A 56,452-nucleotide genomic window follows, 5' to 3' on the forward strand; every position below is an offset into this window, starting at 1 on the left:
AGACGCGGACGGCGTCCTCGTGGAAACGCTGGCCGAACCCGGCCAGGTCGTTGCCGCCGGGCAGCCCGTCGTGCGGCTTGCGCGCGCCGGCCAGCGCGAAGCCATCGTGCACCTGCCCGAGACATTACGGCCGTCAGTGGGTTCCGCAGCCCTGGCGACGTTGTACGGCGACCGTCATTCCCCCGCGCCCGCCATATTGCGGCAACTGTCCCATGCGGCGGATCGCGTCACGCGGACGTTCGAGGCCAGATACGTGCTGGAAGGCGCGCTGGCCCCTGCGCCGTTGGGGGCCACTGTCACGATCGACATTCAGCAGTCGCCGCACGGCACGCCCATGCTGCAGGTACCGATTGGCGCGGTATTCGACACCGGAGCAGGTCCGGGCGTCTGGGTGGTGGTGGACGGCACGCCGGCCCAGGTGGCGCGGCGGCCCGTCCAGGTGCACGGCCTGAGCGACGATGTGGCGCGTGTCGCCGGCGACCTCAAGGCCGGCGAACGTGTCGTGTCCCTGGGCGCGCATCTGCTGCATGAAGGCGAGCAAGTCCGGCTCGAGGAGAAGAATGCTGCCGCCATCGTGGGAGTGCGTCGATGAGCGAAGGCCGCTTCAACCTGTCCGCACTCGCCGTGCGCGAACGCTCAATCACGCTGTTCCTGATTCTTCTCGTCTCGGTTGCCGGGATCCTCGCGTTTTTCCAACTGGGCCGTGCCGAGGATCCACCCTTCACCATCAAGCAAATGACCGTCGTGACGGCATGGCCCGGCGCGACCGCGCAGGAAATGCAGGATCAGGTTGCCGAACCGCTGGAAAAGCGGCTGCAGGAACTGCGGTGGTATGACCGAACCGAAACCTTCACGCGGCCGGGCCTGGCGTTCACCATGGTGTCCCTGCTGGACAGCACGCCGCCCAAGGAGGTGCAGGAAGCGTTCTATCAGGCACGCAAAAAGCTCGCCGACGAAACGAAGCGCCTGCCTTCCGGCGTCATCGGGCCGATGGTTAATGACGAGTACGCGGACGTCACTTTTGCCCTTTATGCGCTCAAGGCGAAGGGCGAGCCTCAGCGCCTGCTGGCGCGCGACGCCGAGGTCATGCGCCAACAACTGCTTCACGTGCCCGGCGTCAAGAAGGTGAACATCATCGGCGAGCAGCCCGAGCGCATCTTCGTGTCGTTCTCCCATGACCGTCTGGCTACGCTCGGCGTCGATCCGCAAGCCATTTTTGCGGCGCTCAATGCTCAGAACGTCCTTACGCCCGCGGGGTCGATCGAAACCAAGGGGCCCCAGGTGTTCCTGCGTGTGGACGGCGCGTTCGACAGCCTGGACAAGATCCGCCAGACGCCCGTCAGTGGCCAGGGACGTACGCTGAAGCTGGCGGACGTGGCGACCGTAGAACGCGGCTACGAAGATCCAGCCACTTTCCTGGTGCGCAGCAACGGCGAGCCTGCGCTGCTCTTGGGCGTGGTCATGCGTGACGAATGGAATGGGCTTGAGCTGGGCAGCGCGCTCGAAAAGGAGGTCGGCAAGATCAATGCCGCATTACCGCTCGGCATAAGCCTGGCCAAGGTGACGGACCAGGCGGTCAACATCAGCGCGGCCGTCGACGAATTCATGGTCAAGTTCTTCGTCGCACTGCTGGTCGTGATGCTGGTGTGCTTTATCAGCATGGGATGGCGCGTCGGCGTCGTGGTGGCCGCCGCCGTACCCCTGACCCTGGCAGCGGTGTTCGTCATCATGGCGGCCTCGGGCAAGAACTTCGACCGCATCACGCTTGGCTCGTTGATCCTGGCGCTAGGCCTGCTGGTGGACGACGCCATCATCGCCATCGAAATGATGGTGGTCAAGATGGAAGAAGGCTACAGCCGGATCGCGGCGTCGGCGTATGCGTGGAGCCACACGGCCGCCCCCATGCTGTCGGGCACGCTGGTCACCGCGGTCGGCTTCATGCCGAACGGTTTCGCGCTTTCGACCGCGGGGGAGTACACCAGCAACATGTTCTGGATCGTCGGCATTGCGCTGATCGCGTCATGGGTAGTGGCGGTGTTCTTCACGCCGTATCTGGGCGTGAAGATGCTGCCGGACATAAAGAAGATTGAAGGCGGACACCACGCCATCTACAACACCCGCCATTACAACCGCTTCCGGCGCCTGCTGCGGCACGTCATCGGCCGCAAATGGCTGGTCGCGGGAACGGTGGTCGCGGTCTTTGCGCTTGCCGTGGTGGGCATGGGCCTGGTCAACAAGCAGTTCTTTCCCACTTCGGATCGGCCCGAAGTGCTCGTTGAAGTGCAGATGCCATACGGCACGTCCATCGCACAGACAAGCCAGGCCACAGCGTCAGTCGAAGCATGGCTCGCCCGGCAGCCGGAGGCCAGGATCGTCACCGCCTACATCGGCCAAGGTGCGCCGCGCTTCTTTCTGGCCATGGCGCCCGAGCTGCCGGACCCGTCATTCGCCAAGATCGTGATCCTGACGGGGGATGACAAGGAACGCGAAGCGCTCAAGTTCCGGCTGCGCCAGGCTATCGCCGACGGCTTGGCGCCGCAGGCGCAGGTCCGCGTCACCCAGATCGTGTTCGGCCCGCCCTCGCCGTTCCCGGTCGCCTACCGCGTCATGGGGCCTGACGCCGGCAAGCTTCGCACGATTGCCGCACGCGTCCAGTCGATCATGCAGGCGGATCCCATGATGCGCACCGTGAACACCGACTGGGGCGCGCGTGTTCCCGCCCTGCACTTCACGCTGGACCAGGACAGGCTTCAGGCGGTGGGATTGAGCTCCAGCTCGGTGGCCTTGCAGTTGCAATTCCTGTTGAGTGGCGTGCCCCTCACCAACGTTCGCGAAGACATCCGCTCGGTGGAGGTGGTCGGCCGAGCCGCCGGTGACATCCGTCTAGATCCGGCCAAGATCGCCGGCCTGACGCTCGTGGGGACCGAAGGCCAACGCGTGCCCCTGTCGCAGGTCGGAACGATTGATGTCCGCATGGAGGATCCGATCCTGCGGCGCCGCGACCGCACGCCGGTGATTACGGTGCGCGGCGACATCGCGGAAGGGCTTCAGCCGCCTGACGTTTCCACCGCGATCTTCAAGCAGCTGCAGCCGGTCATCAATGACCTGCCAGCGGGATATCGCATCGAACAGGCCGGCTCCATCGAAGAATCCGCCAAGGCCAGCGCCGCCATGCTGCCGCTATTTCCCATCATGATCGCCGTCACCCTGCTCATCATCATCCTGCAGGTGCGATCCATCGCCGCCATGGTGATGGTGTTTGCGACCAGCCCGCTCGGCCTGATCGGTGTCGTGCCGACACTGCTTCTGTTTCAGCAGCCGTTCGGTATCAATGCGCTGGTCGGACTGATTGCCCTGTCCGGAATCCTGATGCGCAACACGCTGATCCTGATCGGCCAGATCCACCATAACGAACAGGAAGGCCTGGCGCCCTTCGACGCGGTGGTCGAGGCGACGGTGCAGCGAGCGCGGCCGGTGATCCTGACGGCGCTGGCCGCGATACTGGCTTTCATCCCGTTGACGCATTCGGTGTTCTGGGGAACGCTGGCCTACACGCTGATCGGCGGCACGTTCGCCGGGACCATCATCACGCTGGTGTTCCTGCCGGCCATGTACGCTATCTGGTTCAAGATCCGTCCGGCCGCCGCGCGGGACGCCGCTGAACCCATTGTTTCCCGGGCTATGACCAGTTGATCCACACCACCTCCGGCGTGGCGGCTGCCCGCCGGGGGCTTCACGACGAGGGGGTTCGTATGTACAGGAATCAACAGACTGGCTGGGCGGCTCAGCGCCAGGCCGCACTTGCGAGGATGCTTGCAGGCGGGGGCAAGCCCGATTTCGCCCGTCCAGATCAGATCGTCGGCATGACGGGCTTACAGATCCTGCACGCCATGATGGCCGGCGAGCTGCCCTACCCGCCGATGAACGACACCACGAACATGACGCTCGTGGAAGCGGACTCGGGCTGGGCCGTATTTCTCGGCATCCCCGAGCTGCGGCATTGCAATCCGTTCGGCACCGTCCATGGCGGCTGGTTCTCGACTCTGCTGGATTCGGCATTGGGTTGTGCGATCCAGAGTGCGCTCCCGGAGGGCCGGAGCTACACGACGGTCGAACTCAGCGTCAACATCGTACGCGCGGCTGCGCCGTCCACTGGCGCGCTTCGCGCCGCCGCGACGCTGATACACAGCGGCATGCAGATCGCCACGGCGCAGGCGCGGGTGGAGGACGAAAACGGCAAGCTGTATGCGCACGCCACCACCACCTGCGTTGTATTTGACCGGCGTGCATAGCGCATCGCTACACCCCAAACGACATCGACATCCGTTCCAACCACGCGCTGGCCACCGGCTGGCGCCGCGCAAGAAACCCCAGCGGACCGTCTTCAGCCAGGCGCCAGTGCGCCGTCCCGAAACGTAGCGTTCCCCGAAGCGTGCAGCGCGTGCGGATCAGCCCTGCCGGCCCGTCCTGCACGGTCCACACCGCGAAGCGTAGCGGTACGGCGAGGCGCGGGCCGGGGCGGAAATGCACGCTGGCCGCGGGCCGCCCTTCCGCAATAAGCGACGCCTGCGTCAGCGCAGCAGGCTCACCGGGCGCGCCCAACGCACGCAGCGGCTCGAAATGGCCAATGCGCTTCGGGATCCCCCACAATTTGCGGCCCCCCTCGGCGGCAGCCTCGTCGTCCACCCAGATCGGGCCCACGGTACACGCGGGTGCGAGCAATCCCGCGTGACGTACCGCCGTCGCAAAAAGCAGCTCGTTATAGACGAGCGTGCCGCCAGGTTCATAAGCCGTCCAGACGGTCGTGCAGATGGCATGGCGTCCCAACGTGACCACGCGGGCATCACCGGGCGCCTGCTGCGGCAGATCGGCCAGCGGCACCCGCCACGCGCTGATGAGCGCATGGCCCTGCAGGTTCCAGGGCGCCTGCGGATACGGCGAAGGCGCATCGGAATGTGAGGTGTCGGCAGCCATGCCGGGCGGAATGCCGTTCGAAGGAGGAATCATGCTGGCGAACTCCTGTGAGGCGGTATCGGCCGATAGTAAGCGCCCCGCGACCGAACGCCGCATGCCTTTCCATTCGGACGGAATGCGTAAGGTTCTGTAATAGAATCCTGCCCATGTCGATTCACCGGGACTCTGCGTTTCAGCCCCGCGGCCTGCCTTGGCGCTTGCTCGTCTGCCTGGCAATGGCCGCTTTCGTGCTGCGCGCTTTCATCCCGACCGGCTACATGGCGGGGCCGTCCACGACCTCGCTGATGCTGACGCTGTGCGAAGCCGGCGGCACGATGAACGTGACGTTCGACTTGCCGGGAGAGCAGGATTCGAAGCACGTTGCTGGTGAGGCCTGCGCCTTTGGCGCCCTCGCCGCGCACGCGATCTTGCCGGACACGGGGCTTGCGCCCGTGCTGTCAGCGCGCGCCGCTTACGCCGCGCCCGAAATCCCCGTCTACCGGGCCACGCCGCCGCTTCCGGCCCTGGGGCCGCCCCTCGGATCACGCGCCCCGCCTTCCCTGTCTTCCTGATCCGCCGCGCACGCGCCTGAGGCCGTGCACGGCAGCGAAGAGCGGGAGCCCCCGTAAGCCATCACCACGGCGCCAGCGCATCGGCGCCGCCTGCACGGCCATCCCCTCTTCGCCCGCGCTTTGCCGACCGGCCTTTCATGCCGGCGGCAGATCATGTCGAAGACAAAGAAGAGGGGTCATCTTGACCATCGTTCGCTCGCACGCGTGCCTCGGCACGACGCTGATCCTGGCCGCGTTCAACGCCGCCGCCCAAACCGCTCCTGCCACCCTCGCCCCCATCACCGTGGTCGGCGGCACGGAAACCGCGCTTACCACCGAGGCATCCACCGGCTCCAATCTCGGCCTCACACCCATGCAGACGCCCGCGAGCGTCGACATCATTTCGCGGGAACAGATCGAGTCCCGCGGCGACGCCAGCGTGATCGAAGCGATCACCCGCGCACCCGGCTTTTCGGCCGCTCCCCACCCCGGCAACGGCAACAGCGCCCTGTCGGTGCGCGGCTTCACCGACAGCACGTCGGTCATGCGGCTGTACGACGGACTGCGCCAATATGGCGGCGTCGGCCTGACGTTTCCGTTCGACACGTGGTCGGTCGAGCGCATCGAGGTGCTGCGCGGGCCCGCCTCCGTCATCTACGGCGACGGCGCGATCGGCGGCGTCGTCAACGTGATCCCCAAGCGCCCCACCCGCGGGCCGATCCAGAACGAAGTGCAGGCCACGATCGGCACGCAGGACACGGCACGGCTGGGCCTGGGGAGCGGCGGCGCGCTCAGCGATACGTTGTCGTATCGCCTGGATGTCAGCGGCAACTACACGGACGGCTATGTCGCCCGGGGCCAGTCGGGCGACGCGACGTTCTCGGGCGCGCTGCGCTGGGACGCCACGCCCGACCTGAACATGACGCTGAGCTATGCGTACGGCTATCAGCGCCCGATGCGGTATTTCGGCACGCCGATGATCAACGGCGAGCAGGACGACGCCGTGCGCAAACAGAACTACAACGTCGCCGACAGCTTCATGCGCTTTCGCGACCAGTGGACGCAACTGGACACCGTCTGGACGCCGAACGATGCGACCACGGTGCGCGCGCGCCTTTACCACGTGCAGAGCGACCGTGACTGGCGCAATGCCGAACGCTACGTCTACAACCCCGCGACCAGCCTGATCGACCGATCGGACAACACGCAGATCACGCATGACCAGGCCCAGACGGGCCTGACGACGAGCGCCGTCTTCAAGGGTACGCTGGCCGGCCTGGACAACACGGTGTCCGTGGGTTTCGACGTCAACCACGCCACGTTCAAACACATCAACAACACGTACACGGGCAGTTCGGGATCGGTGGATCCGTATGACCCGGATCACGGCCGGTACCAGAGCGACGTCCCGTTCATTCCGCGTTACCGCAACAAGGCCGACCAGTTCGCCCTGTTCATGGAAGACCGCCTGGCGCTGACCAGCAAGTGGTCCCTCATCGGCGGCCTGCGCTACGACCACGCGAAGGTTACGCGCGACGACCTGGTCACTGGTCAGCGGGCCCTGTCCAAGACGTTTTCCGACGTGGGCTGGCGCATCGGCACCGTGTATGACGTGACTCCGGATCTGGCCGTCTATGCGCAATACGCGGAAGCCGCCGACCCAGTCAGCGGGCTGTTGATGATCAGCCCGTCCAACGCGTCGTTCGATCTGTCGCGCGGCAAGCAGATCGAGATCGGCTTGAAGCAGAATTTCATGGATGGGCGCGGCGAGTGGACCTTGGCGGCGTACGAGATCCGCAAGACCAATCTGCTGTCGCGCGACGCCGATGATCCGAGCCTTCGGGTTCAGGTGGGCGAGCAATCGTCGCGCGGGCTGGAAACGTCGCTGTCGCTGGCGGTCGCGCCTGGCTGGACCATCGACGCCAATGCCACCGTGCTGCGAGCCAGGTACGACGACTTCTCCGAGTCCGTCGGCGGCGCGGCCGTGTCGCGCGCGGGCAATGTCCCGCCCAATGTGCCGCAACGCCTGGCGAACCTGTGGCTGAGCTGGAACTTCCAGCCGGGCTGGACCGCGATGGGCGGCATGCGCTACGTGGGCAAGCGCTATGCGGACAGCGCCAACACCATCGAACTGCCGTCCTACACCACGACCGACCTGGCGCTGCGCTGGGACGTGAACAAGGACACCGCCATCACGGCCCGGGGCTTCAACATCTTCGACCGCGCGTACTTCACGACCGCCTACTACACCAACACCCAATGGATGTATGGGCCAAGCCGCCGGTTCGAGCTGACGCTGAACCACCGTTTCTGAGCGAGGCGCGACCATGGACGTCAAGGCGCGCCTGCGCAGGCTGACCTACCTGGCGCATCGCTGGCTGGGGGTGGGCGGCTGCCTGCTGATGCTGGCGTGGTTTCTCAGCGGCATCGTCATGCTGTATGTCGGCTACCCGAAGCTGACGCCCGAAGAGCGATTCGTCAGCCTGCCCGTGCTGGCGGCGGACGTTTTGCGCCCGTTGGACGCGGCGCAGGCCGGCGGCACGCTTGCCGTGCTGACGTCGGTGCGCGGTGAGCCGACCTACATCGTGCCAACCCCGGACGGCCCGCGCGCCTGGTCCGCCCGAACCGGGCAGGCCGGTGGCGCGGTGACGGCGGACATGGCCATCGCCGCGGCGCAAGCATTCTGGCCCGCGGGCACGCCCCGGCATGCGGGCCTGATCGACGAGGACCGCTGGACACATTCACGCGGGCTGGACCGCCATCGCCCGCTGCATAAAGTGCGCGTGGAGGGCGACGCGGCAGGCACGCTGTATGTGTCGTCAGCGACGGGCGAAGTCGTGCTGGACGCGCCGATCGCGCAGCAGCGCTGGAACTACGTTGGCGCGTGGCTGCACTGGCTGTACATGGCGCGCGACCGCTCCGTCGATCCGGTATGGAGCTGGATGGTGATCATCCTGTCGGCCGTCTGCACCGTGCTGGCGGTCAGCGGCACGGTCGTCGGCGTGTGGCGCTGGCGCTTTCGCGGCCGCTACAAAACGGGCGCGCGCACGCCGTACCGCGAATCCTGGATGCGCTGGCACCACATCATCGGGGTCGCCTTCAGCGCATTTGTCTGCACGTGGATCTTCAGCGGGCTGATGTCGATGAATCCGGGCGGGCTATTCGCCGGCTCCGATCCCGGACCTGATCGGCAAGCCATGGCGGGCGCGCAACGCGCCGCGCCGATTGCGGATCCGCGGCCGGTGCTGCAGGCCTTGCACGACACGGGATTTCATCCGGTCCAGCTCGAATGGCGGCGGATGGCGGACCAGCCGTACGTGCTGGCGCGCGACGCGATGGCCGAGAGCAGAATCGTTCGCCGGCAGGACGGCGGCCTGACTGTGCAGACGACGTGGCAGCCTGACGCCGTGCTTCCTGCCGCGCGCGCGCTGTTTCCTGGCGCGACTGTCCAGGCGACGTTGCTGGATCACTACGATGCCTACTACTACGCGCGCCACGCCGAAGCGATGAACGGCGGCGCCCCGCGCGGACTGCCGGTCCTTCGGCTGGATTTCGACACACCGGCCGGCGACCGCGTCTACGTGGACCTGCGCACGGGCGACCCGGTGCTCAGCCTGTCCCGCGCGCAGCGGGCCGGACGCTGGCTCTTCTACTTTTTGCATAGCTGGGATACGCCCGCCCTGCTGAATGCCGGCGTGGGTCGGGACCTGGCGCTTATCCTGTTGAGCCTGGGCGGCCTGGCCGTGTCCGCGACGGGCATCGTGCTGGGCGCGCGGCGGCTGGGCTGGGCGCGCGGCGCGCCGGTAGAATCGCGCCATCCCCGATCGCAAGGCACAAGATGACGCTTCCTCCCGAACCTTATTCCCCCCGCCGCATTGCCACGCTGGGCGTGTGGCGCGAGGCAGGTCATTCGATCAAGGCGTACGGCATCCATCGAGACCCGGACGTTGCGCGTCCGATCCTGTCCGAGCACGTCACGGCGTCAGTCCGCGCCACCGTGCGCGACGTACTGGACGAACACGCTGACGGTCCGCGCACCCATGGTCTTGGTTACTGCATTGCGCACGTGGGCGAGGAAGCCGTGTGGCTGCTCGTGGACTGGTGGATCTCCGGCGGCATCGTGTGCCAGCGCATGCTGTCGGCGCCGCTGGCCCGGCCGGACGCGTTTGCGCCGGTCAACGCGCCCGCGCTGGCTTGCGTATGGGAACTGGCCGTGATCGCGCATGAACGCGACGCGTGGGTGCGGCACATGCTTACCGCACGCCCGGACGCGGACGGATATCTGCACGACGTGCTGGCCGCCGGGCGATATTGACGCGGGGCGCGCAGTACCGACGCGGCCCCCACGTTATTGATGCGGCGTCAATCCGAGTGAGGTCGAGGCGGCGTATCCATAGACGCGTCGACCTCGGAGACCGTCTCGCCCGGGTAGGCGACGCTGGCGGCTGCCGCGGCGTCGTCGCGTGTCGCATAGGACCCCCCGTCCTCTTGAACGCCCAGCAAGGCGATGCCACGAAAACCCCAGTGGCCATCCGCGCGCTGAAAGACTTCAACGATCATTTCTCTTCCTCATCGCGGTCCGGGGCGGGACGCGTGTCGTTGCTGCCAGGCAGCCTGCCACTACGCGCCTCGGCTTCTTCCTGGGCCACGGCCTGATCGAAGCCCGGCTGATCATGGCTGCGCGCGCGCGGCGGGTGGTCGACGTCCGGCACGGGCTCCGGGGTCGTGGCATGGCCGGATGGCCGCAGCGCGCCTTTGTTAACGTCGGGCTGGCCGGGGATGGATTCTCGGGCACTGTCGGACTTGGGTTGCGTCATGGAAAAGCTCCGGTGCATCAAGGTGATTGGCAGGCGAGCAAGTGCCGTTCCTGCACGCGGAACCCTTTGACGGAGACAAGCGGTTCACGGCCCCTCGGTCAATGTGCGCAGGAACGCGGCGATGTCCTTTGCATCCTGTTCGCTGACACCCAGGTCGGGCATGGCCGTGCCCGTTTTGACGTCTGTCGGATTGCGCAGCCAGCGCTCCATGTTGGCGGGCGTATTGGGCAGGACGCCCGCGATGTATGGCCGGTCGCCCATCTGGTCCAGCGCCGGGCCCACGTAGTTCCACGCTCCGGGCACGCCCGGAATCGCATGGCAGGTCACGCAAAGATATTGCTGCAGCGCATCGCGGCCGGCCCGGGCGTCTCCTACCCGGGCCGCGGGCTGGACCTTTTCAAGCGGTGTGGCGGGCGGTTGGTCATCCTCCGCGCGCCGATAATCGTCGGCGGACAAACCCGGCAACACGCGCAGGAACGCCACCACGTCCCATATTTCGTCGTCGGTCAGGCGGTATTGCCAAGCCGGCATGCCGGTCATCTTGATGCCCTGCCGGGTAACCCAGAAGATCTCGGCCGCCGTTCGCATCCGCGCGGTAGCAACCAGCGCGGCGGGCGCCGGGTTCAGCCCCAGCGCGTACGGCTGCGGCGCCACCCCCGGTCCCCCGTGGCATTGGGCGCAGTGGGCGCGGTACAGGCGCGAGCCGTTCTGGATGCGTTCGGCCGTGTCCAGTTCAGGCGCCACGATGTCGGCCGACCGCATCTTCACGGCCCGCGTCAACGCGACATCAAGCAGATGGTGCACCGGCGTGGTGTGCGGCGACGTGGCGGTCACGTCGTACGCGCCGAAGTACACAACAGCGCCACCCACCGCCCCGGCGGTCGCGGCGGCGGCAACAAGCGTGACCGCGGCCGTGCGCGTCCAGCGCTTCATGGCGCCCTCGCCTTGCGGTCTGCACGCCGCACCAGATAGGCGGCGATATCCTCGGCGTCCGCGTGCTGCAAGCCCGTGCCGGGCATGGCCGTCCGGGGATTCACGGCGGGCGGATCCATCAGCCAGCGCACCAGGTTTTCGGGGGTGTTGGGCAGCAGCCCGGCCACGTACGCCTGCCGCGCCATGTTGCCCAAAGGCGGGCCAACACGGGACGGAGGACCGCTGACGCCGGGGACGGTGTGACAGGCGGTGCAGCCGCGCTCGGCGATCAGCCGGCGGCCACGGTCGGGATCGGCCCCTTCGCGCAAGCCGCCCGCCGCATCCGCTGGAAAGAGCGGCCGCTTGTCGTCCTGGCAAGCGCCAAGCAGCAACATCGCAGCCAGGGCCGGTAGCAGGCGGTTGGGTCGGGCAATCCGGCGCAAGGCCGTCTCCTCTATCGCGCTGTCTGCGCAGAATCTCGAGGCGCCAGCAACTCTTGTGCCCGCAAGACAATCGCGCACGCGGGCACGAAAAATGCTGACGAAGCCTCTCGCGGGCCGGCGGTCCGTTGGCCGGACTGGCCATCGCGCGCCGGATCATCCATTACAAGAACATGGCGAAAATCCTACTTATCGCGCTCGCCGCCGCGTTGCCCGTTGCCGCGTCGGCTCAACCCAGCGGCGAGGACGCTGCGCGGATCGCCGAGATCGGCTGGGTGTTGTACGTGGGCGCGGCGGCGATCTTCGCCGCGGTGGCCGCGGTGCTGGCGCTGGCGATGTTCGGTCCCGCGACGCTGCGCCGCCGGCTTTCGCGGACCGGGCTCATCGTCGGCGCGGGCATCGCGTTTCCCGTCGTGGCGCTGACTGCCCTGCTGATCTACGTGCTGACACCTTCCCCGTCGGCGGCCCGGGACGCGGCATCGTTTGCCGCGCGCATCGAAGTCACCGGCGAATTGTGGTGGTGGCGCGTGCGCTATCTGGATGCGTCGGGGGGCTTGCTCTTCGAGACCGCCAACGAGATCCGCATTCCCACGGGCAAGCCGGTGCAATTCCTGCTCAAGTCCGACAACGTGATCCACAGTTTCTGGATTCCCGAACTAGGCGGCAAGCTCGACATGATCCCCGGCCGCGTGAACCGGATGCGCGCGCTGGCCAGGACCCCCGGCACGTTTCGCGGCCATTGCGCCGAGTATTGCGGCGCGCAACACGCCCAGATGCTTTTTGACGTGCAGGCGGTGGACGCGGGCGCATTCGAGGCCTGGGTGCAGGCGCAACGCCAGCCGGCACGCGCGCCCGGACCCGAGCTCAAGCCAGCGGCCGAGCTATTCACGCAGGCGTGCGCGCAATGCCACACAGTGCGCGGCTCGGCGGCACTCGGCACGCTGGGACCGGACCTCACCCATGTGGGCAGCCGCCCCTCCCTTGCGGCGGGCATATTGCCGAACAACGTAGGCGCGATGGGCGGATGGATTGCCGGCAGCCAGCAGATCAAGCCTGGCAATGGCATGCCCTCCTTCGACCAATGGCCGGGCGAGGATCTGCGCGCCGTGGCCCGTTACCTGGAAAGCCTGAAGTGACGCGCCAGACATCCCCGACCGAGCTTCCCAACGCGCTGCCGCGGCCCGAAGGCGAACTCGAGCAGCTCGAACGCGCCTGGAAGCGTCCCACGGGATGGCGGGCGCTCACGGTGGTCAACAACACGTCCATCGGCCTGCTGTACATCGGCACCGCACTGCTCTTTTTCATCCTGGCCGGCGTACTGGGGTTGATGATGCGAACCCAGCTCGCCGCGCCAGACAACAACCTGATCGGCCACGAGCTTTACAACCAGCTCTTCACCATGCACGGCACGGTGATGATGTTCCTGTTCGCGGTGCCGGCCGTCGAGGCGGTAGCCGTACTGCTGCTGCCCAACATGCTGGGCGCGCGCGACCTGCCGTTTCCGCGGCTGTCGGCCTACGCCTATTGGGCCTATGCAATCGGCGGGCTGGTGTTCTTCTGCAGCATCTTCGTGGGGCTCGCGCCCGACGGCGGCTGGTTCATGTACCCGCCGCTGACCAGCACCAAATACTCGCCCGCGGTGAACGCCGACCTGTGGCTGCTGGGCATCGGCTTCATCGAGATCTCGGCGATTGCCGGCGCCATCGAGCTGGCCGTCGGCATCCTGCGCACGCGCGCGCCCGGCATGTCGCTGGACAAGATCCCGGTGTTCGCCTGGGTGATGCTGGTGTTCTGCGGCATGGTAATCATCGCGTTCCCTGCGGTCATCGTGGCCACTGCGCTGCTGGAGCTGGAGCGCGCGTTCGACATGCCGTTCTTCATTGCCGATCGCGGCGGCGATCCGTTGCTGTGGCAGCACCTGTTCTGGTTCTTTGGCCACCCGGAGGTCTACATCATCTTCCTGCCCGCCGCCGGCATGGTGTCGATGATGATCCCCGCGATGACCGGCACGCCGCTGGTCGGTTATCGCCTGGTGGTGCTGGCGGTAGTGTCCACCGGATTTCTGAGTTTCGGGCTGTGGGTGCATCACATGTTTGCCACGGGCATTCCGCAGTTGTCGCTCAGCTTCGCGTCGGCCGCGAGCATGGCGGTGTCGGTGCCGACTGCCATCCAGATATTCGCCTGGATCGCCACCATTGCCGCCGCCGTCCGGCTGCGCCCGCTCAAGACGCCTACGCTGTTCATCCTGGGATTCTTCTTTGTGTTCGTCATTGGCGGCCTGACCGGCGTGATGGTGGCCGTCATTCCGTTCGACCTTCAGGCGCACGACACCTACTTTGTCGTTGCGCACCTGCATTACGTACTGTTCGGCGGGATGGTGTTTCCGCTGTTCGCGGCGTTCTACTACTGGACGCCCTTCATCAGCGCGCGGCGGCTATCCGAGCGGCTGGGCCGCTGGGCCTTCTGGCTGATGTTCGTGGGCTTTAACGTCGCCTTCTTTCCGATGCACTTCACGGGGCTGGCCGGCATGCCGCGCCGCGTCTACACCTACGCCGAAAGCCAGGGCCTCGGTCCGCTGAACCTGCTGTCGACCGTGGGCGCCTACCTGATAGCCGCGGGGGTGCTCGTTTTCTTGATCGACCTGGCGCGCAACTTCCGGCCGACCATCGACAACAATGCGGGCAATGTCTGGGACGCCGGCACGCTGGAGTGGCTGCCCAGCGGCAGCTACGGGCTGCGCAGCGTGCCCACGGTGACCAGCCGCGAGCCGCTGTGGGATCAGCCCGGCCTGGCACAGCAGGTGGACGACGGCCAGCATTACCTGCCCAATGCGCCGGCCGGCTTGCGCACCACGCTGGTGACCAGCGCGCTGGACGCCCGCCCTGATTACGTGCTGCCGTTGCCCGGCCCCGCGTGGTCGCCGCTGCTTGCCGCCGTGGGCACCGCCGGGTTCTTCCTGCTGCTGACCTTCAAGCTGATGACGCTGGCGGCGGCGTTTGGCGTGCTGGCCGTTGTGGCGCTCTGGCGCTGGCTGTGGGACGCGGATACCGGCCCGGACTACCCGCCGGTGGACATCGGCGGCGGCCTGCGGCTGCCCATGATGTGTTCGGGCAGCGCGTCGCATGCGTCGTGGGCGATGGTGATGCTGCTGATCGTGTGCGCCAGCATCTTCGGATCGTTGCTGTTCAGCTACCTGTTCCTCTGGACCACGAATCCGCAGGCCTGGCCCGCGGCCAGCGCGCTACCCACGCCGGGCTCGCCGATGATGTCCGCCGTCATGCTGGTGGCTGGCGCGGGCCTTGCAGCGGCCGCCGCGCGGCTGATGACGCAAGACCGGCAATCGGCGCTGCGCGGGTGCGTCGCCGGCGCGGCGCTGTTGCTGGCCGCGGCGCCCGCGCTGGACCTGATCGTGCACTGGCAGGCCGGCCTGCGTCCCCAAGCCACCGCCTACACGGCAGCAACGTATGCCGTCGCGGGCCTGCAGGCGCTGTTTGGCGGCCTTTCCGTCGTGATGGCCATATTTACAGTGGCGCGATCAATGGCGGGAAGACTCAGCCCCACGCGCCGCGCGGCGTTCGACACCACCCGGGCGATGATGAATTACACCGTGGCGCAAGGGCTGATCGCGATGGCGCTGCTGCACGCCTTTCCGCGGCTGACGGGATAAGCCATGAGAACGCGCTTCTCGGTCGAACTGCTGTATCTCATCGCCGGCCCGCTGATCTGGCTGGCGCACTTTCTGTTCATCTACATCGTCAACGCGCTGGCCTGCGCCCGGTCGGCGTTGATCGGCCTGTGGCTCGGGCTGCCGGTGTCGTCGTGGATCATCGTAGCCGGCAGCGCGGCGGCCCTGGCCGGCATGGCGCTGGCCGCCTGGCGCCAGCGTGCGCGGGTGCGCGCGCAGGGCGCGCCGCCCTTTCATGCCTGGCTTTGCGCCGCGCTGTGCTGGCTGTCGGCCGTGGCGGTGGTCTGGGAAACGCTACCGGTTTTCCTGATGGCAGCGTGTCTCTGACCGGATGCACCACATACCGCTGCGGCGGCAGGCTATTCCGCCCACTCCGGGTCGCCAGTGAACACCACCGTCAGCCAGCGATCGGGGCTGTCGGCGCCAAGCGCCTCCCCGATCTCGTCGCGCAGGCTGTCCCACTCGCCGATGCCGCGCGCGGGCGTGTCGGCCGGCACGATGAAATACAGTTCGATTTCCTTCGATCGGCCAACCTTAGCGACGTACGCGCGATACGACGCGAAGCCATGGCGCTGCACAAAGGCCTGCGCCACCGAGTCCACGTGCAGTTTCAGGTCGGCAGGCGTGACCAGCAGCATCTCGGACAACGCCTGGCGGATGACCGATAGCGGCAAGGGGATGATCACGGCGCACACCACCGCCAGCACGGCCGGATCGATGTAGGGCGAAATCCATTCCCAGCGGGTGCCCTGCACCCCGAACCCGATGCAGAACGCCACCAGCAGCGCGGCTGTGATGCTGGCCGACATGATCCAGCCCTTCAGGTCCATGTGCAGGAATGCCGACCGGATCCGGCGGTTGGCGCGCGCCTCGGCCAGCGCGATCGCCACGCACGCGGTGAGGGTCAGCACGGCATAGACAAGCGCCAGGCCGAATTCCAGATCGCGCCCCCCTTTCAGCAGGCTGCTGACCGCATTGATGAGCGCGTAGACCGCCACGCCGCTTAGCAGGATGCCGTTCAGCGCGAGCACCATGGGTTCCAGGTGCCAGAAGCCCATCGTGAAGCGCTCGCGCAGCTTGCGCGGCAGTTGCCGGGACGTGGCGTAGGAGGTGATGAGCCGCACGACCACCAGCGACAGCGCGCTCATGCTGGCGTCGACCAGCGAATAGACCCCATCGAAGACGATGGAAAACGATCCCGAGGCCACGCCAAAGCCGATGCCGATGACGGCGATGCAAAGTGTGACCGCGATGGATATCCGCAACACGCCCTGCTCCGAGCGCAGGTCGAACAATGCCGTTCGCGAGGTCATGGTTCCTCCGATGGGGACTGATCTGGCGACACGATAACCGCATCGACCCCTGGGCGGTGCATGGCTCGGCGAGGCGGATCCGACATGAAGCATCAGGTTTATCTGGCACAACCTACTAAACGTAGGTTACGATTGGTAGGTTATCCCATTGAATCGAAGGAAATCGCCATGCACGCGCTCATCGTTGTTGCTCACCCCGATGCGAAGTCCCTCACGCACGCCATCGCCCACCATGTCGCGAACGGGGTCGCGCAACAGGGCTCAGAAACAGGACCGCTGCATTCATACGAGGTGGCGGACCTGGCCGCCGAAGGCTTCGACCCCCGCTTCACCCAGGCCGACGTGGACCTGCACCTGACCCGGTCTAACCCGCCCGCTGACGTGACCGCCGAACACGCGCGCCTGGATCGGGCCGACGCGCTGGTGCTGGTCTATCCCGTGCACTGGTGGTCGTTTCCCGCCTTGTTGAAAGGCTGGATCGACCGCGTCTTCACCAATGGCTGGGCCTATGACGCCAACCCCGACGGCAAGGTGGTCAAACGCTTGCAGCGGCTGCAGGTGCATCTGGTCGCCAGCGGCGGCGCCGATATGCGCACGTATGCGCGGCACGGTTACTTCGGCGCGATGAAGACGCAAATTGATCACGGTATCTTCGGCTACTGCGGCGCGCGCGTGGCAACATCCGATCTGCTGGTGGCGTCCGACGCCGGATACCCCGAAGCGCACCTGACCGCCGCGCAGGCCATCGGCCAGCGGATCTTTGCCCCGCAATCGTGATTGCCCGACCTCGAAGAGACCCTTGATGACGTCCCAACCCGCCCCCCGCCGCCGGCTGTCCAAGGACGCGCGGCAACGCCAGCTCATCGACGTGTCGTGGGCGCTGATCCGCGACGAAGGCACTGACGCGTTGACGCTGGGCCGTCTAGCTGAGCAGGCCGGCGTCTCCAAGCCCGTCGTCTACGACCACTTCGGCACCCGCAACGGGCTGTTGGCGGCGCTGTACCAGGATTTCGACCAGCGCCAGACCGGAATCATCGACGCCGCCATCGCCGCCAGCAAACCCACGCTGAAAGACAAGGCAGACGTCATCGCGACCCGGTACGTGGAATGCGTGTCGGCGCAGGGGCGTGAAATCCCCGGCGTGCTCGCGGCGTTGAATGGCTCCCCGGAACTGGCCGCCGTGAAGACGCAGTATCAGCACGCGTTCATCAGGAAATGCCGGGACATCCTGGCGCCGTTCGCTGGCCCGCATGGCGTTTCCCTGGCCAGTCTGTGGGGCATGCTGGGCGCGGCCGACGCGCTGTCGCAGGCGGCGGTCGCAGGCGAGATCACGCAGCAAGCCGCCCGGGACGAGCTCTTCCGGATCATTGTGGACATGGTGAAACACGCGCTCCCCCCGGACAAATAGGGTTCCGCTGGGCCTATCTTGCCGCCGCAAGCCGTCAGCACGCCCGCCTATGGACGGTCGAGCAACGCGGCGCAGGCGTCCGACAGATCGTCGAAGCAATGCAGGAGCACATCCGGCGCAAGGTCGACGGCGGGGATTTCCGTATACCCAAAGTCGACCAGCACCAGCGGCGTGCCGGCCCCGCGCGCGGCGCCCGCATCGGTGTCGGCATCCCCCACCATGACTGTGCGAGCCAGATTGCCACCCACGGCCTGCACGGCCTCGATCAAGTGTGCGGGATTGGGCTTGGCCGCCGACACCGCGTCGATGCCTACCACGCCGTCGAACAACCCCGCCATGTGCAACTTGGTCAACAGGCTGCGCGACAGACCCGTGGGCTTGTTGGTGCACACAACCAGCGTGGCGCCCGCCGACCGAAGCGTTTTCAGGGCGTCTATTACCCCAGGAAAAGGCCGAGTGTCATCGGCGATATGGTCACTGTAGTAGGCAATGAAGCCGCCAAACAGCGCGGCCGCGCGCGCCGCCGGCTCGGGCTCGCCAGCGCTTTTCAGACCGAATTCCAACAACCACCGTGCGCCTCGGCTGACGAAAGGCCGGCCCCGTTCATAGGGCAAGGGCTCGTAGCCGTGCGCGACCAATACGGCATTTACCGACCCGATCAGGTCGGGGGCCGACTCGACCAGCGTTCCGTCGAGATCGAAGGCAATGGTGGCCCCTGCCAGGGCAGTCAAATCGGTCATGGTCGGCTCCGCTTTGGGTCTGGCGGTCGACCAGACCCAAAAACATAGCTTAGCGCTGCGCGGCCTTGCTCACACTAGCGTCGTGTCACTCGACCGACGCACCCGACTTCTTCACGACTTCCGCCCAGCGCGGGATCTCGGTGGCCATCAGATCCCGAAGCTCATCCGGCGTGCTGCCAACCAGTTCCATGCCCATCGTCTTGCCCAGTTTTTCCTGCACGTCGGGCTCTTTCAGGATCAGGGCAATCTCGGCGGCCAGCTTGTCCAGGATCGGCTTGGGCGTGCCTTTGGGCGCGTACACCGCCTGCCAGGACGCCATCTGGAAGCCCGGCACGCCGGCTTCCTGCATGGTCGGGATCTCCGGCGCGAGCGCGATGCGGTCCTTGGTGGTGACGGCCAGCAGCTTGAGCTTGCCGGTCTGCAGCAGCGGCAGCGCCGCGGTCATCTGGTCGAACATGAACGTCACCGCGCCGGACGAGACGTCCACCATGGCGGGCGGCGTGCCCTTGTAAGGCACGTGCGTGAGCGGCACGCCGATCATGCCGGCGAACAGTTCGCCGGCCAGGTGCGTCGAGGTGCCCGCCCCCGAGGACGCGAACGTGCGCTTGGTGGGGTCGCGCTTGAGCAGCGCGATCAGGTCGGCCACCGAGGTCACGCCCAGGTTCGGATCCACCAGCAGCACGTTAGGCAGGAACGCAATCAACGACACCGGCTCAAAGTCCTTCACCGGGTCGTACTTCAGGTTCTTGTACAGGCTGGCGTTGATGGCATGGGTGCTGATCGTGCCGCCGAACAAGGTGTAGCCATCGGGTGGCGCCTTGGCGACGTAAGTCGCGCCGATGCCGCCGGCGGCGCCCGGCTTGTTTTCGACAACGACGTTCTGTTTCAGGCGGTCGCCCAGCTTCTGGGCCAGCACCCGGCCCACCACGTCGGTCGAACCGCCCACGGTGAACGGCACCACATAGGAAATGGGCTTTTGCGTGGGCCAGTCGGCGGCGCTGGCGGGCAACGCCAGCGTACCGAAGACCGCGCCGGCCAGAAGCGCGGCCAGCGCGCCACGTCGTTGCGTGTTCATGATTTGTCTCCTGCCTTGTTTTATAGGTATGTGTGGGGTGCCGGTCGTGCCGGCGGCAAGGCTCAGCGGCCCTGTTCTTTGCGCCAGGCGGCGAATTTGTCCTTCGTGCCCGGATCGGTCGGCGGGTACAGGCCCAGGATGGACGCGCCGCCTTGCACCTGGCTGGTCACGAAGTCTTCGAAGGCGGTCATTTCGACGGCCTCAAGGGCGATCTCGTCGGCCAGATGGGCCGGAATGACGACCACGCCTTCGCGGTCGCCCACGACGATATCGCCCGGCCACACGGCCACGTCGCCGCAGCCGATGGGCGCATTGATGTCCAGCGCCTGGTGCAGCGTCAGGTTGGTGGGCGCGGACGGACGCTGGTGATAAGCGGGAAAGCCCATCTCGGCGATTTCCGGCGAATCGCGAAAGCCGCCGTCGGTCACCACGCCTGCCACGCCGCGCTTCATCAGGCGGGTGACCAGGATCGAGCCTGCGGAGGCGGCGCGCGCATCCTTGCGGCTGTCGATGACGAAGACCGCGCCTTCCGGGCAGGTCTCCACTGCGGCGCGCTGCGGGTGCCCACGATCTTCGAACACCTTGATCGTGTTCAGGTCTTCGCGCGCGGGGATGTAGCGCAGCGTGAAGGCCGGGCCAACCATGTTGGGCAGGTTGGCGTTCAGCGGGCGCACGTCCTGGATGAACTGGTTGCGCAGGCCGCGCTTGAAAAGCGCCGTGCACAGGGTGGCGGTGCTGACGCCGGCCAACCTGGCGCGGGTTTCGGGATTCATTTGGGACACGATGGCTCCGGGTATTTGATCGGGGATCTAAAGAGGACGGGAATCAGAAGATGGCGGGTTCAGGCACGGGCGCGCCAAACTCCGTTTCCAGGAAATCGAGGTCGCAGCCGTCGTTGGCCTGCAGGATGTGCTTGGAATACATCCAGCCGTAGCCGCGCTCGTAGCGCTTGGGCGGCGGCGTCCAGGCGGCGCGGCGTGCGGCCAGTTCCTCGTCGCTGATGTTCAGATTGATGGTGCGGGCGGGCACGTCCACGGTGATCGTGTCGCCGGTCTTGACCAGCGCCAGCGGGCCGCCGATGTAGCTTTCGGGCGCCACGTGCAGGATGCAGGCGCCGTAGCTGGTGCCGCTCATGCGCGCATCGGACAGGCGCAGCATGTCGCGCACGCCCTGCTTGACCAGCTTGGTCGGGATCGGCAGCATGCCCCACTCCGGCATGCCCGGACCGCCCTGCGGGCCGGCATTGCGCAGGATCATGATGTGGTCGGCGGTGACGTCCAGGTTTTCGTCCTCGACGGCAGCCTTCATGCTGGGATAGTCGTCAAAGACCAGCGCGGGGCCGGTGTGGCGCAGGTATTGCGGGGCGCATGCGCTCGGTTTGATGACGCAGCCGTCGGGCGCGATATTGCCGCGCAGCACGGCCAGTGCGCCCTCGTCGTAGATCGCCTCGTCCAGTTTGCGGATCACGTCGTCGTTGTAGACCTCGGCGCCGGCGATGTTCTCGCCCAGCGTCTTGCCGGTGACCGTCATGGCCGACAGGTCCAGGTGGCGGTCCTGCAACCGCGACATCAGCGCCGGCAGGCCGCCCGCGTAGTAGAAGTCTTCCATCAGGTAGGTGTCGCCGCTAGGCCGGATGTTGGCGATGACGGGCACCTTGCGGCTGGCCGCGTCGAAGTCGTCCAGGCCCACGGCGCAGCCCGCCCGGCGCGACATGGCGACCAGGTGGATGATGGCGTTGGTGGAACAGCCCATCGCCATGGCGACGTTGATGGCGTTCTTGAAGGACGCCACGCTCAAGATGCGCTGCGGCGTCAGGTCGTCCCAGACCATCTCGACCACACGCCGGCCGCACTCGGCGGACATGCGCATGTGATTGACGTCCGCAGCAGGGATGGACGAGGCGCCCGGCAGCGTCATGCCAATGGCCTCGGCAATGGCGGTCATGGTGCTGGCGGTGCCCATCGTCATGCAGGTGCCGTAGCTGCGGGCGATGCCGCCTTCCACTTCGGTCCATTGTTCCTGCGTGATCTTGCCGGCGCGGCGTTCGTCCCAGAGCTTCCAGGCGTCCGACCCGGAACCCAGGATCTTGCCCTTCCAGTTGCCGCGCAGCATGGGACCGGCCGGCACGTACACGCACGGCAGGCCGGCGCTGATGGCGCCCATGATGAGTCCCGGCGTGGTCTTGTCGCAGCCGCCCATCAGGACGGCGCCGTCCACCGGGTGGCTGCGCAGCAGTTCCTCGGTCTCCATGGCCAGGAAGTTGCGGTACAGCATCGTGGTCGGCTTGACGAAGGATTCCGACACCGAGATCGCGGGCAGTTCCACCGGAAAGCCGCCCGCCTGGAACACGCCGCGCTTCACGTCTTCGACGCGCTGCTTGAAGTGGCTGTGACAGGGGTTCAGGTCGGACCAGGTGTTGATGATGGCAATGACGGGGCGCCCCGCCCAATCGTCCGGGCCGTAGCCCATCTGCATCATGCGGGAACGGTGGCCAAAGGAGCGCAGATCGTCCTTGGCCATCCAGGCAGCGCTGCGCAAGCTTTCATAGGTGCGTTTCATGGGATACGAGGGGATGCGGAGTGAGAGTCAAAGCATTTAAACACTAATACATTAGTGCGTCAGCTAGGTGAAAACCCGCTACACTGCGGCATTCGTTATCAGCCCTTCCCCACGCGGGATTCGACACGTTTACCTGATGCAAAGCCAGAAGCTCAGACTGGATCGCTCCCGCCACGCGGCACCCCAGGTTTTTGAACACCTGCGGCGCCAGATCATTTCGCTGGAACTCGTTCCCGGCGCGCCGCTGTCGCGCGTCACCCTGGCCGAGTGCTACGGCCTGAGCCAGACCCCCATCCGCGACGCGCTCATGCGGCTCGCCGAGGAAGCCCTGGTCGAAATCTATCCGCAGCACACCACGGTGGTCAGTCGGGTCGACATCGCCGCCGCGCGGCAGGCGCATTTCCTGCGCCGCTCGCTGGAACTGGAGATCGTCCATCTGCTGGCGCAGCGGCCCGATCCGTTATTGCTCCAGCGCCTGCAATCCTCCATCGACCTGCAGCGCGCCGCCCACGCCAGCGGCGAATACCAGCAGTTCATCAACGCGGATCAGGCGTTTCACCGCGACATGCACGAAGCCGCGGGCGTGGCCAGCCTGTGGGAGATGGCGCAGCGCTACAGCGGCCACCTGGACCGGTTGCGCCGGCTGCATCTGCCCGAAGCCGGCAAGGCGGAACGCATCCTGGACGACCATCAACGGCTGTTGGACGCCATCGCCGCGCAGGATCCGGCCCGGGCGCAGCAGGTGCTGCGCGAGCACCTGTCCGGCACGCTCAGCCAGGTGGCTGAAATCTGCAAGCGTTATCCCGATTACGTGGTGGCCGATTAGCCTAGTGCGCGCCGTGCACAAGCCGTGAACCAACGGCTGATTGGCGGACGGCTGATCGCCTAGACGGGGGCCTATCGCAAAGGCGGGCTCAATCCAGCGGATACCGCTGAATGACGGTCTTGCCGCTGCGTTCGGCAAGCGACAGCAAGGCGTCGCCGGTCTGGTCCAGGCCCAACAGCCCGCGCTCCTGCTCGTGCGACAACTGGAACGGCCGCCAGGACCTGCCCTTGTCGCGGCTGTAGAAGTAGGTCTTCGTGTATTCGTTGCCCGAGAACAGTTGTTCGGCGTAGGTCTTGATGACCCACGCATTGCGGCCGAACCACGCCTGTCCGATCCACGACTTGGCGCCGCGCACATCGGGCGAGCGCGACCGCTTCACCCAGGACATGCCGCTCTTGTCCAACTGGTAGATGGTGTCGCCCTCGGTTTCGAAGACGGGCTGATCGCGTGTCAGCAGCGCGTGGGCGTCCTGGGCAGGCACCCGGGCGACGTCCGGCGTGATGCGGAACGCCGGCGACGCGCCTTCCTGGAATTGCACCTCGAAGCGGCGCGTCTCGATCAGCTCGGGCGCGTCCTGGCCTTCGGGCCGCACGCGGGTGCGCCAGCTCCAGCCCACCGCGCGCGTGTCGTCCAGCGGATAGAGCGACCAGCCATAGCCAAGTTGCTCCGGGCCATAAGCCTTGCGGTCCCGCTCCGCCGTCTCGGCAAACTTGCGCTCAAATGCCGCCGAATCCGGCCACACCTGCTCTTTCAGCCGCGTCGCCGACCACCGCTTGGCGCCATCGCAGCTATACAGCAGACGCACGCCGGTCTCGTGGTTTTCCAGGGCAATCGCCAACCGGTCGGTGAGAAAGGCTGTGTGCAGTTGCGGCACGCCCAGCGTCACGTCGGGATCGTAGGTCCAGGTGACGCCCAGGTCGTCGGAGCGCAGCGCATCCCAGGCAGCGGGCTGGTCGCCTTCGCCCGGACTGCGCAGGGTGCTGGTGATCAGATACAGCGGCTCGCCGCCGGGCGCGCCGATCAGGGTGACGCCGGTATCGCCGCTGACGGAGGCCAGCAGCTCGAACACGCCGGTGCCCCGTCCTCCATAAATGAGGTTGCGTGCATCGGAGGTGGAACGGCCAGTCTGCAGCATGGTCAGGGCCAGATCGCCGTGGCCATGCGCCATGGCGGTGATGGCGCCGGTCTGCGCGAGCTGGATGCGCTGCTTCTGCAGCCGATCTTTCAAGGCCGGGATCTGCGTGTCGAGCACGGGCGCCTGCGCCAGGCCGTCAATGTCCTTGGCGGTGACCAGAAGCTGGCCGGTCAGCAATTGGCGTTCGCCGTAACGCTGGATGGCAACGCGCGAGTATGACGCCAGCGCCGGGCCGTTGAGTTCGCCGACGACCTCGCTGCGCGGCAGCGGATCGCCCATCGGGATGATCTGATAGATGCCCCGCGCCAGCACGGCGGCCGAGAGGACCGCCAAGCCGGCGGCCACGAGTCTGATGGTCTTGGGTCCAGGCATCCCGGGCATAATGCCAGCCCCCCACGCCGCCAGCCACATTTATCGAACGGACAGAACTATAGCGCGTTGCGCCTGGTTCTCTATACTGGCGTAACGCACGCTCACGTCTTACCGGACGCGCGCCCCTACCCCGACACCACGGAATCGCCCATGACCGCAAGGCCTCCTTCTGCCCTCCTCGCCCTGGCCCTGTTTGTCGCGGCGAGCGCCGGCACGCTGGCGCATGGCGCCGCCGCCAACGATCCAGCCTGGGTTCCGGTCGACCCGCAGACGATGCCCGGCGTGTTCTACGACAGCAATTCCATCCGCACCGTGTCCGAAAGCCCCACGGTACGGGCGGTGACGGTGGCCTGGTTCTACGCCCAGCCCCGCATCTCCGAGGCCAATGGCCAACCCTATGGCTCGGTGACCCAGCCCATCACGCTGAACTGCGGCGCCAACACCTATACGGTCACCGAGGTCTTGCACCACGCCGGCAACGACGCCACCGGGGCAATCGTCGAATCCATCCCCGTGGCGGGCATCCGCAATGCGCCCGTGACGCGCGACCCGGTGCAGCGGCGTCTGCGGGACCTGGTGTGCGAGGCAAACGGCAAAAGCGCGCGCAAGTAGCCGCTACTGCCCTCGCCAGTACCGGTACAACGCCCGGGCGCCGGCATCCAGCAAAAAGCCCAGCACGCCGATCATCAGCACCATCGCCATCAGTTCCGAATAGGCCAGCCGGTCGCGCGTGTCCAGAATGAAATACCCCATGCCGGCCGACACGCCCAGCATTTCGCATGGGACCAGGACGATCCACAGGATGCCGATCGCCAGCCGCACGCCGGTCAGGATATGGCCCATCACGCCGGGCAGGATGACGCTGCGCAGCGTCTCCCAGCGGGTCGCGGCCACGCTTTGCGCCAGTTGCAGCCACCGCGGATCAAGCTGCTGCACGCCAGCAGCCGTGTTCAGCACGATCGGCCAGACCGCCGCGAATGCCAGCAGGAAATAGACGGGATCGTCGCCCACGCCAAACACCATGACCGCGATCGGCATCCACGACAGCGGCGAGATCATGCGCAGGAATTGCATGGCGGGCGATGCGGCCGCTTCCAGCCGGCGCCAGCTTCCGATCGCCAGGCCCAGCGGCACGCCGATCGCCAAGGCCAGTCCCAATCCCACCGCAATCCGCCGCAGGCTGACCAGGATGTGGGCAGGCAAATCCGAGCTGGTGAGCAATTCGCCAAGGCTGACGAACGTGGGCCCGGGCGCAAAGCGCCGCGCCATGCCGCCCGCCGGCGCCAGGACCTCCGTGCCCAGCCACCACAGCACCAGCAGCAGGCCCAACCCGCTCAGGCCGAGCGCGTAGCGCGCGCACAGGCCCAGGCCCGCGGCCGTCTTGGGCCGGTAATGCGCCGCGGACCGCCGCGGGGCTTCGGGCGGTGCCTGCGCGTCGTGCGGTGCCTGCGCCACCGACTCGCGTCCCGTCACGCCTGCACCATCTCGGTCCGGCTGTAGGCATCGGGAAAGCCGAAGCGCGTCAGGCCCCCGGCCGATTCGATTGCCCGTCGGACAAAGCGATCGTCCACCAGCTCGGCCGCCGCGCGCGCCGGATCCAGGTCAGCCAGGAAGCCGCGGTCCGCCTCGATCAGCGTGTCGCGCAGCCGCCGCACCAGTTCCTCGGTGTAACTGGGAAACGGATACGGTTGGAAGTCGATGCGGCGTTCATCCCAATCGGCGTGCCGGATCGCGCCGCTGGCCAGATACTGCTCGCGGTCCTCGGGCGGCGGCGCCAGCACCTTGGTCAGCGCCGGCAGCGTATGCGGGGTGTAGCGGTTGATCCCTTCCTTGGACAGCAGCCGCGCTGTCTCGGCCCGGTTGTCGCGGATCCAGAGCTGCGCCTGCACGATGGCGTCCACCACCTTCTGCGACCATTCCGGCCGCTGCGTCAGGTCGCGCTCGTGCATGAAGACGACGCAGCAGGCGTGGTTGCGCCAGATGTCGCCCGTAAAGCGCAGCACCTTGCCCACGCCTAGGGTTTCAGCCGCCGCGTTGAACGGCTCGGCCACGATGTAGCCGGCGATGCGCTGCTGCGCCAGGGCGGGCGGCATGTCCGCGGGCGCCATGACGACCAGGTTCACTTCATTGGCGGCCGGCGCGCCGTCCTTGCGCGACACCGGCGTCAGGCCGTTCTCGCGCAGCAGGTACTGCAGCATGACATTGTGGATGGAGTACCAGAACGGAATCGCCACCGTCTTGCCGCCCAGGTCCTTCACGGCATTGACGGCGGGCGCGACGGTCAGGCCGGATCCGCCCACGTGGTTCCAGGCCACCACCTTGGCGGGCACCTTGCTGCCAAAGCGCGCCCACACCGTCATCGGCGACAACAGGTGCACCACGTTCACCTGACCCGAGATGAAGGCTTCAATCACCTGCGCCCAACTGCGCAGCAGCACGGGCTTTTCGGCCTTGACGCCCGCCTTGTCGAAGAGCCCATTGTTATGCGCCACCAGCAGCGGCGCGGCGTCGGTGATCGGCAGATAGCCGATGCGCACGGGTGCATCGGGCTCGGACTGTGCCCGGGCGTTGAAGGCCGACAGCAGGGATGCAGCGCCGCCGGCGGTCAGCAGGGCCGAGAGTTTCAACCAGTCGCGACGCGACATGTGTTCAAGGCACATCAGAAAGCTCCTAGCGGGGTTGGTCAGACTGGGTCGTGGTTAGTCAGGCAAGCACGGCATCGCCGCGCGTGGCCCGCAGCGCGGCGCACAAGCGGGTAAGGATCTCCAGGCGCAGCGCGCCCATTTCCGGCAGCAGGTCGGCGCGCGGCTGCGGCAGGTCCACCTGCCACACACCCAGGATGCGGCCGGGCGCGCCGCCCAGCAGCACGATGCGGTCGGCCAGCAGCAGCGCTTCGTCGATGTCATGCGTGATCAGGACGGCCGCCGTCTGGAAGTCGGCCACCACCTTGCGCAGCAGCTCCTGCATTTCGCCGCGCGTGACCTCGTCCAGCGCGCCAAAGGGTTCGTCCAGCAGCAGCACCGACGGCTGACGCGCCAGGCACCGCGCCAGCGCCGTGCGCTGCGCCATGCCACCCGACAACTGGGCCGGCCGCAGATGGCGCGCGTGCGCCAGTCCCACTTCGTCGATGGCCTGCGCCACGCGGGCGCGGCGCTGCGCATCCGTCAGCGCCGGCTGATGCTTGAAATCCAGTCCGAAGGCGACATTGCGCTCCAGCGACAGCCAGGGCAACAAGCTCGGATCCTGAAACGCCACCGCCACACGCGGATGCACGCCCGTGAGCGGCGCGCCCTCCATCAGCAGCGTGCCCTCGGTGGCAGGCTGCAGGCCGGCCAGAACACGCAGCAGGCTGGATTTACCGGCGCCGCTGGCGCCCAGCACGGCCACCACTTCGCCGCGCGCCAGGTCCAGGCCGACGCCTTCAAAGACGGCGGCGTCCGCACCGGGGTAGCGCAGCGCCAGATTCCGGGCCTGTAGCACCGGCAGCGGCGCCGCCGTCATGAGGCAGCCTGCGCGGCAAGCCGGGCCTGGCGCTTGGCCAGTTCGGTCTTCAACTGCACCAGGCTCGGCGTCACGATGGGCAGAAACGCCGCTTCGCGCCAGCGCCGCGCAAAGCCTGCGCCCCCGGGCTTCAGGTAGGCCGCGCCGCCGCTGGCTTGCAGCTCAAGCTGCACCGCCGCATTGGCGGCGTCGGCCAGCGCGATGCGAATCTCGAACAAGGCCCACGGCTCGGTCACGAAGCGCTGGCTGCGCACGCCGGCAATAAGGCTGGCCGTCAATTCCTCGAGTTGCGTGGACAGCGCCTTCAAGGGCTGGCCCAGGATGCCGCGCGACGCCTGCCCCCGCCCCGATTGCCCGGCTGCCTGCAACGCCCTGCGCGCCAGGCCGATCGACAGGCCGCATTGCAGGCCGGCGAAGGCGGGACGCGCGCCCGGCAGATATTGCCGCGCGTCGGGGTGGATCAGCCATTCGGGGCCGATGCGCACGTCGCGCACGTCCAGCGCGGCGGTGTTGCTGGACTGCAGGGCCAGCAACGACAGGTCCGCGCTGCGCTCCAGTCCGGCGATATCGTGCGGCAGCGCGACAACCGCCGGCGTGCCGTCGGGCGCGGTGACCGCCGCCGCAACGAGAAAGCCCTGCGGACGCAGGTTCGTCACCCAGGGCATGCGGCCGTCCAGCGCCCATTGCCCGTCATCGCCCTGCGCCGCAATCTGCAGCGATTCGATGCCGCTCAGGAACTTCATGGCGTTGGATAGCGCGGTAGCGCCCGCCAGCTCGCCGGCCAGCAGCGGCGCCAGCCAGCGATCGGTCAGCGCCGCATTGGGGCTGGTCAGCAAGTATTCGATGAAGACGCGCTGCCCCCACGCGACAAACGCGCTGGCAACCGACAGTTCGGCTATCTGCGACACCGCTTCGATCGCATCGCCGATATCGGTGCCGGCCAGGCCGCCCTTCGACTCGGGCACGCCAATGCGGAACAAACCCGCCGACGCCAGCCGCGGCAGCACCGTGGCGGCGTCAAGGCTGCCCTCGTCCAGCGCGTCGGCATGCTGCGTGAGCCAATCCCGCAGGTCTTGCGGCAGGATCGCGCCGCCGGCCGGTGCTCCGTTGTCGTGCTGCCGGGTTGCGGTTTGCGCCGTCATTGCGCGCCGCTCCAGGCGTATTCGCTGAGCTGTTCGTTCAAGGGAGTCTGCGCCAGGTTGTTGGCGAAGTTGCAGATCGTGGCCAGGCCCACGCCCAGGATCACCTCAAGCGCGTTGCCCTCGGTGTAGCCCGCGTCGCGCAAGGCCTTGAGTTCCGCGTCGTCGACACGGCCGCGCGTGCGGATCACGGCCTGCGTGAATGCCGCCAGCGCCTGCAACCGCGCGTCGGGCAGCGTGCCCTGCGCGCGCAACGCGTCCACGACTTCGGGTGACAGCTTGGCCTTGTTGCGCGCCAGCGCGGTGTGACCCGCCACGCAGAAGGTGCAGCCGTGCAGCGTGCCGGCCACCAGTTGAACGACCTCGCGCTCCTGCAGCGTCAGGCCGGCGCGCGCATTGATCTGCGACAGCGTCTGATAGGCCTCGAGCGCAGCGGGTGCGCCCGCCAGCACGCCCAGCAGGTTGGACAGATATCCCGAGCCCTTCTCGGCTGCGGCCAACGCCGGGCGGGTGAGTTCGGGCGCGCTTTGCGCGGTGTGCACGGTCAGACGGGCCATGAATATCTCCGTAGGGCTAGCGAATGAAAACATCATTGTGCGTGCAGCGCCCCGCAAGCGACAATGCACGAGGATCGCAACTTGATGCTCGATCTTATCGACTTTCAGCTATGCGCATATAACCGAATCGCACCTTGACCCCAGATTCCTCCCTTACCGATCAAGCCGCCGTGGACGCGGTGCTGCTGTCCAGCCTGGAGGTGCAATCCAGTCTTTATCACCTGGGCCAGTATTGCGGCAACTGGACCGCCAGCACCAGCGGACGCGCCCGCGCCAGTTTCCACCTGATCCTGCACGGCCGCTGCCGGGCAGACATCGCATCGGGCCAGGAATCGCACACGCTGGCGGCGGGCGATGGCATCTTCTTCCTGCGCGACGTCGCCCACGTGTTGACGCCCCTACAGCCGTCCGCCACCGCCAGCGCGGCGTGCGGCCCGATGCAGCCGCTGTCGCCCCGTCAGCCCGACGGCACGGGCCTTGCCTGCGGGTTCTTCCAATTTCGCCCGGGGCTGGCCGACCTGCTGGCCGACACACTGCCCGACTATCTGCTGCTGCGCGCGGACGACGAACGCTTTCGCGCCGCGCGCGGCGTGTTCAATCTGATCCTGGACGAGACCACGCGCGCGCCGTCTGCCTCGCCCGTCGTGCTGGAGCGCCTGACGGATCTGCTGATCTTCTTCATGCTGCGCCACCTGGCCATTCAAGACCGGCAGGCGCATGGTCTTTTCGTGCTGGCGCGCGATCCGGCCATGGCCGGGCTGCTGCAGGCCATCCTGGCTGAGCCCGCCGCGCCCTGGAGCATGCAGGACATGGCGGACCGCGTTCATATGTCCAAGGCCACCTTCCACCGCCGCTTCACGTTGCAAAGCGGCACAACGCCGGCGCAGCTATTGCAGTTGCTGCGCATGCGCGTGGCGCGGCGGCTCCTGGACCAGGGCATGGGCATACAGGAGGCCGCCGAACGCGTGGGCTATCAATCCCAGGCCGCATTCAGCCGGGTGTTCCAGCGCACGGAAGGCGTGGCGCCGTCCGCCTTGCGGCGGCGCCGTCCCACATCGGTCTGACCGGTTTCCAACCCGGTGCGGGCGTCGCGCCGGGCGCTTACACCTGTGCCAGCGCTTGTTCCAGATCGGCGATCAGATCGTCGATGTGCTCGATGCCGATGGACAGGCGCACCGTTTCCTCGCGCACGCCAGCCTTCTTCAATTCTTCTGCATTGAGCTGGCGGTGCGTGGTGGACGCCGGATGCGTGGCCAGCGACTTGGAATCACCGATGTTGACCAGGCGCGTGAACAGCTGCAGCGCATCCTGGAAGCGCGCGCCGGCGTCGCGGCCGCCCTTCACGCCAAACGTGAAAAGGCCTGGCACCTTGCCGCCCAGGTATTTCTTGGCCAGCGCATGGTCCGGGTGATTCGGCAGGCCCGCGTAATTCACCCATTCGACCTTCGGATGCTCGCGCAGATAGCTGGCGATCTTGACCGCGTTCTCCACAATGCGGTCCACGCGCAGCGCCAGCGTCTCGATGCCTTGCAGGATCTGGAACGAGTTGAACGGCGAGATCGCCGCGCCGGTGTTACGCAGCGGCACGACGCGGGCGCGGCCAATGTAGGCGGCCGGACCGAAGGCTTCGGTGTAGACCACGCCGTGGTAGCTGACGTCCGGCTCGTTCAGGCGCTTGAAGCGGGTCTTGTGCTCGGCCCACGGGAACTTGCCCGAGTCGATAATGGCGCCGCCCAGGCTGGTGCCGTGCCCGCCCAGATACTTGGTGAGCGATTGCACCACGATGTCGGCGCCGTGCTCGATGGGACGCAACAGGTACGGCGACGGCACGGTGTTGTCGACGATCAGCGGCAGGCCGTGGCGATGCGCCAGCTCGGCGAGCGCGGCGATGTCCGTGATGTTGCCGAGCGGGTTGCCGACCGACTCCGCGAAGATCGCCTTGGTGCGGTCGTCAATCTGCGCTTCGAAAGCGGCCAGATCGGACGGGTCGGCAAAGCGCGTCGTGATGCCGTACTGCGGCAGCGTGTGCGCGAACAGGTTGTAGGTGCCGCCGTACAGCGTGCTGGACGAAATGATGTTGTCGCCCGCCTCGGCGATGGTCAGGATCGCGTATGTGACGGCGGACTGGCCCGAGGCCAGCGCCAGCGCGGCAATGCCGCCTTCCAGGGCCGCCACGCGCTGCTCCAGCACGTCGGTGGTCGGGTTCATGATGCGGGTGTAGATGTTGCCAGCGACCTTCAGGTCGAAGAGGTCCGCGCCGTGCTGCGTGTCATCGAACGCGTAAGCCACCGTCTGGTAGATGGGCACCGCCACTGCGCGCGTGGTCGGATCAGGGCGGTAGCCGCCGTGGACGGCCACGGTTTCCAGACGCCAGTTGGGCTTCTTCGATTCAGTCATCAGTCTCTCCGGTAATACGTGATTGAAAATTCAGATCAGGCCGCAAATGCGCGCACGGCGCGCACGATGCGTTCGATGTCTTCATGGTTGTTATAGGCGCCTACGGACAGGCGCACGTAACCATACTCCACGACGCTCGCCACGACACCGGCCTGCGTCAAATGCGCCAGCGCGGCAGCGGGGTCGGTCACGCGCAGCGCCGTCGTCGTGCTGCGCACGTCATCGCCCGGCGGCGACACGACCTGCGCGCCAAGGCTGCGCAGTCCCTCGCTCAGCGCCTGCGACAGTTCGAGCACCCAGGGCTCGATGCGCTCGGGCCGGGCCTGTTCGATCAGGTCCAGCGCGCCCGTCCAGCCGGCGATGCCGGGGTAGTTCAGGTTGCCGGTTTCCAGCCGCCGCGCGTCGCTGGTGTCCGACACCGCCGCCTGCCATTGCAGACCGGACTTGTCCAATGTGGTCACGCCAGACGGGCCGATGTAGAACGGGTCCAGCGCATCGAGCAGCCGTGACGACACGTGCAGCAGCCCCACGCCCAGCGGACCCAGCATGCCCTTGTGCGCACCGCATGCAAAGGCGTCGACGTGCCAGTCGTCCACCTGCGCGCGCAGCAGGCCGGCACCCTGGATCCCGTCCACAACCAGCCAGATGCCGCGCTCCGCGCAGCGGCGCCCTAATTCCTGGATGTCGATACGCAGGCCCGTGCCGTACTGCACCCACGACACCGCGATCAATCGCGTGCGGGCGTCCACGTGCTGCCAGAGGTCATCGACCGTGAAGCGATGCGCGCGCGCCTGCGCCACGCGCACCTGCACGCCTCGGCGCCGCAAGTTCAGCCACGGCAAGGCGTTTGACGGATGTTCCTGATCGTCGACGATCAGGTTGTCTCCCTCCTTCCACGCCAGTCCCTGCGCGACCGTGTTCAATCCCTCGGTGGTGTTCTTGGTGAACGCCAGCCGGTGCGCGTCGCCGCCGATCAGCCGGGCCAGCCGCACGCGCAAGGCGTCGGCATCGCGCAGCCATTGCGGCTTGTCGCTGCGAGCATGCGTGATGCCGTCGAAGAAGTCCGCCACCGCGGCCGCCACGCGCGGGGACAAGGGGCTGGTGTACGCGATGTTGGCGTACGCCTTGTCGCGCGTGATGGGAAACAACTGTCTGAATTCGTCCTGCCAAGTCATGCGCAACCCACTTCGCCAGACCATCTGGCATGCGGGCATTCTAGGTATATGACGCGCATCTGGATAAGGCTTAGTTTTCATATTGATATGAGTATTAAGTCGCTCGGCAAACCGTGGCCCACCCATAGAATTCGTGCCTCTCTTGCACACAACAATCATGGGAACAGCATGCGTTTGATTCATCTATTCAAGGCCGCGGGCGTGGCCGCCGCGTTCGCGCTGGCCGGTGCATCGCAAGCCGGCACGGTTGACACCATCAAGAAGCGCGGCGAACTGGTGTGCGGCGTCAGCCAAGGCTCGGCAGGCTTGTCGATTGCCGACAAGCAAGGCCGCTGGACCGGCCTTGACGCCGACCTGTGCCGCGCGCTGGCCGCCGCCGTGCTCGGCGATCCGGAAAAGACCCGCTTCGTGCCGCTGAGCTCGCAGCAACGCTTTCCGGCGCTGCAGTCCGGCGAGATCGACGTGCTGAACCGCAACACCACCATCACCTCGGGCCGCGACGCCGGGCTGGGCATCGCGTCCGCCGGCATCGTGTTCTACGACGGCCAAGGCTTCCTCGTGCCGCGCAAGCTGGGCGTCAAGAGCGCCACCGAACTGGAAGGCGCGCAGGTCTGCGTGCAGCCCGGCACGGTGAATGAACAGAACCTGGTCGACTACTTCAAGAAGAACAAGCTCAGCTATCGCCCGGTCGTCATCGAGAACCTGGTCGAACTTGAACAGGCCTTCTACGCCGGACGCTGCGACGTCTACCTGTCGGATGCCTCCACGCTGGCCGCCAGCCGCGCCGCACGCGCCAGCAAGCCGGACGACTTCGTCATCCTGCCCGAGCGCATCAACAAGTCGCCGCTCGGCCCCTTCGTGCGCCAGGACGACCCGAACTGGGCCGCCATCGTGCGCTGGACGGTCAACGCGCTGGTCGCCGCCGAAGAGCTGGGCATCACCGCCAAGAACGCCGATAGCCAGGCGCAAAGCACCGACGCGCAGGTGCGCCGCCTGCTTGGCGTGGACCCCGGCATCGGCAAAAGCTTCGGCCTGGACGAAACCTGGGCCAAGCAGGCGATCAAGGCCGTGGGCAACTACGGCGAGGTGTGGGACCGCAACCTGGGCGCCGCCACGCCGCTCAAGCTGGAACGCGGCTTGAATGCGCAATGGAACAAGGGCGGCCTGCTGTACTCGCCGCCGTTCCAGTGATGCGTATCGCTCGACTTCTGCCGCACGGCTTGCCATGACCGCCACCACGCTCCCGTTCCCGTTGACTGCCCCGTGGCGCCGCCGGCTGCCAGCGCTGGCGTGGATCCTGGGACTGGGCAGCTTGGCCGCCATTCTGGTGCTGCACATCGAATCGGTGCAGGCGGCGCGCGGTATCCACGGCGGATTCGGCTTTCTCTTTCAGCCGGCGGGATTCCGCATCTCCGAAAGCCTGCTCAATGTCACGCCGGAAGATCCCTACTGGATGTCCCTCGCGGCAGGACTGGTCAATACGCTGACCGTCGCCGTGGTGGCGATTCCGCTGGCGACCATCCTGGGCGTGGGCCTGGGATTGCTGGGGTTGTCGTCCAACTTGCTGGCGGCGCGAACTGCCGCCCTTGTCATCGCCCCGCTGCGCAACACCCCCGTGCTGTTGCAGCTGTTCGTCTGGTATGGACTACTGCTGCGACTGCCCGACCTGCGCCAGGCCTGGTCGCCGCTGCCTTCCGTGCTGCTGTCCAATCGCGGCTTGGCCTTGCCCGCGCCGCATGGCTGGTTGCCCTATGCGGGTGCGGCCCTGGCCGCGCTGGCGCTGGGCTGGCGCGCGCGCCGCCGCTGGTCCGGTTCGGCGCAGGCTCCCGCATTCGCTGCCGCATCAACTGCGGTGTTAGCCGCCGCCGCGATCGCGTGGACGCTATTGCCGTCCATGCAGATCGACCTGCCCGTCAAGCGCGGGCTCGGCTTGCACGGCGGCTGGCAACCCAGCATCGAGTTCGCCGCCTTGACCATCGGCCTCGTGGTCTTTCACGCCGCCTACATTGCCGACATCGTGCGCGGCGCGGTCCGTGCCGTGCCCGTGGGACTGGTCGAAGCGGGCCAGGCCATGGGCCTGACGCCACTCAAGGTGCTGCGGCTGGTGATCGCGCCCTACGCCACGCGCGTCGCATTGCCGCCCTACGCCAACCAATGCCTGGCGCTCGTCAAGAACAGCACGCTCGCCATCGCAATCGGCTACCAGGAACTGATGGCCGTCATCAACACCGCCATCACGCAAACTGGGTTGGCGCTGGAAGGCATTACGCTTGCGGTGGCCATTTACCTGACGCTGGCGCTCTGCCTGGGCGGAGGGCTGTCCGCCTGGAATGCGCGCCATACGCGGCACGGCCCAGGCGATACGCACGGGGCGCGGCTGGGTGACCGCGCGTTCTGGAATGGAGCCGGCGGCAAGGCCAGAACGCTGCGCGGCCAAGCGGTGTCGGCCGTCCTGACATTGCTGCTGGTGGCCGTGGCCTGGTCGCTGCTGGACTGGGCCGTGCTGCGTGCCGTGTGGTCGGGCGACCCCATGACCTGCGCAGATATGACGGGAGCCTGCTGGGCCGCCGTCAGCGAAAACCTGCCGCTGTTGTTCTACGGCACCATGTCCGAAGTGCACCGGGGTCCCGCGCTGGTGGCGTGCCTGGCGCTCCTGGCCGCCATTGCCGTCGCCCTGGGCGCACGCCGCGTGCCGCCGCACTTGCGCATTGCCCTGTTAACCACACTGTTTGGCATTGCCGCGGCCGCGCTGATCGGCTGGCCGTGGGGCGGCGACTTCATCGGCCCTCAACGCTGGGGCGGGTTGCTCGTCACGTTGATCCTGGCAATCGCGGCGCTGGTCGCGGCCGTGCCGCTTGCCTTTGCGCTCGCCCTGCTTCGCCGGTCCAGCAGCCCTGCCGGATCATTGGCCTCCGCCGGTCTGATCGAAGCGGTGCGCGGTGTGCCGCTGGTGACGCAGCTGCTGTTCGCGTCCTTTGTGCTGCCCATGCTGCTGGGCGGCGGTGTGTCGAAGTTCAGCATGGCGTTGACTGCGCTGACCTTGCATACCGCGTGTGTGCTGGCCGAAGTACTGCGCGGCGCACTGCAGGCGATTCCTCCTGGGCAAATGATGGCCGCACGCGCATTGGGAATGCGTCCCGCGCTTGCCTATGCGTGCGTGATCTGGCCGCAGGCCCGCCGCATTGCCGCACCCGCCGCGCTGGGCGTTTTTGTCGGCGCGATCAAGGACACGTCGCTCGTCAGCATCATTGGCGTGTTTGACGTGCTGGGCGCTGCCAAGGCGGTGGTTGCGGGAACCGATTGGCGGCCCTATCACGTCGAGGTCTATCTGGCGGTGGCGCTGTTGTATCTGTCCGCCAGTCTGGCGTTGTCGCGGGTTGCGCGCCGCATGGAAGGGCGCGGTTGAAATTGGCGGAAGGCCGGACACGAACCGTATGCCCGGCATCAAAGCATTCCGAACGCGGGCCGCATGTAAATCCTTTCGGGTGCGGTTTCGGTGTTGCGCCAAGGACGAGGTGCCGACCTTGACGGAAGAACCGGAATCGCCAAAAGAATCAGCCGCCCGCCCCACTCCCGATTCCGCCATTTACCGCGCTGATGCGCTGCAGCCATGCCGGTCGAGGCGCCGCGTCCAGCCAGTTCTTGACGATCAATCCCAGCTCCGTATCGCCGGCGATACGCAAGCGGCGCTGAAAGAACAAGGTATCGGCATCGGTTTCCGCGCGCATCAGCGCCAGGAAGTCGGCCAGTTTTGCACCCAGTTCCAGTTCGGCGGCGCCAGCTTGCGGCCCCTTGTTCCACAGCGGCCGGAACGCGCCGTCGCGCACCACGAAGCTGCTGCGCAATCCCAGGTCTTCGACGGTGATGGCAAACGTGCGTCCGTTCAGCTCTGCCGGCGGCTCCAGCCACTTAAGCCGGCGGGCAAGTTCAAGTCCCGCGACAAAATGCAGGGACACGAAGGGTCCCGGCACGCGCTTGCCCAGCTTGGCCAGCATGGGCGGTAGATTCAGGGCTGCGCTCATGCGGCGGCCTCCTGCAGGCCGATGCCGGCCTGCCCGTAGTAGTAACCATTGCAGCGGCCGATTCCCGCGGGCGGCGACACCGGCTCGGGCTTGACGCCTTGGCGCGTAGCGTCCAGTGCCGCAATCGCTTCCAGCGTGCCCGCTGATTGCGGGCTGATGCGCAGGACGTCGACGCCCATGCCCACCAGTTCGGGCGCTTCGGCCAACAAGTCCAGGCACGCCGCCGATTGGACCTGGATGCCATTGATGCCCAGGAATTCGCGGGATTCTCGGGTGCGCATGTCCAGGCCGTCGGGATGCTCGATGCAGCGGAAGCCACAGTCGTCTTTCTTCAGGCGGAAGTGCCGCGCCGTGAAGCAGCGCGCCGAAAACGCCAGCGCCATCCTGCCCCACACCATGACTTCCGCCTGCATGCCGGCGGGACGCTCGCGCAGCAACTGTTCCAACGTGGGTCCGTCCATTTCGAGCGGGGCGACAAAACGCACGGCGCCGCGGCTGGCCAGCCAGGTCAGCGTGCCGCCGTGATAGGCGTTGACGTGCGGGCCAGCAACAAAGCCGCGGCCGCTCAGATGGCGTACCGCGCCCAGTTCGCCGGCCTCGACCATGAAATCCTGCTGCTCGCACAGCTTTTTAAGGGCGCTGGCCTCGGCGCCGGTCTCGATCAATGTGCGGCCCGACAGCACGACCGTCTTGCCCACCGCGCGCAGATCACGCGCCAGTTCAAGCCAATCGTCGGCGCGCAGCTCATGACGCCGGCTACAGACCGTCTCGCCGATGTAAACGATGTCCGCGGGGCTTTCCGCGACGGCGGCGTAAAAATCCATGGTGCGCTGGCGCGGCCAGTAATACAGCAAGGGGCCGACGGAAATCTGGAATGGGATGGAGGTCATTTCCATGGACGTTCGAAAGCGCCTTGTGTGACTTGTGAACCCTCGGCATGGCGCGCCAGCATGGCGTTCCATTCGGGGCGCGGAGAAAAGCGCGACGCGTCCGCGTGCACGCTGTCCAGCGCCGCGCGCAGCGTGGACACCACCTGCGTGACATACGCCGGACTACGCTGGCGCCCTTCGATCTTGATGGCGGACACGCCCATCTCGGCCAGCTTGGGCAACAGGCCGATGGCGTTCAGGCTGGTGGGTTCTTCAAGCGCGTGGTCGGCTTGCCCGTCCACTTCGAACCGGCCCTTGCACAGCGTGGGGTACGCAGCCGGTTCGCCGGGTTCGTAGCGGTCGATGAGAATGCCGGACAGGCGCGCATCCATGCGGCCGTCTTCTTCGACCCAGCGCACCGCGTGCGCGGGCGAACAGACGCCCTTGTTGTTGGGAGAATCGCCGGTGGCGTATGACGACAGCAGGCAGCGCCCTTCGGCCATGACGCACAGGCTGCCAAAACCAAAGACCTCGACCTCGACACTGACGTTGGCGCAAATGCGCGCGATTTCCGTCAATGTCAGCACGCGCGGCAACACCACGCGGCGGATGCCGAACTGTTCCTTCATGAGCTCGATGGCGTCAGTATGGGTGGCCGACCCCTGCACCGACAGATGCAGGCGCAGATCGGGATAGCGGTCGCTGGCGTAGGCCAGGAGGCCCGGATCGGCCATGATGACGGCGTCGGCGCCAAGGTCATGGGCGGCGTCGACGGCAGCCCGCCATTCCGCCATACGACCTGCCTGCACAAACGTGTTGATGGCGAACAGCACATGCCGGTTGTGGCGATGCGCCAGTTCGACGCCCGCGCGGATGTCCGCTTCGGTGAAATTGAGCCCGGCAAAGTTGCGGGCATTGGTGGCGTTCTTGAGCCCGAGATAGACGGTGTCGGCGCCCGCTTCAATCGCCGCTTTCAAGGCGGCCAGACTGCCTGCCGGGGCCACGAGCTCTATGGGAGAGGTTCGAGTTTGCATGACGGCCAGTCTATGGGCCGCCCGTCCCCCGGGCCTTGTCGAAAATCAAACGGCGCGGCGCGCGCGGCGCCTTTTTTTAGGACTATTCCTCGGTGTACAAGCCGCGTTCCACGGCATACACCGCGACCTGCACGCGACTGGTCAGATTGAGCTTTTTCAGTACGTTCTGCACATGGATCTTGACGGTGCTTTCGCTGACATCCAGTTCGCGCGCAATGACCTTGTTGCTGGCCCCGCGTGCCAGCCACTGCACGATCTGCGTTTCGCGCGCGGTGAGGCGGTGGCGCTCGGCCGTGCCGGGCGGCGGCGGCGTCTGGCTGGCCTGTCCGCGAAACTGTTCGACCAGCTTGGCCGTCATGCTGTCCGCAATGACGGCTTCGCCGTTGGCGGCGCGGCGGATGGCGGCCACCAGCGCGTCCGCGTCGATGTTCTTGACGAGATAACCGCGCGCGCCGTCGCGCAGCGCCTGGCCAAGCTCGTCGGCTTCTTCTGACACGGTCAGGATGATGACCGCGCAGTTGGGTAGATCTTGCGTCAGGAGTTGCAGCGTTTCCAGCCCCGACAGGCCGGGCAGGTTCAGGTCCAGCAGCACGACGTCAGGTTTGAGTTCCTGGGCGCGCTTCAGGCCTTCGACGCCGTCCCCCGCCTCGGCCACGACCTCAAAGTCGGGCTGGCGCTGCAACAGCAGGCGGACACCGGAGCGGAACAGGGTGTGGTCGTCGATGAGCAGGATTCGGATGGTCATGATGGGCGAGGATGTCAGGCGGCCTGGCGCTCGGCGCCAGGCAAGGTGAGCGCCACGCGCGTGCCGGCGCCGGGCTGCGATTCGAGTTTTATCACGGCGCGCATCCGGGCGGCGCGCTCGCGCATGATGTGCAGGCCAACATGGGATTCGCCCCGGTCGGCAACGTCGGCCGGGTCGTACCCCTGGCCGTCGTCAGCGATCAGCAGGGTGAAGTCCCGGCCATTTTCCACGGCGATGCGCACGCGGCTGGCCTCGGAATGCTTGCGCACATTGGACAGCGCTTCCTGCAGGATGAACAGCACCTGCAACTGCTGCTCGGGCTGCAGCTGCGCGCCTTCACCCTGGCTGAAGGTCAGTTCGGTTTCAATGGAGGTCTGGCGGCGGAACCGGGCAACCGTGTCTTCAATGGCGGCCTGCAGGTCGCCCTGCGACAGCTTGCTGCGGAAGTTGGTCAGGAGCTCGCGCACGTCCTGGTAGCTTTCGTCCACGCCGGTGCGCAGGAGCGGCAGGATTTCGCTGACCTCTTCTTCGTCGCCGCGCTTGATGGCGGCATCCAGCATCTGCAGTTGCAGGTTCAGGAAGTTCAGTCCTTGCGCCAGGCTGTCGTGCAGACCCTGGGCCACCAGCCCGCGCTCTTGCACCACGGCCAGCTGGCGCGCCTGCGCGCTCAGGCGCCGGTTGTCCAGCGCCACGCCCAGGTGCTGGCCCAGCGTTTCCAGGAGCTGCGACTCCGACGCCAGCAAGCGGCGCTGCGTGCGGAAATGCAGCGAATACGAGCCGAGGACTTCGTCGCGCGTCACGATGCGGAACACCGCCACGCTGGCAAAGCCGTCCCGCTGGCAGTTCAGGTCCAGGTCCGGCGGCGACTGGCGGAAATCCTGGATGACGATGACGCCGGCCTGACGGGTGGCGACGCCGCAATAGCAGTCGTCGACCTTCATGCAGTGTTCGGATTCGACCAGTTCGTCGGACAGCCCCACCGACACCACGAGGTTGAGCTTTTCGTTGTTGGGATCCAGCGCGCGGATGCTGCCCGCGTCCGCATCGAACTGCAGCATGACCCGGCGCAGGAAGCCATCGCACATGGCCTCGATCTCGTTGGGCTGGTTCAGGAACGCGGCCATGTCGTATAGCGCCCCGATGTCGCGGTTCTGCGCGGCAAGCTGCGCCGTCTTCTGTTCGACCCGCTGCTCCAGGCTGGTGTACAGGTCTTGAAGCTCGTCCGCCATGCGGTTGTAGCCGCGGGCCAGCACGCCGAACTCGTCCTGGCTTTCCACGGGCAGGCGGGTGCTGAACTCGCGGTCGGCCATGCGCTGCAGGCCGTCGCGCAGCCGCAGCACGGGCGAAATGATCCACAAGTACAGCAGGTAGATCATGGCCAGCGTGCCCGCGCTGGCAATCGCCGCAAGCACGCCCTGCGACAGGCGCAGCGACGTGGTCTTGCCGGCGTTGTCCTGTTCGATCATGCGGACCAGTGTATCGGCGCGGGCCACGAACTCGGGCAGCGTTTCCAGGTAACTTGACGCGTCCGGCTGGCCGATGGAACGCAGGGCCGCGGGCTTCATGATGTCGCGCCAGTACGCGGCCACGTCGTGCCACTGGGCGCGGATGGCGTTGTCGTTGGGAATGAAAAGCGGCCGCGCGGGATTGCCCCGTGCCAGCCGCGCAATGGTCTCGTCCAGGATGGTGACCTGTTCCGTGGTGCGCACTTCGCGGCCGGCTTGCGGCCGCATCAGTTCGACGGCGACGCGATTGGCCCGCATCCGCAGGCTGCCGGTGTCGTTGATGGCGGCGCCCGCGCCTTCCAGTTGCCAGGACAGCCACAACGTCCAGCTCACCATGGACAGCACGACGATCAGCGCCAGCAAGGAACTGGCCACGATGCGCGTGGACAGGCGGTGCCGGGGCGACGGCAGCGCGTCGGATTGGGCGGCGGTATCTGTGGACTTCATGAATGTCGAGGCAGGAAGCGCATTTCGGATGTCAGTGTAGTCGCTTCCCGCCGCCTTTCCGGCGCGCGCGTGCCCGTTATGTCACGCCCGCAATCAAACCAGTCCAAGGGTGCGGCACAGAAAGTCGGCAACCTTTGCAGGTTCGTTCAGCGGCAGGCAGGGCAATGCAATGTCAAGCGGCGCGTCGGTCACGACCGCCAGGAAGGTGGGGTCTTCGGAGTGCAGTGGCGGCTTGCCGAGCGCCGGGCGGTAGACCTCGATGCGCGGAATCGCCGCCTGCTTGAAGCCTTCGACCAGCACGAGATCGGCAGGCGACAGCCGCGCCAGTTGCGCCTCCAGGGTGGGTTCCGGCGCGTCGCGCAGTTCATGCACGATGGCGTACCGGAACGGCGAGGCGATCATGACTTCTTGCGCGCCGGCAGTGCGAAAGCGCGCGCTGTCCTTGCCCGGCGGCTCCATTTCAAAGTCGTGATGGCTGTGTTTGATGACGCTCACGCGCAGGCCGCACGCGCCAAGCAGCGGCAACATCGCTTCGATCAGAGTGGTTTTGCCGCTGCCAGAGCGGCCGGCGATACCGAATACGGGAGTCATACGAGGGCGGGTTCCGTCAGCAAGGGACATACGATGGGCAGAAACGTGTCCGCCCGCGGGGAGTATGCCAGCAAAGCGCCCGCCACCAGGTCAAAGTACCAGCCGTGCAGCGACAGGCTGCCCGCGTCGACCGCCCGCCGCACGAACGGCAGGTCTTCCAGATTGCGCAGCGAGATCAGGATGGAGGCCTGTTCGCACGCGCGCCGGCGCTCTTCTTTCGAGGCATCCGGCAGTTGCCGCAGCACCTGCTCGCGCGCCGGTTCGGCGATGTCCATCCAGCGCCCCAGATAGTCGGTTTCGCCATCGCGGCGAATGCCGCGTTCCATCAGGGCGCGGATGCCGCCGCATTGCGCGTGGCCCAGCACGATGATGCGGCAGACCTGCAATTGCTCGACCGCGAACTGGATGGCCGCCAGCACGCCCTGCAGTCCACGGTCCTTGCTGCACGGCGGCACCAGATTAGCCACATTGCGTACGGTGAAGATGTCGCCGGGGTCGCAGCCCAGCAACATGGCCGGATCCACCCGCGAATCGCAGCAGCCGATCAAGAGCGTGCTGGGATGCTGGCCGTCGCGCAGGTTGCGGTACAGCGATGGCGCGTCTTCGTAGTATTGCTGCTGAAAGCGCTGGAAGCCGCCGACGAGTCGTTCAAGGTCTTGCATGTCAGCCTCCCGTTTGCGCCATGAAGCGCACGATGCGTTCGGGGCGGGCGTTGAAGTCATGGCGTTCCGGCTTGGCCGCGATGCCCGCCTGGATGGCCTGGATGAGGTCGGCGTCGCTGGCGCCCGCGCGCAGCAGGTGTCCGAGGGGCACCTGGTCTTCCTGACCCAGGCACAAATACAAGGTGCCGTCCACGCCCAGCCGCACGCGGTTGCAGGTGGCACAGAAATGGCGCGACATGGGCGTGATGACGCCCAGCACGGGCGCGCCCTGCCCGCTTGTCCAGTAACGCGCCGGGCCGTTGCGCGATTCCGCCAGCGACGGCACCAGACCGGCGGCGGCCGCCAGGCGCGCGCCCATCGCATTCAGGTCGGTATGTGCGAACCCGCGGCCGCATTCGCCCATGGGCATCGGTTCGATCAGCCGCAGCACGAAGCCCTGCTCCACCGCATAGGACAGCAGGCGGCGGACTTCGGATTCGGGCGTGGCGGCATGCACCACGCTGTTCAATTTGATCGGCGAAAATCCGGCTTGGCGCGCCGCCGCCAGGCCGGCCAGCACCGAATCCAGACAGTCTCGCCCGGTGATCTGCGAAAACGCCGCAGCGTCCAGCGTGTCCAGGCTGATATTCAGACGGCTCACGCCGGCCGCGCGCAGCGACTGCGCATGGCGCACAAGCTGGGTGGCATTGGTGGAGACGGACAGGTCGCGCAGTCCGGGCATGGCGGCAATGGTGGCGGCCAGCCCGGCCACGCCCTTGCGTAATAGCGGTTCGCCGCCGGTGAGCCTGACCTTGGCCACGCCCAGGCCAACGAACAGCCCAACCAACCGGGCCATTTCGTCGTGGGACATCCAGTTGGCCGGCGTCTCGAAGCCCTTGAAGTCCTTGGGCAGGCAGTAGCTGCACCGCAGGTCGCAGCGATCGGTCACCGAGACCCGCAGATAGTCGATGCGGCGGCCAAAGCCGTCCGCCAATACGGCAGGGGCTGGCTCGTCCATCATGCGGTGCTCCCGGCGAAGACGCGTTCGGGTTCCCCATCGTCCAGGTCGATGCCGGAAATCTTGGCCCGCCCCACCAGCAGCTTGGTGTATTGCCGCCAGGCGGTGTCGCGGCTCATGGTGGTGAGCGCCGTGGCAATCTGCTTTTCCACCTGCTCGTACGGCAGCAGCCGGCCTTCGACGCGGCGCGTGACGCGCACGATGTGCAGGCCATGCCGCGTCTGCAGCAATTGCGGCAGCAGCCCGCCCGAAGGCAATGCAAACACCGCGCGTTCGAACTCCGGCACGGTGTCGCCGCGCCCGAGCTGACCCAGGTTGCCGCCCACGGCGGCAGATGGGCAATTGGACTGCTCGCGGGCGACCTCGGCAAACCGCGAGGGGTCGGCCAGCAGCTCGGTCAGCACCACGTTGGCATGCGCCTTCAGCATGTCCAGGTTCACGTCGGGCGTGACCTGGAACAGGATGTGGTCGGCCTCGACCAGTTCACCCACCATGAAGCGTTCGGGGTGCATCTGGTAGAAGCGCCGGCACGCCGGGTCGTCGGCTTCAGGCGCGGGGGCCTGGCTGGCGAGCAACGCGCCGATGGCGCTTTCCTCGTCGGACACATCCAGGCCTTGCCGGCCGGCCTCGTCCAGCAGGACGCGCCGGAGCACCAGGGCCGTGACGGCCTCGCGCATGGGATTGCCGGCGTCGGCGTGCAAGGGAAGTTCACGATCCAGATCCGCGTCGTTCAGTTCGACGCCATTGACGATGACAGGCATGTTCGGCTCCTAGGAGGGTGGATCAGCGCGGACGGACGAGCTGCCAGGCGCGACCCAGGTAGCCGATCGACGCGAAGCCGCTCCACACGTGCACCAGGCGGGTGAACGGGAAGATCACGAAGAGCGTGAGGCCCATGAACAGGTGCGCCTTGAAGAGCAGCGGCACGCCGGCGATGTAGCTGGCGGCGTCGCCCTGGAACGTGACGATGTGCTGCGCCCAGGTCATCAGGTGCACCATCATTTCGCCGTCCATGTGACCGGCCGACAGCACGATCGTGGACAGGCCCAGCAGCAGGGTCACCAGGATCCAGAGCAGCAGGATCTTGTCGCCCGGCCGGGTGGCGTGCGCGATACGCGGATCGGTCAGGCGACGATGAATCAGGATCAGAAGGCCGATCAGGCACAGTCCGCCCATCACGCCGCCGGCCACCATGGCGACCATCTGCTTGAGCGAGTGCGAGACGCCCAGCGTGTCCCACACGACGACGGGCGTGAGCAGGCCCGCCATGTGCCCGAAGAACAGGCCGATGATGCCGATGTGAAAGAGGATGTTGCCCAGCCGCAACTGGCCGCGGTGCAGCAGTTGCGAGCTGTCGGACTTCCAGGTGTATTGCTCGCGTTCAAAGCGCGCCAGGCTGCCGAGCAGGAAGATGGTCAGCGCGATGTACGGATAGATGCCGAAAAGAAACTGGTTCAGGGAGTTCATGATGCGTCGTCCTGGGCATTAATGAGTCGCGGCGGAACGGGGATGGAAGTGCACGGGCTGTGCACCGCCCCCCGAAAACGGCCGCAGCAGCGGTTCCACGCCGTCGGGGCCGGCTCCGAAGGCCTCCATCGCCTCGTCCATGTCGCGCACCGGCGCCTCGGTCTGCACGCGGGGGATCACGCGGGACTGGGCGCGCAGCACGGCGAAGACGCAGGCGTAGGAGCTTTCGCTCTTGGCCAGCCGCGCGCCGATGGCCGCCAGCACGTGGATGGCTTCGTCCAGCAGGTCCTGGGCCGTGCCGGGGTCGATGACCCCCAGGAACTCCAGGAACAGCGGCACGTGGTCCGGCAATTCCGAGACCATCGGCTCGAAGCCGTGATCGCGGTATGTCTGCAACAGGTCCACCATGGCCTGTCCGCGGTCGCGGCTTTCGCCGTGCACGTGCTCGAACAGGTGCAGGGAATGCGAGCGGTTGCGGTCAAAAGTGGCGACGTAGTTCTCCTGCAGGGGAATCAGGTCGTTCGAGGCCAGGTAGCTCACCAGGGGCTGCAGGGTCTCCTCGGCGTCCGGATAGGCCGCCAGGGCCTCTTCCAGTTCACCCAGATAGTCCAGCAGCTCGGGCTCGGGGTAGCACAGCATGGCGGAAAGCAGTCGGTACAGGCTCATGATGTTTTCCTTTCCTCAGGCCGAAACGGCCTTCTTGCGCGACTTGGGCATTTCGATGAAGATTTCGCTGCCTTGCGGCTTGCGGCCGAACAGGGTGCCTTCCGACACGCCACCCGAGCAGCCGTTGCCGAAAGTGAAGCCGCAGCTGCCCTTCTCGTTGAAGCTGTCCTCGACCACTTCCTTGTGGCTGCTGGGCACGACGAAGCGATCTTCGTAGTTGGCGATGGCCATGATGCGGTACATGTCCTGCACCGTTTCCTCGGTCAGGCCCACCTGATCCAGCAGGGCTGTGTCACGTTCGCCGTGGACGGTCTCGGACCGCTTGAAGGCGCGCATGGCCAGCATGCGTTCCAGGGCCTGCAGCACCGGCGCTTCCTTGCCCGCGGTCAGCAGGTTGGCCAGGTAGCGAACGGGGATGCGCAAGGTCGACACGTCCGGGATCATGCCGCTCTTGCCCACGGTGCGCTGCGGCATCTTGCCCGATTCAGCGGCCGTCTGGATGGGCGACAGCGGCGGGATGTACCAGACCATCGGCAGCGTGCGGTATTCCGGGTGCAGCGGGAAGGCGACCTTCCATTCAACAGCCATCTTGTAGACGGGCGAGTTGCGCGCGGCTTCCAGCCACGATTCGGGAATGCCCTGCTCGCGCGCGGCGGCGATCACCTCGGGCGAATGCGGGTCCAGAAACAGGTCAAGCTGCGATTGGTACAGATCCTGCTCGTTCGCGGTGGACGCGGCGTTTTCGATCTGGTCGGCGTCGTACAGCAGCACGCCCAGGTAGCGGATTCGGCCCACGCAGGTTTCCGAGCACACGGTCGGCTGGCCGGCCTCGATGCGCGGATAGCAGAACGTGCACTTCTCGGCCTTGCCGCTGTTCCAGTTGTAGTAGATCTTCTTGTACGGGCAGCCCGAGATGCACATGCGCCAGCCGCGGCACTTGTCCTGGTCGACCAGGACGATGCCGTCGTCTTCGCGCTTGTAGATGGAGCCGGACGGGCAGCTGGCGACACAGGCCGGGTTCAGGCAGTGTTCGCACAGGCGCGGCAGGTACATCATGAAGGTGTTCTCGAAGGTCGAGTACATCTCCTTTTGCACGCCTTCAAACAGGGCGTCACGGCTGCGCGAGCTGAATTCGCCGCCCAAGTCGTCTTCCCAGTTGGGGCCCCAATGGATCTTGTCCATTTTCTTGCCCGTCAGGACCGACACCGGACGCGCGGTGGGCGGCGTTTCCGACAGCGGCGCGTTCTTCAGGTGCTCGTAATCGAAGGTGAACGGCTCGTAGTAGTCGTCGATGGCGGGCAGGTTCGGGTTGGCGAACAGGTTGGCCAGGATGCGCAGCTTGCCGCCTTGACGCGGTTCCAGCTTGCCGGCGGCCGTGCGGCTCCAGCCGCCCTTCCACTTTTCCTGGTTTTCCCATTCCTTCGGATAGCCGATGCCGGGCTTGGTTTCCACGTTGTTGAACCAGGCATACTCGACACCGTCGCGGCTGGTCCAGACGTTCTTGCAGGTGACCGAGCAAGTGTGGCAGCCAATGCACTTGTCCAGGTTCAGCACCATGCCGATTTGGGCGCGTATCCTCATGATTGCTTCTCTTCTTGTTGCAGTTCTTCGACGAGCGGGCCTTCCAGCCAGTCCACCTTTTTCATCTTGCGCACGACCACGAATTCGTCGCGGTTGGCGCCCACGGTGCCGTAGTAGTTGAAACCGTAGGCCTGCTGGGCATAGCCGCCGATCATGTGCGTGGGCTTGAGCACCGTGCGCGTAACCGAGTTGTGGATGCCGCCGCGCTTGCCGCTGGTTTCAGCGCCCGGCACGTTCACGATCTTTTCCTGTGCGTGGTACATCAGGCACATGCCGACGGGAACGCGCTGGCTCACGACCACCCGGGCGGTCAGCGTGCCATTGACGTTGAAGACTTCGACCCAGTCGTTGTCGACCAGACCGGCCTGCCTGGCCTCGGCTTCGGACACCCACACGTGGGGACCGCCGCGGCTCAGGGTCAGCATGCGCAGGTTGTCCGAATAGGTGCTGTGGATGCCCCACTTCTGGTGCGGCGTGATCCAGTTCAGGACCAGTTCCTTTTCGCCGTTCGGGTACTTGCCCAGCATGGGCGCAACCGTCTTGGTGTCGATGGCGGGCTTGTACACGCACGAGCCTTCGCCAAAGTCCAGCATCCAGCGGTGGTCCTGGTAGAACTGCTGGCGGCCCGTCAGGGTGCGCCATGGGATCAGTTCATGGACGTTGGTATAGCCGGCGTTGTAGCTGACTTCTTCGCTTTCCAGCCCGGACCAGGTGGGCGCCGAGATGATCTTGCGCGGCTGCGCCTGAATGTCGCGGAAGCGGATCTTGTCGTGCTCGCGGCCGACGGCCAGATGCGTGTGGTCGCGGCCGGTGATCTTGCCCAGCGCTTCCCAGGCCTTGACCGACACGTGGCCGTTGGTTTCGGGCGCGAAGGTCAGGATCATTTCGGCCGCGTCGATGGCGGTGTCCAGGCGCGGACGGCCCTGGCTGACGCCGGTCTCGGTGACGCTGTCGTTGATGCCGGCCAGCTCGTGGACCTCGTGCTGGGTATTCCAGTTGATGCCCTTGCCGCCGTTCCCCAGCTTGTCCAGCAACGGACCCACCGACGTGAACTTGCGGTAGATGTCGTTGTAGTCGCGTTCGACCACCGTCATGGACGGCGCCGTCTTGCCGGGGATCAGGTCGCACTCGCCCAGCTTCCAGTCCTTGGGTTCAAAGGCCTGGCCGAGCTCTCCCGGGGTGTCGTGCATCAGCGGGGTCAGGACCAGATCGCGGCGCTTGCCGAGGTACGGGCCGCCGATGTCGCTGAACTTCTTGGCCAGCAGCTTGTAGATTTCCCAGTCGGTCTTGCTTTCCCAGAGCGGCTGAACAGCTTCGCTGAGCGGGTGGATGAAGGGATGCATGTCGGACGTGTTGAGGTCGTCCTTTTCGTACCAGGTGGCCGTGGGCAGCACGATGTCGCCATACAGGCACGTCGTGCTCATGCGGAAGTCCAACACGGTGAGCAGGTCCAGCTTGCCTTCGGCCGCGTCGTCCTCGTAGGTGACTTCGGTGGGCTTGATGGCGTCGGCTTCGTCGCCGAACACGGCGTTCTGCGTGCCCAGCAGGTACTTCAGGAAGTATTCGTGGCCCTTGCCGCTGGAGCCAAGGATGTTGGAGCGCCACACGAACATGTTGCGCGGGAAGTTGGCGGGATCGTCCGGGTTTTCGCAGGACATGCGCAGTTCGCCCGACTTCATCATCTCAACCGCGTGGGCGACGGGGTCCTTGCCCAGACTGTCGGCCTGCGCCACCACATCCAGCGGATTGGTGCGCAACTGCGGCGCCGACGGCAGCCAGCCCATGCGCTCGGCGCGGGCGTTCAGGTCGATCATGCTGAGTTCGCCGTACTTGGCGCGGTCCGCGGTGGGGCCGAGCACTTCCTGCACGTTCAGCTTTTCGTGGCGCCATTGGCTGGTGTGGGCATAGAAGAACGAGGTGCCGTTCATCTGGCGCGGCGGGCGGACCCAGTCCGAGGCGAAAGCCAGGGGCGCCCAACCGAACTGCGGGCGCAGCTTTTCCTGGCCCACATAGTGCGCCCAGCCGCCGCCGCTCTTGCCGACGCAACCGCACATCATCAGCATGTTGATGATGCCGCGGTAAATCATGTCCATGTGGTACCAGTGGTTCAGGCCGGCGCCGACGATGACCATGGACTTGCCTTCGGTGTCGTGCGCGTTCTGGGCGAATTCGCGCGCCACCTGGATGACCTGCGCGCGCGGCACGCTGGTGTGCTTTTCCTGCCAAGCGGGCGTGTAGGGAACGTCGTCGTCGTACGAGGACGCGACGTTGCCGCCGCCCAGGCCGCGGTCAAGGCCGTAGTTGGCCATCTGCAGGTCATAGACGGTGGCGACCAGCGCCTCGGTGCCGTCCGCCAGGCGGATGCGGCGGGCGGGCACGTTGCGCACCAGGAGTTCGTCGTGTTCGCTGCCGAAGTACGGGAAGCCCACGCCGACCACCTCGTCCGACTGGCCCAGCAGGGTCAGCGTCGGGACGATCTCGCGGCCCGAGCCGCCGTCCTTGGATTCGAGGTTCCAGCGGCCGACCTTTTCGCCGTCGTTGACAGCGCCCTCGCCCCAGCGGAAACCGATGCTGCCGTTGGGCGCCACCAGATCGCCGGTGGACTCGTCCAGCACCAGCGTCTTCCAGTCGGGGTTGTTCTGTTCGCCGAGCCCGTTGTCGAGCTGCGAGGCGCGCAGGAAGTGATCAGGCGCGTAGAAGCCCTCGCGCTCCTTGAGCTGCACCAGCATCGGCATGTCGGTGTAGCGGCGCACGTAGTCCGTGAAGTAGGCCGACTTGCCCGAAAGGTGGAATTCCTTGAGGATGACGTGGCCCATGGCCATGGCGAGCGCGGCGTCGGTGCCCTGCTTGGGGGCCAGCCAGATGTCGCCGAACTTGACCATTTCGCCGAAGTCGCTGGACACGGCCACGGTCTTGGTGCCTTTGTAGCGGACTTCGGTGTAGAAGTGCGCGTCCGGGGTGCGGGTTTGCGGGACGTTCGAGCCCCAGACCATCAGGTAGGTGGAGTTGTACCAGTCGGCCGATTCGGGCACGTCGGTTTGTTCGCCCCAGATCTGGGGGCTGGCGGGGGGAAGATCGCAGTACCAGTCGTAGAAGCTGAGGCAGGCGCCGCCCAGAAGGCTCAGGTAGCGGGCGCCGGCAGCGTAGCTGACCATGGACATGGCGGGAATCGGCGAGAACCCGATCACACGGTCCGGACCGTACTTCTTGATGGTGAGCGCGTTGGCGGCGGCAATGATTTCCGTGGCGGTGTCCCAATCGGCGCGGACGAAGCCGCCCAGGCCGCGCACCGACTTGTAGCGCTTGGCGCGCTTGGGATCCTGGCTGATCCATTCCCAAGCTGCGATGGGGTCCATGGTCTTGCGGGCTTCGCGCCACATTTCGATCAGGCGGCCGCGGATCATGGGGTACTTCACGCGCTGCGCCGAGTACACATACCAGCTGTACGAGGCGCCGCGGGGACAGCCGCGCGGCTCATGATTGGGCAGATCGGGACGGGTGCGGGGGTAGTCGGTCTGCTGGGTTTCCCAGGTGATCAGACCGTTCTTGACATAGACCTTCCAGGAGCAGGAGCCGGTGCAGTTCACGCCGTGGGTGGAACGCACCACCTTGTCGTGCTGCCAGCGGGCGCGGTAGGCGTTCTCCCACTTGCGGTCCTCGTTGACGGTTTCGCCGTGACCGTTCGCGAAGGTGGACTTCACCCGCGACATGAACTTCAACCGGTCCAGAAAATGACTCATTGTGTTTCTCCAAGAACGCCGGCCTGGCCGGCGCGTACTGCGATCAATGCTGTTGAAGCAACTTTAGGTCTGGGCTGTCTGGCGGACCATTCGCCGGTGGCACAACCCGGGTTCGGCAGAGTGACTAGTTACCGGGGTAGGCCGAACTAGTCGTGCCGCGCCGGCGGGGCTGCACACCCGGCCGGCGGTCAGGCCATCAGCAAGGCACGGGCGCGTTGCGGCGCGCGTAGTACCACCAGGTGATCACCATGCAGGTGGCGTAAAAGCCGATGAAGCAAAACAGCGCGGTCTGGACGCTGCCCGTCATGTCGAGCGACGTGCCGAAGCTGCGCGGGATGAAGAAGCCGCCGTAGGCCCCGATGGCGCCGGAAAAGCCCAGCACCGCGGCCGATTCCTTGGCCGCTTCCGCCATGGCCTGCTTTTGCGCGGCCGGGCCCTTGCCCTGCGCGGCCTGCGTGCGTTCACGCAGGAAGATCACGGGGATCATGCGGAACGTCGAGCCATTGCCCAGGCCGGTCAGCGCGAACAGCAAGATGAACATGGCGAGGAACCCATTGAAGTCGCCCAGGCGGCCTTCGCCCGGCAGGAACACCATGACGCCCGCCACGGCGGCGATCATGGCCGCGAAGGTGAACAGCGTGACCCGGGCGCCGCCCAGCTTGTCGGACACCCAGCCGCCCAGCGGACGCGTCAGCGACCCGACCAGCGGTCCCAGGAAGGCGTACGCCATGGGGTTGACCGTTGGGAACAGCGTCTTGGTCAGCATCGCGAAGCCCGCCGAAAAGCCGATGAACGACCCGAACGTGCCCACGTACAGCCAGCACATCAGCCAGTTGTGCTTGCGCTTGAAGATGACGGCCTGATCGGCGAACGAAGCGCGCGCATCGGCGATGTCGTTCATGCCGAACCACGCGGCGATGGACGCCAGCGCGATTGGGATCACCCAGATGAAGCCCGCGTTCTGCAGCCACAGGTTCTGCTGCGCGCCATTGGCGTTGATGACCTGGGGCTCGCCGCCGGCGGCGCCGAAGACGCCCATCGTGATGACGACCGGCACGACGAACTGCACCAGCGACACGCCCAGGTTGCCGATCCCGGCATTCAGGCCGGTGGCCAGGCCCTTCTTTTCCTTGGGAAAGAAGAAGCTGATGTTGGCCATGCTGGAGCTGAAGTTGCCGCCGCCCAAGCCGCAGAGCAGCGCCAGGATCAGAAGCGTCGGAAACGAGGTGGTCGGGTCGCGCAGGGCAAAGCCCATGCCCAGCGCCGGAATCAGCAGCGAGGCGGTGGAAATGGCCGTCCACTTGCGTCCGCCGAAGACGGGCACGAGGAACGAGTAGAAGATGCGCAGCGTGGCGCCCGACAGCGCGGGCAGCGCCGTCAGCCAGAAGAGCTGGTTCTTGGACAGCATGAAGCCGGCGCGGTCCAGGTTGACCACGACCACGCTCCACAGCATCCAGATGCTGAACGCCAGCATCAGCGCCGGGATCGAGATCCACAGGTTGCGGTTGGCGACGCGCGCGCCGGTCTGTTTCCAGAAGCCGGGATTATCCGGCTCCCAGCGCGCAAGGACTTGAGTGGACATGAGGTTCTCTCAGGATGGTGGGTGGGTCAGGCGGCTTGCTGCCGCGCGATGGCCGCGCTTTCGGGCCGGAAACTGAAGTGCATGAAAATGAGCGAGACGCAGACCGTGCCGTACAGCAGCATGAAGGCGCTGGAGCGGATGCCGGTCAGGTCGAGCAGCACGCCGAACATGATGGGAAGAATGAAGCCGCCCAGGCCGCCAGCCAGCCCGACGATGCCGGACACGGCGCCGATGTTGTCGCTGAACTCGTCAGAAATGAACTTGAAGACGGAGGCCTTGCCGATCGCCATGGCGATGCCGACGATGAACAGCAGGATGGTGAAGGTGACCGGGCCAAGCGCGATGCCGAAGGAACGCGGGCCGCCGGCGGTCATGACGGTGAACTCGGTTTGCGGGTAGCTCAGGAGGAAGAACGCGACCCAGCAGACCCACATCACCCACCACGTCGTCTTGTAGGCGCCGTAGCGGTCGGAGATCCAGCCGCCCAACGCGCGCAGCACGCCGCCAGGCAGCGAGAAACAAGCGGCCAAGAGCGCGGCCAGCTTCATGTCGAAGCCGTATTCGCCGATGTAGTACTTGGTCATCCACAGCGCCAGGGCCACGTAGCCGCCGAACACGACCGAGTAGTACTGGCAGTAGCGCCAGACGCGCGGGTCCTTGAGCATGGCGAACTGGGCGGACAACGATGCCCCGCCCGCGACGCGGTGCGAGGGATCGGACGACGAGAACATCCAGAACAGGATCGCGGTGACCAGCAGCGCCACGGCGTACACCTGCGGCACGATGACCCAGGACCCGGCGGCTGCCGCGATCAGGGCGGGCGCCACGAACTTGGTGATGGCCGAGCCCGAGTTGCCGGCGCCGAAGACGCCCATGGCCAGGCCTTGCTTGTTGCGCGGGAACCAGCGCGCCACGTAGGGCGTGCCCACCGAGAACGAGCCGCCCGTCAGGCCGACGAACAGCGCCAGCACCAGGAACTGCCAGTACTCCGTGGCGTACGACAGCAGCCAGATCGGCACCACCGCCAGCAGCATCAGCACGAAGAACACGGGGCGGCCGCCGTAGCGGTCGGTCCAGATGCCCAGCGGCACCCGCACGAGGGAGCCGGTCAGGACCGGCATGGCGGCCAGCAGGCCGAATTGCGTTTCAGACAGGCCGAGCTGGGTCTTTATGGGAATACCCAGGACGGCGAAGATCATCCACACCGCGAAACAGATGGTGAAGGCAAACGTACTGGATATCAGGACCCGCATCGGCGCGCCGGCCGAGGATTGATGTGCTGCCATGGTTGGTCTCGCTTTTTGCTGACAAATACATATGTGGGTAGCCTAAGGAGGCCACCCTTCCCTCACCATTCCCCAGCCGACCAAAGGGCCATTTCCGAAGTGCCTAGTCATGCGGGTGTTCCGGACAGCCTTGCGTTGGATCAAGCTGGCGAGTCGCGCCCGGATGCGGCCAGAGTTAATATGTATTTCAAATACACGTTCAAACCCGCAACGCGGCGCACCCTGCGCGCACTGGCCACACCATGAGCACTCTGCTTTCCATTGAAGAACCCGCAAAGAAGCCGCGCCCCGCGCCGCCCGAATGGCGCGCGTTCACCGAAATGGGTTTCCGCCCGCTATACCTCGCGGGCTGTTTTTGGGCCCTCGTGTCCGTGTTGCTGTGGGTGCATGCGCCGGCGCGCCTGACCGGCGTGCTGAACGGCATGTTCTGGCATGCGCATGAAATGCTCTGGGGCTTTGTCGCCACCATTGCCGTGGGTTTCCTGCTGACGGCAGGCGCCAACTGGACGGGCAAGAACCCGCTGCGCGGCAACCCCCTTGCGGCCTTGTGCGGGCTATGGATCGTGGCGCGTGTGGGCTATCTGGTGCCAGGGCGTCCGGCCTTTGCCGTTGCAGCGGCTGCCGACCTGCTCTTTTTCCTTTGGGCGGCCGGGGCGCTGGGACGCGCCGTCGCCGTCACCCGCAACCAGCGCAACTACGGCGTTCCCTTGCTGCTGCTGGCGCTGGGCGCGACCAACGGGCTGTATCTGTGGGCGACCGTCCAGGGCGACTACGTCACGCTGATGCGCTTTTTCAACGCCGGCCTGCTATCGATGGCCGTGCTGACCCTGCTGATCGCACGGCGGGTCATGCCCTTCTTCGCCAAGCGCGCCGTCGCTGGCCTGGACATTCCGCCCCACACCAAGAGCGGCCATTGGCAGCTTGGGCTTGGCGTTGTCGCCATCACCTGCCTGCTGGCCGGGGTGCAGCAGGTCGCCGCGGCGGCACTGGCGGCCAGCGGCGTGATCGCGCTGGTGCAGTGGGTGTCCTGGAAGCCGTGGGCCGTGCGCCGCGTGCCGCTTCTGTGGATTCTCTATGCCGGTTATCTGGGCCTGGGCATCGGGCTGCTGGTGGGCGCGGCCCAGTTGGCGGGTTTCGTCGTCCGGCAGGCGTGGCCGGCCCACGTCATTGGCGTGGCGGGGTTTTCGGTGCTGATTCTGGGCATGGTGACGCGCACCGCGCTCGGCCACCTGGGCCGGCCGCTGCACACGGACCGCAGCATGGTCGTGAGCTACGCGCTGATGATCCTGGCGGCGTTGCTGCGGCTGGCGGCGCTGTTGCCAACGGCCGCCACGCTGGGCCTGCTGCATGCGTCGGCCACGGCGTGGGCGCTGGCGCTGGGGCTGTACCTGTGGCGGTTCTTCCCGATGATGATCCGCTCCCGCGCGGACGCGGCGGCCAAGCAGGCGGCGCCAGTCATGCGCGTAATGCCGGTGTCACGGCCGAAGGGCTGAGACGCGTCAGGACCGCTCTTCGCGCCGCTCCATCGCGGCGACTTCGCGGCGCATGGCCTTGAGCCACGCCTTGAGCAGCGATTCATCCGAGAACTGCATGACCTCGTGCTCCAGTTCCTGGATGTACTCCTGGATATCCTTGAGGTCGTCGTCCAGTTCGCCCATCACCGCGTCCGGTTCGAACGTGGCGAACGGGTCCAGTTCGTAGCG

General features: G+C 66.4%; 52 protein-coding genes (2 of these 52 running past the window's edge). 18 read left to right on the forward strand and 34 right to left on the reverse strand.

Annotated features, from left to right (window positions below; all coding sequences use genetic code 11):
- The 3 genes in view from AC6LJW_RS06925 to AC6LJW_RS06935 are tightly spaced (each overlapping or abutting the next) and all read left to right on the forward strand, a layout consistent with a single transcriptional unit that may run on beyond the window.
- Positions 1-592, forward strand: the 3' portion of a protein-coding gene (locus tag AC6LJW_RS06925; protein WP_498086840.1) for an efflux RND transporter periplasmic adaptor subunit. Its footprint begins 518 nt before the window's first position; 592 of the gene's 1,110 nt are visible here — the last part of the coding sequence; the start codon falls outside the window, past its left edge; it ends in the stop codon at positions 590-592.
- Positions 589-3,693 carry an efflux RND transporter permease subunit gene (locus tag AC6LJW_RS06930; RefSeq protein ID WP_498086841.1) on the forward strand — a complete coding sequence of 1,035 codons (3,105 nt, stop codon included), beginning with the start codon at positions 589-591 and terminating at the stop codon, positions 3,691-3,693. The genes AC6LJW_RS06925 and AC6LJW_RS06930 overlap by 4 nt, the downstream gene beginning before the upstream one ends.
- Entirely contained in the window at positions 3,690-4,292 is a 603-nt protein-coding gene (locus AC6LJW_RS06935) for a PaaI family thioesterase (RefSeq protein ID WP_369818943.1), read from the forward strand. Before AC6LJW_RS06930 ends, AC6LJW_RS06935 begins: the two co-directional genes overlap by 4 nt.
- A 7-nt stretch (positions 4,293-4,299) precedes the next feature.
- Here the strand turns inward: AC6LJW_RS06935 and AC6LJW_RS06940 are convergent, their stop codons facing one another.
- Positions 4,300-5,007 (reverse strand): acetoacetate decarboxylase family protein, encoded by a 708-nt coding sequence (locus AC6LJW_RS06940; protein ID WP_498086842.1) that lies wholly within the window; start codon positions 5,005-5,007, stop codon positions 4,300-4,302.
- Between the two features lie 113 nt (positions 5,008-5,120).
- Between AC6LJW_RS06940 and AC6LJW_RS06945 the strand changes: the two genes are divergently transcribed.
- The 4 genes from AC6LJW_RS06945 (at position 5,121) to AC6LJW_RS06960 (ending at position 9,819) form a co-directional block, all read left to right on the forward strand.
- Positions 5,121-5,525, forward strand: coding sequence for a DUF2946 family protein (locus AC6LJW_RS06945; RefSeq protein WP_427987916.1), 405 nt, complete (start codon positions 5,121-5,123; stop codon positions 5,523-5,525).
- A 181-nt stretch (positions 5,526-5,706) separates the two neighbouring features.
- Positions 5,707-7,818 carry a TonB-dependent receptor gene (locus AC6LJW_RS06950; RefSeq protein ID WP_498086843.1) on the forward strand — a complete coding sequence of 704 codons (2,112 nt, stop codon included), beginning with the start codon at positions 5,707-5,709 and terminating at the stop codon, positions 7,816-7,818.
- Positions 7,819-7,831: 13 nt separating this feature from the next.
- Complete coding sequence (locus AC6LJW_RS06955) at positions 7,832-9,346, forward strand: PepSY domain-containing protein (protein WP_498086844.1); 1,515 nt, start codon at positions 7,832-7,834, stop codon at positions 9,344-9,346.
- Complete coding sequence (locus AC6LJW_RS06960; protein ID WP_498086845.1) at positions 9,343-9,819, forward strand: hypothetical protein; 477 nt, start codon at positions 9,343-9,345, stop codon at positions 9,817-9,819. The genes AC6LJW_RS06955 and AC6LJW_RS06960 overlap by 4 nt, the downstream gene beginning before the upstream one ends.
- 47 nt (positions 9,820-9,866) lie before the next feature.
- Here the strand turns inward: AC6LJW_RS06960 and AC6LJW_RS06965 are convergent, their stop codons facing one another.
- From AC6LJW_RS06965 to AC6LJW_RS06980, 4 genes are all read right to left on the reverse strand, one after another.
- Positions 9,867-10,064 (reverse strand): hypothetical protein, encoded by a 198-nt coding sequence (locus AC6LJW_RS06965; RefSeq protein WP_427987909.1) that lies wholly within the window; start codon positions 10,062-10,064, stop codon positions 9,867-9,869.
- A complete protein-coding gene (locus tag AC6LJW_RS06970; RefSeq protein ID WP_056561692.1) occupies positions 10,061-10,321 on the reverse strand; it encodes a hypothetical protein in 261 nt (86 codons plus the stop codon). The genes AC6LJW_RS06965 and AC6LJW_RS06970 overlap by 4 nt, the downstream gene beginning before the upstream one ends.
- Positions 10,322-10,405: 84 nt before the next feature.
- On the reverse strand, positions 10,406-11,254 hold the full coding sequence (locus AC6LJW_RS06975) for a c-type cytochrome (RefSeq protein WP_498086846.1): 849 nt from the start codon (positions 11,252-11,254) through the stop codon (positions 10,406-10,408).
- Complete coding sequence (locus AC6LJW_RS06980; RefSeq protein ID WP_498086847.1) at positions 11,251-11,676, reverse strand: c-type cytochrome; 426 nt, start codon at positions 11,674-11,676, stop codon at positions 11,251-11,253. Before AC6LJW_RS06980 ends, AC6LJW_RS06975 begins: the two co-directional genes overlap by 4 nt.
- 170 nt (positions 11,677-11,846) lie before the next feature.
- Between AC6LJW_RS06980 and AC6LJW_RS06985 the strand changes: the two genes are divergently transcribed.
- Genes AC6LJW_RS06985 through AC6LJW_RS06995 form a run of 3 tightly spaced genes read left to right on the forward strand, consistent with a single transcriptional unit; the run spans position 11,847 to position 15,685 of the window.
- Positions 11,847-12,809 carry a cytochrome c oxidase subunit II gene (locus AC6LJW_RS06985; protein ID WP_498086848.1) on the forward strand — a complete coding sequence of 321 codons (963 nt, stop codon included), beginning with the start codon at positions 11,847-11,849 and terminating at the stop codon, positions 12,807-12,809.
- Positions 12,806-15,340, forward strand: a complete 2,535-nt coding sequence (locus tag AC6LJW_RS06990) for a cbb3-type cytochrome c oxidase subunit I (RefSeq protein WP_498086849.1) — start codon at positions 12,806-12,808, stop codon at positions 15,338-15,340. Before AC6LJW_RS06985 ends, AC6LJW_RS06990 begins: the two co-directional genes overlap by 4 nt.
- Positions 15,341-15,343: 3 nt before the next feature.
- The gene (locus AC6LJW_RS06995) at positions 15,344-15,685 is read left to right on the forward strand and encodes a hypothetical protein (protein ID WP_498086850.1); all 342 of its coding nucleotides are present in this window, start codon (positions 15,344-15,346) and stop codon (positions 15,683-15,685) included.
- A gap of 32 nt (positions 15,686-15,717) precedes the next feature.
- Here the strand turns inward: AC6LJW_RS06995 and AC6LJW_RS07000 are convergent, their stop codons facing one another.
- A complete protein-coding gene (locus AC6LJW_RS07000) occupies positions 15,718-16,671 on the reverse strand; it encodes a cation diffusion facilitator family transporter (RefSeq protein WP_056561700.1) in 954 nt (317 codons plus the stop codon).
- Positions 16,672-16,839: 168 nt separating this feature from the next.
- Here AC6LJW_RS07000 and AC6LJW_RS07005 point away from each other — a divergent pair, with 168 nt between their 5' ends.
- On the forward strand, positions 16,840-17,448 hold the full coding sequence (locus tag AC6LJW_RS07005) for an NAD(P)H-dependent oxidoreductase (RefSeq protein WP_056561703.1): 609 nt from the start codon (positions 16,840-16,842) through the stop codon (positions 17,446-17,448).
- Between the two features lie 25 nt (positions 17,449-17,473).
- On the forward strand, positions 17,474-18,079 hold the full coding sequence (locus tag AC6LJW_RS07010) for a TetR/AcrR family transcriptional regulator (protein ID WP_056566572.1): 606 nt from the start codon (positions 17,474-17,476) through the stop codon (positions 18,077-18,079).
- A gap of 47 nt (positions 18,080-18,126) precedes the next feature.
- On the opposite strand, the gene AC6LJW_RS07015 is transcribed toward AC6LJW_RS07010, so the two are convergent.
- The 4 genes from AC6LJW_RS07015 to araD all read right to left on the reverse strand — a co-directional run bounded on the left by AC6LJW_RS07015 (position 18,127) and on the right by araD (position 22,453).
- Positions 18,127-18,819 (reverse strand): HAD-IA family hydrolase, encoded by a 693-nt coding sequence (locus AC6LJW_RS07015; RefSeq protein ID WP_498086851.1) that lies wholly within the window; start codon positions 18,817-18,819, stop codon positions 18,127-18,129.
- Positions 18,820-18,904: 85 nt separating this feature from the next.
- Positions 18,905-19,894, reverse strand: a complete 990-nt coding sequence (locus AC6LJW_RS07020) for a Bug family tripartite tricarboxylate transporter substrate binding protein (RefSeq protein WP_498086852.1) — start codon at positions 19,892-19,894, stop codon at positions 18,905-18,907.
- A gap of 62 nt (positions 19,895-19,956) precedes the next feature.
- Positions 19,957-20,667: a ribonuclease activity regulator RraA gene (locus AC6LJW_RS07025; RefSeq protein ID WP_498086878.1), complete on the reverse strand. Its 711-nt coding sequence runs from the start codon at positions 20,665-20,667 to the stop codon at positions 19,957-19,959.
- Positions 20,668-20,719: 52 nt separating this feature from the next.
- A complete protein-coding gene (gene araD / locus AC6LJW_RS07030) occupies positions 20,720-22,453 on the reverse strand; it encodes an L-arabinonate dehydratase (protein WP_498086853.1) in 1,734 nt (577 codons plus the stop codon).
- Between the two features lie 136 nt (positions 22,454-22,589).
- Between araD and AC6LJW_RS07035 the strand changes: the two genes are divergently transcribed.
- The gene (locus AC6LJW_RS07035; RefSeq protein ID WP_056561710.1) at positions 22,590-23,279 is read left to right on the forward strand and encodes a GntR family transcriptional regulator; all 690 of its coding nucleotides are present in this window, start codon (positions 22,590-22,592) and stop codon (positions 23,277-23,279) included.
- 88 nt (positions 23,280-23,367) lie between these two features.
- On the opposite strand, the gene AC6LJW_RS07040 is transcribed toward AC6LJW_RS07035, so the two are convergent.
- Entirely contained in the window at positions 23,368-24,786 is a 1,419-nt protein-coding gene (locus tag AC6LJW_RS07040) for a hypothetical protein (protein ID WP_498086854.1), read from the reverse strand.
- A gap of 150 nt (positions 24,787-24,936) precedes the next feature.
- On the opposite strand from AC6LJW_RS07040, the gene AC6LJW_RS07045 reads away from it, so the two are divergent.
- Positions 24,937-25,398, forward strand: a complete 462-nt coding sequence (locus AC6LJW_RS07045; RefSeq protein WP_235512043.1) for a surface-adhesin E family protein — start codon at positions 24,937-24,939, stop codon at positions 25,396-25,398.
- 3 nt (positions 25,399-25,401) lie between these two features.
- Here the strand turns inward: AC6LJW_RS07045 and AC6LJW_RS07050 are convergent, their stop codons facing one another.
- From AC6LJW_RS07050 to AC6LJW_RS07070, 5 genes are read right to left on the reverse strand one after another with little or no spacing between them, the layout of a single operon-like run.
- Complete coding sequence (locus tag AC6LJW_RS07050; protein WP_498086855.1) at positions 25,402-26,259, reverse strand: ABC transporter permease; 858 nt, start codon at positions 26,257-26,259, stop codon at positions 25,402-25,404.
- Positions 26,256-27,446 (reverse strand): ABC transporter substrate-binding protein, encoded by a 1,191-nt coding sequence (locus AC6LJW_RS07055; protein ID WP_056561712.1) that lies wholly within the window; start codon positions 27,444-27,446, stop codon positions 26,256-26,258. The genes AC6LJW_RS07050 and AC6LJW_RS07055 overlap by 4 nt, the downstream gene beginning before the upstream one ends.
- 43 nt (positions 27,447-27,489) lie before the next feature.
- Positions 27,490-28,287, reverse strand: coding sequence for an ABC transporter ATP-binding protein (locus tag AC6LJW_RS07060; RefSeq protein WP_498086856.1), 798 nt, complete (start codon positions 28,285-28,287; stop codon positions 27,490-27,492).
- On the reverse strand, positions 28,284-29,429 hold the full coding sequence (locus tag AC6LJW_RS07065; RefSeq protein ID WP_498086857.1) for an acyl-CoA dehydrogenase family protein: 1,146 nt from the start codon (positions 29,427-29,429) through the stop codon (positions 28,284-28,286). The genes AC6LJW_RS07060 and AC6LJW_RS07065 overlap by 4 nt, the downstream gene beginning before the upstream one ends.
- On the reverse strand, positions 29,426-29,983 hold the full coding sequence (locus AC6LJW_RS07070; protein ID WP_498086858.1) for a carboxymuconolactone decarboxylase family protein: 558 nt from the start codon (positions 29,981-29,983) through the stop codon (positions 29,426-29,428). The genes AC6LJW_RS07065 and AC6LJW_RS07070 overlap by 4 nt, the downstream gene beginning before the upstream one ends.
- A gap of 134 nt (positions 29,984-30,117) precedes the next feature.
- On the opposite strand from AC6LJW_RS07070, the gene AC6LJW_RS07075 reads away from it, so the two are divergent.
- Positions 30,118-31,047, forward strand: coding sequence for an AraC family transcriptional regulator (locus tag AC6LJW_RS07075; protein WP_056561719.1), 930 nt, complete (start codon positions 30,118-30,120; stop codon positions 31,045-31,047).
- A gap of 37 nt (positions 31,048-31,084) precedes the next feature.
- Here AC6LJW_RS07075 and AC6LJW_RS07080 read toward each other — a convergent pair whose 3' ends face one another.
- Both AC6LJW_RS07080 and AC6LJW_RS07085 read right to left on the reverse strand, forming a co-directional pair.
- Positions 31,085-32,380, reverse strand: a complete 1,296-nt coding sequence (locus AC6LJW_RS07080; RefSeq protein ID WP_056561721.1) for an O-acetylhomoserine aminocarboxypropyltransferase/cysteine synthase family protein — start codon at positions 32,378-32,380, stop codon at positions 31,085-31,087.
- 35 nt (positions 32,381-32,415) lie between these two features.
- Positions 32,416-33,555: an aminotransferase class V-fold PLP-dependent enzyme gene (locus AC6LJW_RS07085; protein ID WP_498086859.1), complete on the reverse strand. Its 1,140-nt coding sequence runs from the start codon at positions 33,553-33,555 to the stop codon at positions 32,416-32,418.
- A gap of 168 nt (positions 33,556-33,723) precedes the next feature.
- Here AC6LJW_RS07085 and AC6LJW_RS07090 point away from each other — a divergent pair, with 168 nt between their 5' ends.
- Together AC6LJW_RS07090 and AC6LJW_RS07095 are read left to right on the forward strand one after the other, a co-directional pair.
- Positions 33,724-34,746, forward strand: coding sequence for an amino acid ABC transporter substrate-binding protein (locus AC6LJW_RS07090; RefSeq protein WP_056561724.1), 1,023 nt, complete (start codon positions 33,724-33,726; stop codon positions 34,744-34,746).
- A 34-nt stretch (positions 34,747-34,780) separates the two neighbouring features.
- Positions 34,781-36,961 carry an ABC transporter permease subunit gene (locus AC6LJW_RS07095; protein ID WP_498086860.1) on the forward strand — a complete coding sequence of 727 codons (2,181 nt, stop codon included), beginning with the start codon at positions 34,781-34,783 and terminating at the stop codon, positions 36,959-36,961.
- A 148-nt stretch (positions 36,962-37,109) separates the two neighbouring features.
- On the opposite strand, the gene ubiT is transcribed toward AC6LJW_RS07095, so the two are convergent.
- The 15 genes from ubiT to AC6LJW_RS07170 all read right to left on the reverse strand — a co-directional run bounded on the left by ubiT (position 37,110) and on the right by AC6LJW_RS07170 (position 54,749).
- Positions 37,110-37,577, reverse strand: a complete 468-nt coding sequence (ubiT, locus tag AC6LJW_RS07100; RefSeq protein WP_498086861.1) for a ubiquinone anaerobic biosynthesis accessory factor UbiT — start codon at positions 37,575-37,577, stop codon at positions 37,110-37,112.
- Positions 37,574-38,473 (reverse strand): U32 family peptidase, encoded by a 900-nt coding sequence (locus tag AC6LJW_RS07105; RefSeq protein WP_498086862.1) that lies wholly within the window; start codon positions 38,471-38,473, stop codon positions 37,574-37,576. Before AC6LJW_RS07105 ends, ubiT begins: the two co-directional genes overlap by 4 nt.
- Positions 38,464-39,480, reverse strand: a complete 1,017-nt coding sequence (ubiU, locus tag AC6LJW_RS07110; protein ID WP_427987877.1) for a ubiquinone anaerobic biosynthesis protein UbiU — start codon at positions 39,478-39,480, stop codon at positions 38,464-38,466. Before ubiU ends, AC6LJW_RS07105 begins: the two co-directional genes overlap by 10 nt.
- An 82-nt stretch (positions 39,481-39,562) precedes the next feature.
- The gene (locus tag AC6LJW_RS07115) at positions 39,563-40,225 is read right to left on the reverse strand and encodes a response regulator (protein ID WP_056561730.1); all 663 of its coding nucleotides are present in this window, start codon (positions 40,223-40,225) and stop codon (positions 39,563-39,565) included.
- Positions 40,226-40,239: 14 nt separating this feature from the next.
- Entirely contained in the window at positions 40,240-42,177 is a 1,938-nt protein-coding gene (locus AC6LJW_RS07120) for a type IV pili methyl-accepting chemotaxis transducer N-terminal domain-containing protein (RefSeq protein WP_056561732.1), read from the reverse strand.
- Positions 42,178-42,270: 93 nt separating this feature from the next.
- Positions 42,271-42,768, reverse strand: a complete 498-nt coding sequence (gene mobB, locus AC6LJW_RS07125) for a molybdopterin-guanine dinucleotide biosynthesis protein B (RefSeq protein ID WP_498086863.1) — start codon at positions 42,766-42,768, stop codon at positions 42,271-42,273.
- Positions 42,765-43,430 carry a carbonic anhydrase gene (locus tag AC6LJW_RS07130; RefSeq protein WP_498086864.1) on the reverse strand — a complete coding sequence of 222 codons (666 nt, stop codon included), beginning with the start codon at positions 43,428-43,430 and terminating at the stop codon, positions 42,765-42,767. The genes mobB and AC6LJW_RS07130 overlap by 4 nt, the downstream gene beginning before the upstream one ends.
- 1 nt (position 43,431) lies before the next feature.
- Positions 43,432-44,430 carry a GTP 3',8-cyclase MoaA gene (gene moaA, locus AC6LJW_RS07135; RefSeq protein WP_498086865.1) on the reverse strand — a complete coding sequence of 333 codons (999 nt, stop codon included), beginning with the start codon at positions 44,428-44,430 and terminating at the stop codon, positions 43,432-43,434.
- The gene (locus AC6LJW_RS07140; RefSeq protein WP_498086866.1) at positions 44,427-45,188 is read right to left on the reverse strand and encodes a peptidylprolyl isomerase; all 762 of its coding nucleotides are present in this window, start codon (positions 45,186-45,188) and stop codon (positions 44,427-44,429) included. The genes moaA and AC6LJW_RS07140 overlap by 4 nt, the downstream gene beginning before the upstream one ends.
- A 22-nt stretch (positions 45,189-45,210) precedes the next feature.
- Positions 45,211-45,894, reverse strand: coding sequence for a respiratory nitrate reductase subunit gamma (gene narI, locus AC6LJW_RS07145; RefSeq protein WP_056561744.1), 684 nt, complete (start codon positions 45,892-45,894; stop codon positions 45,211-45,213).
- Positions 45,895-45,912: 18 nt separating this feature from the next.
- A complete protein-coding gene (gene narJ, locus AC6LJW_RS07150; protein ID WP_498086867.1) occupies positions 45,913-46,560 on the reverse strand; it encodes a nitrate reductase molybdenum cofactor assembly chaperone in 648 nt (215 codons plus the stop codon).
- Positions 46,561-46,575: 15 nt separating this feature from the next.
- Positions 46,576-48,141, reverse strand: coding sequence for a nitrate reductase subunit beta (narH, locus tag AC6LJW_RS07155; RefSeq protein ID WP_056561750.1), 1,566 nt, complete (start codon positions 48,139-48,141; stop codon positions 46,576-46,578).
- Positions 48,138-51,881, reverse strand: coding sequence for a nitrate reductase subunit alpha (locus AC6LJW_RS07160; protein WP_498086868.1), 3,744 nt, complete (start codon positions 51,879-51,881; stop codon positions 48,138-48,140). The genes narH and AC6LJW_RS07160 overlap by 4 nt, the downstream gene beginning before the upstream one ends.
- Positions 51,882-52,077: 196 nt before the next feature.
- Entirely contained in the window at positions 52,078-53,463 is a 1,386-nt protein-coding gene (locus AC6LJW_RS07165) for a NarK family nitrate/nitrite MFS transporter (RefSeq protein ID WP_498086869.1), read from the reverse strand.
- A gap of 26 nt (positions 53,464-53,489) precedes the next feature.
- Positions 53,490-54,749: an MFS transporter gene (locus tag AC6LJW_RS07170; RefSeq protein WP_056561758.1), complete on the reverse strand. Its 1,260-nt coding sequence runs from the start codon at positions 54,747-54,749 to the stop codon at positions 53,490-53,492.
- 242 nt (positions 54,750-54,991) lie between these two features.
- Here AC6LJW_RS07170 and AC6LJW_RS07175 point away from each other — a divergent pair, with 242 nt between their 5' ends.
- Positions 54,992-56,242 carry an NnrS family protein gene (locus AC6LJW_RS07175; RefSeq protein ID WP_498086870.1) on the forward strand — a complete coding sequence of 417 codons (1,251 nt, stop codon included), beginning with the start codon at positions 54,992-54,994 and terminating at the stop codon, positions 56,240-56,242.
- A 6-nt stretch (positions 56,243-56,248) separates the two neighbouring features.
- On the opposite strand, the gene AC6LJW_RS07180 is transcribed toward AC6LJW_RS07175, so the two are convergent.
- Positions 56,249-56,452, reverse strand: the final stretch of a protein-coding gene (locus AC6LJW_RS07180) for a molecular chaperone DnaJ (RefSeq protein WP_498086871.1). 753 nt of this gene lie beyond the right edge of the window; only the last 204 of its 957 coding nucleotides appear in the window; its start codon lies off the right edge, out of view; its stop codon occupies positions 56,249-56,251.

It is taken from the genome of Achromobacter sp. 1012554356 (assembly GCF_059760815.1).

Coding starts and splice junctions, on each gene's coding strand:
- AC6LJW_RS06940 (WP_498086842.1), bottom strand. CDS start 5,007: ATGATTCCTCCTTCGAACGGCATTCCGCCCGGCATGGCTGCCGACACC.
- AC6LJW_RS07105 (WP_498086862.1), bottom strand. CDS start 38,473: ATGGAAATGACCTCCATCCCATTCCAGATTTCCGTCGGCCCCTTGCTG.
- AC6LJW_RS07090 (WP_056561724.1), top strand. CDS start 33,724: ATGCGTTTGATTCATCTATTCAAGGCCGCGGGCGTGGCCGCCGCGTTC.
- moaA (WP_498086865.1), bottom strand. CDS start 44,430: ATGATGGACGAGCCAGCCCCTGCCGTATTGGCGGACGGCTTTGGCCGC.
- narI (WP_056561744.1), bottom strand. CDS start 45,894: ATGAACTCCCTGAACCAGTTTCTTTTCGGCATCTATCCGTACATCGCG.
- AC6LJW_RS07040 (WP_498086854.1), bottom strand. CDS start 24,786: ATGCCTGGACCCAAGACCATCAGACTCGTGGCCGCCGGCTTGGCGGTC.
- AC6LJW_RS06985 (WP_498086848.1), top strand. CDS start 11,847: ATGGCGAAAATCCTACTTATCGCGCTCGCCGCCGCGTTGCCCGTTGCC.
- ubiT (WP_498086861.1), bottom strand. CDS start 37,577: ATGAGCGCAGCCCTGAATCTACCGCCCATGCTGGCCAAGCTGGGCAAG.
- AC6LJW_RS07060 (WP_498086856.1), bottom strand. CDS start 28,287: ATGACGGCGGCGCCGCTGCCGGTGCTACAGGCCCGGAATCTGGCGCTG.
- AC6LJW_RS06960 (WP_498086845.1), top strand. CDS start 9,343: ATGACGCTTCCTCCCGAACCTTATTCCCCCCGCCGCATTGCCACGCTG.
- AC6LJW_RS07055 (WP_056561712.1), bottom strand. CDS start 27,446: ATGTGCCTTGAACACATGTCGCGTCGCGACTGGTTGAAACTCTCGGCC.
- AC6LJW_RS07045 (WP_235512043.1), top strand. CDS start 24,937: ATGACCGCAAGGCCTCCTTCTGCCCTCCTCGCCCTGGCCCTGTTTGTC.
- AC6LJW_RS07070 (WP_498086858.1), bottom strand. CDS start 29,983: ATGGCCCGTCTGACCGTGCACACCGCGCAAAGCGCGCCCGAACTCACC.
- AC6LJW_RS06970 (WP_056561692.1), bottom strand. CDS start 10,321: ATGACGCAACCCAAGTCCGACAGTGCCCGAGAATCCATCCCCGGCCAG.
- AC6LJW_RS06945 (WP_427987916.1), top strand. CDS start 5,121: ATGTCGATTCACCGGGACTCTGCGTTTCAGCCCCGCGGCCTGCCTTGG.
- mobB (WP_498086863.1), bottom strand. CDS start 42,768: ATGACTCCCGTATTCGGTATCGCCGGCCGCTCTGGCAGCGGCAAAACC.
- AC6LJW_RS07010 (WP_056566572.1), top strand. CDS start 17,474: ATGACGTCCCAACCCGCCCCCCGCCGCCGGCTGTCCAAGGACGCGCGG.
- AC6LJW_RS07115 (WP_056561730.1), bottom strand. CDS start 40,225: ATGACCATCCGAATCCTGCTCATCGACGACCACACCCTGTTCCGCTCC.
- araD (WP_498086853.1), bottom strand. CDS start 22,453: ATGAAACGCACCTATGAAAGCTTGCGCAGCGCTGCCTGGATGGCCAAG.
- AC6LJW_RS07015 (WP_498086851.1), bottom strand. CDS start 18,819: ATGACCGATTTGACTGCCCTGGCAGGGGCCACCATTGCCTTCGATCTC.
- AC6LJW_RS07170 (WP_056561758.1), bottom strand. CDS start 54,749: ATGGCAGCACATCAATCCTCGGCCGGCGCGCCGATGCGGGTCCTGATA.
- AC6LJW_RS07000 (WP_056561700.1), bottom strand. CDS start 16,671: ATGACCTCGCGAACGGCATTGTTCGACCTGCGCTCGGAGCAGGGCGTG.
- AC6LJW_RS07065 (WP_498086857.1), bottom strand. CDS start 29,429: ATGACGGCGCAAACCGCAACCCGGCAGCACGACAACGGAGCACCGGCC.
- AC6LJW_RS07095 (WP_498086860.1), top strand. CDS start 34,781: ATGACCGCCACCACGCTCCCGTTCCCGTTGACTGCCCCGTGGCGCCGC.
- AC6LJW_RS07120 (WP_056561732.1), bottom strand. CDS start 42,177: ATGAAGTCCACAGATACCGCCGCCCAATCCGACGCGCTGCCGTCGCCC.
- AC6LJW_RS06930 (WP_498086841.1), top strand. CDS start 589: ATGAGCGAAGGCCGCTTCAACCTGTCCGCACTCGCCGTGCGCGAACGC.
- AC6LJW_RS06975 (WP_498086846.1), bottom strand. CDS start 11,254: ATGAAGCGCTGGACGCGCACGGCCGCGGTCACGCTTGTTGCCGCCGCC.
- AC6LJW_RS06955 (WP_498086844.1), top strand. CDS start 7,832: ATGGACGTCAAGGCGCGCCTGCGCAGGCTGACCTACCTGGCGCATCGC.
- narH (WP_056561750.1), bottom strand. CDS start 48,141: ATGAGGATACGCGCCCAAATCGGCATGGTGCTGAACCTGGACAAGTGC.
- AC6LJW_RS07025 (WP_498086878.1), bottom strand. CDS start 20,667: ATGAATCCCGAAACCCGCGCCAGGTTGGCCGGCGTCAGCACCGCCACC.
- AC6LJW_RS07165 (WP_498086869.1), bottom strand. CDS start 53,463: ATGTCCACTCAAGTCCTTGCGCGCTGGGAGCCGGATAATCCCGGCTTC.
- AC6LJW_RS07020 (WP_498086852.1), bottom strand. CDS start 19,894: ATGAACACGCAACGACGTGGCGCGCTGGCCGCGCTTCTGGCCGGCGCG.
- ubiU (WP_427987877.1), bottom strand. CDS start 39,480: ATGCAAACTCGAACCTCTCCCATAGAGCTCGTGGCCCCGGCAGGCAGT.
- AC6LJW_RS06995 (WP_498086850.1), top strand. CDS start 15,344: ATGAGAACGCGCTTCTCGGTCGAACTGCTGTATCTCATCGCCGGCCCG.
- AC6LJW_RS07140 (WP_498086866.1), bottom strand. CDS start 45,188: ATGCCTGTCATCGTCAATGGCGTCGAACTGAACGACGCGGATCTGGAT.
- AC6LJW_RS06965 (WP_427987909.1), bottom strand. CDS start 10,064: ATGATCGTTGAAGTCTTTCAGCGCGCGGATGGCCACTGGGGTTTTCGT.
- narJ (WP_498086867.1), bottom strand. CDS start 46,560: ATGAGCCTGTACCGACTGCTTTCCGCCATGCTGTGCTACCCCGAGCCC.
- AC6LJW_RS07005 (WP_056561703.1), top strand. CDS start 16,840: ATGCACGCGCTCATCGTTGTTGCTCACCCCGATGCGAAGTCCCTCACG.
- AC6LJW_RS07035 (WP_056561710.1), top strand. CDS start 22,590: ATGCAAAGCCAGAAGCTCAGACTGGATCGCTCCCGCCACGCGGCACCC.
- AC6LJW_RS07085 (WP_498086859.1), bottom strand. CDS start 33,555: ATGACTTGGCAGGACGAATTCAGACAGTTGTTTCCCATCACGCGCGAC.
- AC6LJW_RS07175 (WP_498086870.1), top strand. CDS start 54,992: ATGAGCACTCTGCTTTCCATTGAAGAACCCGCAAAGAAGCCGCGCCCC.
- AC6LJW_RS07160 (WP_498086868.1), bottom strand. CDS start 51,881: ATGAGTCATTTTCTGGACCGGTTGAAGTTCATGTCGCGGGTGAAGTCC.
- AC6LJW_RS07130 (WP_498086864.1), bottom strand. CDS start 43,430: ATGCAAGACCTTGAACGACTCGTCGGCGGCTTCCAGCGCTTTCAGCAG.
- AC6LJW_RS07080 (WP_056561721.1), bottom strand. CDS start 32,380: ATGACTGAATCGAAGAAGCCCAACTGGCGTCTGGAAACCGTGGCCGTC.